Origin of the sequence: Flavobacterium anhuiense, from assembly GCF_004151235.1 — a bacterium.
GTDB lineage: Bacteria > Bacteroidota > Bacteroidia > Flavobacteriales > Flavobacteriaceae > Flavobacterium > Flavobacterium anhuiense_A.
The window spans coordinates 1-57,671 of record NZ_JUIV01000008.1 but is presented as its reverse complement, the minus strand read 5'-3'; the positions used below and the strand labels follow the sequence as shown (position 1 = coordinate 57,671).

Genomic DNA, 57,671 nt, shown 5'->3' with positions numbered 1-57,671 from the left:
TACAATTGGCATTAACTTTTATGGACAGTTGGCTAGTACAATCGGCAGAATTTGTAGCTGTTGCAATTGAAAATCCAACCTTATCGCAGGAAGAAATAGGTCAGAAACTAGGCATTAATCAAGCTGCTGTGAGCAGAAGACAAAAACGTGCTCAGTTTGATCTGGTTCAGAATTTAGACAGATATTTTAGAAAACAAATAAAACAACTTACAGCCCCATGATTTTATTTATAAAACTGCTTCTTGCTCATTTGTTAGGTGATTTTATCTGGCAGCCTAATTCTTGGGTAGCCGACAAAGAAATTAAGAAACATAAAAGCATTTACTTATACATTCATATTTTACTTCATGGAGCGCTGGCGGCAATTCTGGTTGGAGAAATCAATTTTATACCCTATGCCGTAATTATTGCCGTTACGCATGGCATTATTGATTTAATCAAACTGAATTTCCAGAAAAATAAAACAAAACGCACTTGGTTTGTAGTCGACCAAATTGCTCATATTTTAATTTTAATTGGAATTGCGCTTCTTTATGAAAATAAGCCTATTCCTAGTTTCTGGGAAGACAATCAATTCTGGATCTTGTTAACTGGATTTTTATTGCTCACCAAACCAACCTCTATTTTTATAAAAACCATTATCTCAATCTGGGCGCCAGAAAGCAAAAACAGCAATCAGGATAACTCACTAATTGCTGCTGGAAATTATATTGGTATTTTAGAACGCTTATTTGTTTTCGGTTTTATTTTAACCGGACATTTTGAAGCAATCGGATTTTTATTGGCTGCAAAATCTATTTTCAGATTCGGAGATTTAAAAGAAGCCAAAGACAGAAAATTGACCGAATATGTTTTAATCGGAACTTTAATCAGCTTTGGAATGGCAATACTTGCCGGATTATCCGTTCAAGCTTTATTTTTACAATTGCTCTAAAACTTTTTTGTTGATTGCTTTTATCAATGCTGGACCTTCATAAATAAATCCAGTGTACAATTGTACCAAACTTGCTCCTGCGTTTAATTTTTCAATTGCATCATCTGCAGAATGAATTCCTCCTACTCCAATAATTGGGAATGCTTTATTGCTTTTTTCTGAAAGAAAACGAATTACTTCTGTAGAACGTTTCGTTAATGGTTTTCCAGATAAACCTCCCATTTCTGTTTGATTCGAAGATTGCAATCCTTCTCTAGAAATAGTGGTATTTGTTGCAATTACACCTGCAATTTGAGTTGTTTTTACAATATCAATGATATCTAATAACTGCTCATCTGTTAAGTCTGGAGCAATTTTTAAAAGAATTGGTTTTACTTTTTGCGTGCTTGTTTTTTGCTTTTCGATATTTCTGTTCTGTAAAGTCTGCAATAAGGCTGTCAAAGGTTCTTTATCTTGTAAAGCTCTTAAATTTGGTGTATTTGGCGAACTTACATTCACTACAAAATAATCTACATGATTAAAAAGTGCATCAAAACAAATGATATAATCTTTTACGGCATCTTCGTTATCGGTCACTTTATTCTTTCCGATATTTCCACCAATTAAAACACCTGAGTTATTTTTAAGACGCTCTACAGCTTCCAAAACTCCACCATTATTAAACCCCATTCGGTTAATAATCGCTTGATCTTCTTTTAGACGGAACAAACGTTTTTTTGGATTTCCTTCTTGTCCAACTGGCGTTACAGTTCCGATTTCGATAAAACCAAAACCAAAATCGCCTAGTTCTTTATACAGTTTCGCATCTTTATCAAAACCTGCAGCAAGTCCAACTGGGTTTTTAAATTTAATTCCGAAAACTTCTCTTTCTAATCTAGTGTCTTTTACTTCATAAATCGATCTTATAATTGCCGAAACTCCAGGGATTTTTGAAATGAATTTTACAAATGAGAAAGTAAAGTAATGCACTTTTTCTGGATCAAAACAAAAAAGTATCGGACGAATTATCAATTTATACATAAGAGTTGTGTTGTTGTTATTTTGGCTGCAAATTTAAATATTATAGTTTAAAAAGGTGCTTTTTTACAAAAAACAAATAATTTCATTTTTGTTTAATTATTTCATCTATAAATAAAACAATTTTAAAAAATTAGAATGCAATAGCCCAAAAACGTGTTTTTTTTATGTTGCAAGTTATAAAATGAAACAAGTTTGGCTCTTCTAAAATCCTCTCTGAGGTTAATAATCTTTACTTTTGAGATATTCATCTCATATATACCATCAAAATAGATTGATTTATAAAAGAATAGAAATTCTATTCTTTTTAGATTGTTTTTATATCCAGATTCAAAAGAGTACCCTTAAAAAGATTAATTAATTAATAACTTTAATCATGAAAGTCAGTAAACAATTCATCCTGAAAAGTATTTTCACCCTGCTATTTTGCCTTTCATTTGGCTTAACTTCAAAAATATCTGCTCAGGCAGATCCGCAGAAAGTAACAAAAGAGAATTTCCATGGTGTCATCGAACTTGACATTAGAAATTCAAAACCAGACTGGAAACCCTACACCAAAAAATCAGCTCCAGAAGGTGCGCCAAACGTATTGTTTATCTTATACGACGACACAGGACAGGCTGCCTGGTCTCCTTATGGAGGAGCCATCAACATGCCAACACTACAAAAATTAGCAGACAATGGTATTACCTATACCCAATGGCATACTACAGCATTATGTTCGCCAACTCGTTCTACTTTATTAACGGGTCGCAACCACCACTTAAATGGTATGGCATCCATCACCGAAACGACAGATGGTTATCCTGGAGCAAACGGACAAATCCCAGCTCAGTGTGCTACTATTGGTCAAGTATTACAACAAGCAGGATGGAGTACTTTCTGGATTGGAAAAAACCACAACGTACCTGAACAAGACGTTTCTTCTGGAGGTTCCAAAGCACAATGGCCAACCCAAATGGGCTTTGACCGCTATTATGGATTCATAGGAGGCGAAACCAACCAATGGTATCCTGATTTAATAGAAGACAACCACTTTATTGAGGCGCCTTACACTCCTGAAGAAGGGTACCACTTATCTAAAGATTTAGCCGATAAAGCCATTGAATATATCAAAGACCAAAAAGCCACCAACCCTTCTAAACCATGGTATATGTGGTATTGTCCTGGAGCGAACCATGCACCACACCATGCACCAGAAGAGTACATTGCTAAATACAAAGGAAAATTTGATGCTGGTTACGATGCCTATCGCGAATGGGTATTACCTCGCATGATTGCTAAAGGAATTGTGCCTAAAGGAACTAAAAACACCGATTTCAATTTCTTACCTCCTAATATTGCTAATCCTGGTGATTATGTAAAACCTTGGAATAAACTAAGTGCTGATGAGAAAAAATTATTCTCAAAACTAGCTGAAGTGTATGCAGGTTTCTCCGAATACACTGATGCTCAAGTAGGACGTGTTATTGAGTATTTAGAAAAAACAGGTCAGTTAGAAAACACTGTAGTTCTTTACGCAGCCGATAATGGTGCTTCTGGCGAAGGTTCTCCTTCTGGATCTGTAAACGAAAACAAATTCTTTAATGGTTATCCTGATGAATTATCTGAAAATTTAAAATATTTGGATAAACTAGGAGGCCCAGATACTTACGAGCATTATCCTACTGGATGGGCTGCGGCTTTCTCTGCTCCTTACAAAATGTTTAAACGTTACAGTAATTATGCAGGAGGAACTTGTGATGCATTAGTAATTTCATGGCCAAAAGGAATTAAAGCCAGAGGTGAAATCCGTAATCAATACCACCATTCTACTGACATTGTACCTACAATTTTAGACATCTGTGGTTTAGAAATGCCTACTAAATATAATGGCGTAGATCAATATCCATTATCTGGAGTTTCAATGAAATACTCGTTTGATGCTAAACCAGATGCTCCTACTCAAAAACACATTCAGTATTACACTATGTTAGGTACTAGAGCCATTTGGAAAGACGGTTGGAAAGCAGTTGCTGTACACGTACCACTTACGGGTAAAAGCAACTTTGACAAAGACGAGTGGGAATTGTACAATGTAGATGTGGACAGAGCTGAGTCAAACAATTTGGCTAAAAAGAACCCTGACAAATTAAAAGAACTTAAAGATGCTTGGTTTGAAGAAGCGAATAAAAATTTAGTTTTACCTCTAGACGACCGTTCTCCTATGGAATTATTAAGCACAGAACGTCCTTCTCAAGAAAAACCAAAAACTCGTTACATTTACTATCCTGGAACTGCTGCCGTACCAGAAGGTGTAGCAGTAAACGTACGTGGTCGTTCATACAAAATTGTAGGCGATGTAGATATTAAATCGGGAGCTTCAGGAGTAGTTTTTGCTCACGGATCTCGCTTTGGAGGACACTCTTTATTCATCAAAGACAATAAGTTATACTATGTTTATAATTTCTTAGGAATTCAGCCAGAACAAACTTTTGTTTCATCGGCTACCTTAACTCCTGGTAAACATGCCTTAGGTTTTGAGTTTGTAAGAGAAAGTACCGGTAAAAACGGAGAACAAATTGGTACAGGTCATTTATACATTGACGGAAAAGAAGTAGCCAAAGGCCCTATGAAAACACAACCTGGCAAATTCACACTTTCTGGTGATGGTCTTTGTGTAGGATTTGATAGTGGCGACGCTGTAAGTCATCAATATAAATCACCAGGCACTTTTAAAGGTGGAGAAATCTTAGGTGTTGGTGTCGATATTAGCGAACAAAGCTATGAAGACCTTAACAAAGAAGCTTTAAGAATTATGAAAAGCGAATAGTCTATAAAAAAACAAAATTAAAGAGGTATTTATATGCTACAAAAAAGTAAATAAAATACCTCTTTTTAATTAAAGATTAAAAACTAAATCACAATGACTAGTACAAGCCATCTTAAAAAAACACTTTTTCTAACAGCTCTTTTGTACTTAATCATTCAAAACAAAATCTCAGCTCAGGAAAACGAAGAAAAAGCTTTTAGTCGACACCATCAAATTGGCATTTCTATCAATCATGTTCATGTTTTCGAAGGCCGTGATGACGAAGGAAATCGAGAAACTTTAACGCTTCCTGCTTGGGGAATTGATTATACGTTTCAGTTTCATGAAAAATGGGCTATTGGTCTTCATACCGATTTTATTGTAGAAAAATTTAAAGTAGAAAAGGTTTACGCAAGCGGAGACGGGAAAGAAACTGTTGAAAGAAGTTATCCTATTGCCCCTGCTCTTATGGGAATTTATAAACCAAACGAACATTGGAGTTTTCTTTTGGGTTTTGGTGGCGAATTTGCGAAAGAAGAAGATTTTTTCTTAACCCGTGCTGGTGTAGAATATGGTTATGAACTTCCTAAAGGATGGGAAATTTTTGGAACTGCGAGTTACGACTTTAAATGGAATGCATACGACAGCTGGGGAATTGGTTTAGGAATTGCAAAAAACTTTGGAGGAAAATAATTTATACAAACCTATTGATCTTATGTGCTGCTCAAATAAATCAAATCGTATTTCTAGAAACCTACTCTTCATTTTCCTTTTATTAATTGGTTTTAAAGGATTTTCGCAACAAGAAAAAGACACTACAAAATTAATGAATGTTCGTTATGGCAGTAAAGGAATTGAATTGGAAACCCGAGACAAAAAATTTCTGTTTCAATTGGCAAGCCGTCTGCAGTTTCGCTTTTCAACGCCAAATGATACAGATCCATTAACTTACGATGATTATAGCCAAGATGCTAAAACCACTTTCAAAATAAACCGTGCCAGATTAAAAGTCGGCGGTCATGCTTTTGAACCTTGGCTTAAATATTATTGGGAATATGAATTGAGTCAGTCCAATTTATTGGATTTCAGAATAATGATTGAAAAATGGGATTTTCTGAGTTTTAAAGTTGGACAATGGAAAACTGAATTTACTCGTGAAAGATTCATCAGCAGCGGAGAACAACAAATGGTTGATCGATCCTTAATTAATCGTCCTTTTACAGTTGATAGGCAATTGGGAGTTGAAGTTTACGGTCATTTGAAAGGAGCTGGAATTGCCGATTTCAATTATTGGGCCGCGGCTCTGACAGGAACTGGACGAGGAAGCACTTCTAATGACGATAATCATTTAATGTATTTTGGAAGAGCGCAATGGAATTTTTTAGGAAGATTTCTTGATTTTGAAGGCTGTGACTTAGAATTTCACGAAAAACCAACTCCAATTATCGCTTTCTCAGCCATCACCAACCGAAGCCCATACACTAGATTCTCGCAAGCTGGAGGAGGATCTTTAGATGGTTTTGAAAATGGTTTGCCAGGACAGTATAGAGTCAACCAATGGAATTTGGAAACTGCTTTTATGTACCGTGGTTTTTCTTGGCAAAGCGAATGGCACAATAAAGAAATCATTGATAAAATAAATAATGATGACACCACCATAATGAAAGGGTATTACGTTCAGGCAGGATATTTTTTTCATAATGTTTTTGAATGGTGGCCAAAACACTTAGAGATGGCTGGCCGACACGCTGCATACAGACCTGATAATTCGATAAGAGAAAATAGACAGGATGAATCTACACTGGCTTTTAATTGGTTTTTTAAAGGGCATAAAAACAAATTGACTTCAGAGGTAAGTTATTTTAGTTTTCAAGACAAAACACTTCCATTACAACAAGGATGGAGATTTAGAATACAATGGGATATCTCATTGTGATTTAAACTTTTAGCCCATTAACATAAATCGAACATTTTTTTTCATAACTTTAAATCACCATAAATTACTGAATATGAAAAACATATCCAAAACAGTAAAAAAACTGGCACTTTTAATGTGCTTAACTGCAAGCCTTTTCTTTATTTCAATTGATGGCTTAGCGCAACGTCACCGTGGAGGCGCAGGCGGTGGAGGATTCAATAGATCTGGCGGAGGTGCAACGCATACCAGACAAGCAAGACCTGCTACTCAATCTAGACCCAATGTATCAAGACCCGCAGCAACGACGAGGCCTGCAACAACCAGACCTGGTGCTAATAATTCTGGGACTCAAATTACAAGACCATCCAACAATTCCAACAGGAATAACGCTGTAAATAGAAACAATACTGTCAACCGCAACAATGTAGGCAACAGAAATACTAATATAAGCGGCAATACGGTTAACAGAAACAGAAATAACGTTAATATTAATGTTAACAATAGCGTTCATGTTCGCAATAACCGAAATACTGTAGTTCGTCCAGGATATAGACCATATACACGCCCACCTTATGTGTATGGCGGTTACAGATATAATTGTTACCATCCATATTATCCTCGTCCTTATGTGCCTTTTTATTGGGGTCCGGTTTGGCATCCTTGGGGATTTTTTGTAGCGACATTGGCAACTACAGCAATTATTGTAAGTGTACAAAACGAGAAGTATCACTACGACCAAGGAGTTTGGTATACCTCTACTAATGGTGGCTATACGGCAGTTCCTGCACCAGTTGGAGGTACCGTAAACAATATCCCTAGCGGAGCAGAAACAGTAAATACGGGAACGGTAAATAATTATTATTACGGAGGAACATATTATGAAAAAGATGGCGGGAAATATACTGTAGTTGCTCCTACAGCGGGAACTATTGTGGAGAAATTGCCTGAAGGCGGAGAAGAAGTTACAATAGGCGATGCTAAATATGTAAAATTTGGCGAAACGTATTACCAGCCTGTGCAAATTGACGGAAAAGATAAGTATGAGGTAGTGTCAGTTGAGAAAGATAATTAATTTTATTAATTCTATAAAATTACTATAAGTTTAAAGTTATTTGTCTAATTTTATACCCGCTATTGACAACCATTATAAGCTCAAAAATAATAAACCATGAAAAACAAAACCTTTTGGATTTTTGCGTTACTCACATTATCCATTATTTCAATTGCTTACAGTTATACTAGATTTACAGATAAACCAGAAAAAACAGCTGTAGAATGTCATGAAACACCTAGTACAGTAGAATCTGAATTTAAGCCCACTATAGAAAACAAATTTAAACCTACTGAAAAAGCACCAAAAGGCATGGTTTGGATTCCTGGTGGCGAATTCTCAATGGGCACAAATGTTGAAGACGAAAGTTTATGCAGCATAAAAGGCGTTACCAAAGATGCTGCTCCAATTCACAGAGTTTATGTCGATGGTTATTATATGGATGAAACTGAAGTAACAAACGAAGAATTTGAAAAATTTGTAAAAGCCACTGGTTATGTAACTGTTGCGGAACAAAAACCAACAAAAGAAGAATTTCCAACGGCAAACGAAGAAGATTTAATTACAGGTTCTGTTGTCTTCACTCCTACGCCTTCTGCAGTTAATTTGAATAATTTCTTGCAATGGTGGCGTTATGAGCCAGGAGCTGATTGGAGACATCCAGAAGGCCCGCAAAGCACCATTAAAGGAAAAGAAAAATACCCTGTTGTGCATGTTGTCTATGAAGATGCTGCTGCTTACGCAAAATGGGCAGGAAAAAGACTTCCGACAGAAGCAGAATGGGAATTTGCAGCACGCGGGGGGAAAACTGGAAATTTATACGCTTGGGGGAATGACTTAAAACCTAAAGGTAAATTTCAAGCTAATATTTACCAAGGACATTTTCCAATAAAAGATGGCGATACTGGAGAAGACGGATTTAAAGGAATTGCTCCAACAAGACAATACGCTCCAAATGGATATGGCTTGTATGATATGGCTGGGAATGTTTGGGAATGGGTAAACGATTGGTACAGCGTAGATTATTACAAATCATTAGCGGAAAGCGGTAAAGTAACAAAAAATCCGCAAGGACCAAGCGCTTATTACGATCCTAATGATCCTTCTGAAGTAAAACGCGTTCACCGTGGCGGTTCATTTTTATGCACTGACCAATATTGCACTCGATACATGGTGGGAACAAGAGGAAAAGGCGAAATCAGATCTGCCGCCAATCACGTTGGTTTTAGATGCGTAAAAAGCAAATAACAAACTTAAAATACCAGAAAGGGATTCAATTTAGAATCCCTTTTTTTATTAATTCAGATATTAGGAAGCTAAATTTTACAGCAGAAAAATTTTTCTATATTTGCTAAAAATTCAAAAAAATGCAACATATCATAGATCGCTTTATCAGTTATGTAACAATTGACACTGAATCGGATCCAAATTCACAAACAACTCCAAGCACACAAAAACAATGGAATCTAGCCAATAAATTAGTTGACGAACTAAAAGCAATTGGTCTTGAAGACGTAACGATTGACGACAAAGCCTACATCATGGCAACGCTTCCAAGCAACGTTGATCATGAAGTGCCAACAATAGGTTTTGTTTCTCATTTTGATACTTCTCCTGACTTTAGTGGAGCAAATGTAAAACCACAAATCGTTGAAAACTACGACGGAAAAGATATCGTTTTGAATGCTGAGAAAAACATTGTTTTATCTCCAGATTACTTCAAAGATTTATTATTATATAAAGGTCAAACCATCATTACAACTGACGGAACAACTTTGTTAGGTGCTGACGACAAAGCTGGAATTACTGAAATTGTTTCGGCAATGGAATATCTTATTCAGCATCCAGAAATTAAACACGGAAAAATCAGAATTGGTTTTACTCCAGACGAAGAAATTGGTCGTGGAGCGCATCATTTTGATGTAGAAAAATTTGGAGCGCAATGGGCTTACACTATGGATGGAAGCCAAATTGGGGAATTGGAATATGAAAATTTCAATGCAGCTGGCGCTAAAATCACTTTCAGAGGAAAAAGCGTTCACCCGGGTTACGCAAAAGGAAAAATGATTAATTCTATGCTTTTGGCAAATGATTTTATCAACGAACTTCCGAAAGGCGAAACTCCACAAGAAACTAGAGGCTACGAAGGTTTCTTTCATGTGCATCACATTAAAGGGAATATTGAAGAAACCGTTTTAGAATTAATTATTCGTGATCATAACAGAAAGAAATTCGAAAAACGAAAAGAATTGATTCACAAATTAGCGAAACAATTCAACAAAAAATTCGCAAAGAAATTTGGAGAAGATATTGTAACTGCAGAAGTTAAAGACCAATATTACAATATGAAGGAAAAAGTTCTTCCAGTAAAATATATTGTAGATATTGCTGAAAAAGCGATGAGAGAATTAAACATTAAACCGATCATTAAACCAATTCGCGGCGGTACAGACGGTTCTCAATTATCATTTATGGGATTGCCTTGTCCGAACATTTTTGCGGGCGGACATAATTTCCATGGAAAATACGAATATGTTCCTGCAGAAAGCATTCAAAAAGCAACTGATGTTATTGTAAAAATTGCTGAACTGACAGCTATTCCAGGAATCTTTGACGCGCCAGAAAAATCTAAGAAAAGAAAATAATGGAATCAAAATCCGAAAATAAAGGCATGTGGAAATATGGCGCACAATGGGAAGAAGAATTAATTCTTCTTAAAGCCATTATTGACAAAACAGAATTGACTGAAACCACAAAATGGGGAGGTCCAGTTTTTGTTTATGAAAAGAAAAATGTTCTTGGAATTGGAGGATTTAAAGATTATTTTGCTTTGTGGTTTTTTAATGGAGTTTTCTTAAAAGATGAAAAAAAGAAACTTATAAATGCACAGGAAGAAGTAACCAAATCTTTGCGTCAATGGCGATTTTCTTCAAAAGAAGAAATAAACGAAACGGTTATTTTGGAATACATAAAAGAAGCGATTGAAAACGAAAAACAGGGAAAAGTCATTAAACCGGCAAAAAAAGAAGCAATAGTTTCGGAACTTCTAAATGCAGAAATGGCTAAAAACTCAGATTTGAAATCTGCTTTTGAAAAGTTTTCTCCTTATAAACAATATGAGTTTTTAGAATACATTGAAACTGCAAAACAGGAAAAAACTAAGATATCAAGGATCGAAAAAGTGGTTCCGATGATTTTAGCAAATGTGGGATTGAATGATAAATACAGGTAATTTAATTTTGAATATTTAAATTCCAAATTCCAATCTATACGAGACCTTTGTCAAAGTTTTAAAACTTTGACAAAGGTTTTGTCTTTTTTTGTCATCCTGACGAAGGAAGGATCACACTAGAAACTCCGCAAAGTATGGCGGAAAATCTTTGCCGATTTCCGCGTGTGATCCTTCCTTCGTCAGGATGACATAACTCCTTCACACGGTTTGTCATTTCGAGGAACGAGAAATCTCCGCAAGAGACTCTACAAAGATTGGCGATATACTTTGAGGAGTAACTTGCGAGGATTTCTCTCTTCGTTCGAAATGACAAAACAAGACAAAAAAAAATCCCAAACTCCTATTTAGAATTTGGGATTTAAATATTGTAATTTAAAATTTATGCTTTCTTATTCAAAGCAGCGCTCAATTCTAAAGAAATAGCAGAACGCTCTAATTTTAATTTTCCAGACATAGTTTCGATTACAACAGTAGTTTCTGCTAATTCAGCAATTTTACCGTGGAAACCACTTTTTGTAACTATTTTATCACCTACTTTAAGGTTGCTTTCAAATTCTTTTTCGTTTTTAGCTCTTTTTTGCTGTGGTCTAATCATGAAGAAATAGATTACCACGAACATTAAAAGGAATGGCGCAAATTGAGATAATTGTCCCATAATTTAAATTTATTTTTGATTTATATTTAATATTTTCTTTTAACTCTTCGACTCCGCTCAGAGAGAAAAAGCAGTTGGAATCTGTCATTTAAAATTGGTTTTTCCCAACTTTTACATTAACCCTCTTCCCGTTTTTAGCATCTTCTTATTAGCCGTAAGCTCTTTAACAAGATTATCCAAAATTCCGTTGATAAAAATACTACTTTTTGGTGTAGAATACTCTTTTGCAATTTCTAAATATTCGTTAAGAGTTACTTTTACTGGAATTGAAGGAAATTTAACAAACTCGCAAATTGCCATTTTCAAGATAATGGTATCAATTTCAGCAATACGGTCACTGTCCCAGTTTGGCGTTTTATCTTCGTACTCTTTTGCAAAAGCGCTTTCATTTAAAACTGTTCTTCTAAACAGATCTTTTGCAAAATCTTTATCTTCAACATCTTTATACAATTTTGGCACTCTGAAATCGTCTGGATCTTCAGTTTTAATGGCTTTCAATTGTTTAATGATGTGCGTGTTTACAACTGGAATATCATCAACCCAAGTTAATTTATCGTCCTCTAAATACTCATACAATTTTTCATTCGGAACAATAACATTTTCAAACAAATCAATGATGAATTGTCTGTCTTCTTCAAATGTATTTACATTATTCGACATGTATTTTTTGTAGATATCGCTTGCTTTAACATCATTTAAAAGCAAAATAATATAATCGTCGTTTAAAGACCAGTTATTAATTTTACGATTTTCTAAAGCAATGCTAAGAGAATTACTTTCTGCTAAAAGCTGGAAGATTTTGTTTTTGATGAACTTTTCGTTCGGATTACGTTCTGCTGGAGTAGCAAGGTGTTTTTTACTTGATAGATGCAAATAGACAGCTTCTTTTTTGCAAATTTCTATCAATGAAGAAAGCATTATAAGATATAAGTCCTGAATATTATCTATGCTATAAAAAAGGAATTTCTCTTCTTTTTCCATATTATCAGAACCGCTTTGGTGCATTGCATAAATGGATTGCATTACTTTAACGCGTATGTGTCTTCTATTTACCACCGTGTAAGAACATTTAAAAATTAGTCTGCAAAAGTATAACTTTTGATGCGTATTTTAAAATTAATTCGTAAAAAAGTAGCTGTTTTAGTGATCAGTTTTCAGAATTTAGTGGTCACTCACAGTATGCAGTGGTCAGAATCTAAGTATTCACTCTTAGTATACAGATAAAAAAAAATCTCAGTTTACAGATAAAACTGCAAACTGAGACTTTAAGACTGAACACTAAAAAAAGTGAACACTGAACACTTAATTACTTAGCCGCATTCTCGATTCTTCTTTGATCGATACGATTTTGAGCAATTGTAAGTGCCGCTTTATGAGTTGTGATATTATTTTTAGCAGCAAAATCTATAATTTCTAAAGTTGTATTATAGATATTTTCTGTTTTGCTCATGATTTCAGCTTTACCGTAGTTTGCCAATTCAGCATAAACATTGATAATTCCACCAGCATTGATTAAGAAATCTGGAGCGTATAAAATTCCTCTTTCCTGTAATCTTGCTCCGTGAACATTTTCGTCAGCTAATTGGTTGTTTGCTGCACCAGCAATAACTTTAGCTTTAATTTTATCTACTGTACTATCATTGATTGTTGCTCCCATTGCACATGGCGCGTAGATATCAACATCTGCAGTATATAAATCTTCGCCAGTATAAATTGTTGCATTGTATTTTGAAGCAACTTGGTATAATTTTTCTTCGTTGATATCAGAAATAGTTACCTGCGCTCCTTCTTTAGTTAAATAATCAACCAAAGTTTCACCCACGTGTCCAATTCCTTGTACCAAAACTTTTTTACCGTCTAAAACATCAGTTCCAAACTGACTTTTAGCTGCAGCTTTCATACCTAAATAAACACCGTAAGCAGTTACAGGAGAAGGGTTTCCAGAACCACCTCTTTCTTCAGAAATCCCAGTAACATAAGGCGTTACATCTCTTACAGTATCCATGTCTTTAGTTTCCATTCCGACATCTTCTGCAGTAATATATCTTCCGCTAAGTGAGTGAACGAATTCACCAAACTTACGCATTAATTCAGGTGTTTTTTGAGTTTTAGCATCACCGATAATAACGGCTTTACCTCCACCAATATTAAGTCCAGTAATGGCAGATTTAAACGTCATACCTCTAGATAGACGTAAAACATCGTTTAAAGCTTCCCATTCTGTGTTATAATTCCACATTCTGGTTCCTCCCAAAGCTGGCCCCATAACCGAATTATGAATACCAATAATTGCTTTTAAACCTGTATCTTTGTCATTGCAAAATACAATTTGTTCGTGATCGTCAAAAGATAATTGACCAAAAACAGGATCCATTTTTTGAAGTTCCTTTCCAGTTGCGAAAGTTGCATCCATAGCGCTAGTATTAATTAGGTTAAAATTATGAATTCGTCAAAAAGACTTCTCAAACATAATTAAAAAATACACATGCGCTAATTTTTTGTCTTTAAAATAACAATTTTACAATATTATTGTCTTGATTAAATCGCAAATTATTATAATTTTATTTAATAATAATTCTTAAATCTAAATCAATTCAATATCATATTTCTTAAAAAAATGAAAGAATTAAGCTATTTAAACAAATATTTCATCAAATATAAATACAGTTTTTCGCTTGGAATTTTAATCACCATAATCGCACAAATATTTTCTCTATTTACTCCAAAGCTCATTAGCAAGTCTTTAAACGCTATTGAGAATTTTGACAAACTCTCTGCTGCAGATCAAAAATCAGAAATTGTAATCGCTACTTTTCGTCAGGATCTCATTCATAATGTGCTACTTATCATAGGAACTACGATTGTTGCTGGATTTTTAACCTTTTTAATGCGCCAGACTTTAATTGTAATGTCGCGCCATATTGAGTTTGACTTAAAAAATGAAGTTTTTAGACAATACGAAAATCTTTCACAAAATTTCTACAAACAAAATAGAACTGGAGACTTAATGAACCGTATCAGCGAAGACGTTTCAAAAGTTCGTATGTATGTTGGGCCAGCCGTAATGTATACTATAAATACAGCTATCCGTTTTGCCATCGTTATATTATATATGTATAATGTATCGCCGCTGCTTACCTTATATACTATATTGCCGTTACCAATTCTTTCTTATTGTATTTTCAAGTTAAGCTCAGAAATCAATAAACGTAGCACTACATTCCAACAATATCTTTCTAAAGTTTCTAGTTTTACACAGGAAATATTTTCAGGCATTCGAGTTATAAAAGCGTATTCTTTAGAAAATCAGCATCAAAATAATATGGTTGATCTTGCCGAAGAAAGCAAACGCAAAAGCTTAAGTTTAGCAAGAGTTCAATCATTATTCGGCCCTTTAATGATTGCACTTATTGGAATCAGTAATTTGGTTGTAATTTATTTTGGAGGTGTCATGTACATCAACGGAAGTATTCCAAATATCGGAACAATCGCAGAGTTCATATTATATGTAAACATGCTGACTTGGCCCGTTGCTTCTTTAGGATGGGTTTCTTCTATGGTTCAAGAAGCGGAGGCTTCTCAGAAACGTCTAAATGAATTTTTGAAAATTGAACCAGAAATCAAAAACAACAATGAAAACACTTCAGAAATCCAAGGAAATATCTCTTTTGAAAATGTTTCTTTCACCTATCAGGATACTAATATTGAAGCTTTGAAAAATGTTTCTTTTACAGTAAAAAAAGGAGAAACATTGGCAATCTTAGGAAAAACAGGTTCTGGAAAATCGACTATTCTTTCTTTGATTTCAAGATTGTATGATGTAACCGAAGGAGAAGTGAAAATTGACGAAAACGAAATCAGCACTTTAAACTTAAATGATCTTCGCAATAATATCGGAATCGTGCCCCAAGACGCTTTCTTATTTTCTGATACGATTAAAAACAATATCAAATTCGGAAATCAAAACGCAACTGATGAAGAAGTAATCAAAGCGGCTAAAAATGCAGTTGTTCACGACAATATTATTGCATTTAATAAACAGTACGACACCGTTTTAGGAGAAAGAGGAATTACACTTTCTGGTGGACAAAAACAACGTGTTTCTATTGCAAGAGCCATTATTAAAAACCCTGCAATTTTACTTTTTGACGATTGTTTGTCTGCTGTGGATACCGAAACCGAAGAAATGATTTTGAATAATTTATTCGAAATTTCTAAAGACAAAACAACTATAATTGTGAGCCATCGAGTATCATCTGCCAAGAATGCAGACAAAATTATTATTCTCGAAGATGGTAAGATAATTCAACAAGGTTCTCATAATCAATTAATAAATCAAGAAGGATATTACGCATCGTTATATTTAAAACAACTTTCGGAAAAAGAATTACTTTAATTGTTGCGTAATAGATAATTTTTTATGATTTTTGAGTACTATTAATTCCAAAAATGATAGAACGTATTATGAGAGAAAATGACATGTTAGAAAAAGAAGAGATTTTTTCTAAAGTATTACGCGCAGGAAGAAGAACTTATTTCTTTGATGTGAGAGCTACCAAAGCCGATGATTATTATATCACGATTACAGAAAGCAAAAAATTTACTGAAGAAGATGGTTCTTTTCACTTCAAAAAACACAAAATCTATTTATACAAAGAAGATTTTAGTGCTTTCTCCGAAATATTAGAAGAAATGACTTCTTATGTTTTAAACCACAAAGGCGAAGAAGTAATTTCTGAAAGACACCAAAAAGATTTTAAAAAAGAATACAGCTCTGAAAAGACTGAAAGCCAAAGATCTAGTTTTACAGATATTGATTTTGACGATATTTAATCCAAAATCATCTACATAAGTAGGAGTCCAATTTGTTCTGCATTTTGGACTTTTTTTATATATTTATGTTTTAAGATGTGAATTGTAAAATGTGAGACGTACGATTCATGCAGCTTTTACTTCTAACAATTTTACAAATTACACTTTACTTCTAATGAAAAAATTAATTATTCTCCTAAGCTTCTTCCTTTACGGAATTTCGTTATCTGCCCAGAATATAGAATATGAAACGAAAAATAATATCCAATATTATAGTGCAGCTGTAAATAAGTCTGATAAATATATCAACGAAAGATGTGTGTTGGATATTTATTACCCTAAAAACAAAACTGGATTTGCCACAATCGTATGGTTTCACGGCGGCGGATTGACTGGCGGAAACAAAGAAATCCCAGAAGCTTTAAAAAACAAAGGCTTTGCAATTATTGGGGTAAATTATAGATTGTCTCCAAAAGCAAAAGCCGAAAAAGCGATTGAAGATGCTGCTGCAGCTGTTGCTTGGGCTTTTAATACTATTTCGAATTATGGTGGCGATAAATCTCAGATTTTTGTTTCTGGACATTCTGCAGGAGGATATTTGGCAATGATGATTGGCTTAGATAAAAAATATCTTCAAAAAGAAAACATTGACGCCAACCAAATTGCAGGACTTATTCCGTTTAGCGGGCAATGCATTACACATTTCGAAATTAGAAGAGAAAACGGAATACCTGAAAAACAACCAACAATTGACCAATTTGCTCCTTTATATCATGTTCGTGCCGACGCTCCGCCAATGCTATTAATTACTGGAGATCGCGAACTAGAAATGCTTGGGCGTTATGAAGAAAACGCATACATGGCCAGAATGATGAAACTAGTTGGGCATACGCAAACTAAATTATACGAATTGGACGGTTACGGCCACGGAATGACAGAACCTGGTTTTCCGCTTTTGGTTAATGAAGTAAACCGAATTTTAAAAGAACGTAAAAAATAATCACTAAATAAAAATTCCACGGCAATGGAGACACAACTATTAATTATACCAGGACTTGGAGATTCTGGAGAAAAACACTGGCAAACCTTTTGGCATAAAAAATTCGAAAACTCAATTCGTGTTGTACAAGATAATTGGGATGAACCAATTCGCGAAGAATGGCTTGAAAGATTAAACGAAAATATTTCTAAACTTAAAAAACCCACTATTTTAGTAGCACACAGTCTAGCTGTTTCGTTGGTTTTGCATTGGGCAGAAAAATATAATAATCCAAATATTATTGGCGCTTTTTTAGTCGCTCCCGCTGATGTTGATTCACCTCAGCACACACCAAAATCTATAAGAAATTTTTCGCCGATTCCGCTGTATAAATTGCCTTTTCCGTCTGTAGTCGTTGCGAGCGAAAATGATCCTTATGCTTCTTTTGAAAGAAAAAAACTCTTCGCCGAAAAATGGGGAAGTGATTTTGTAAATATCGGTCAGAAAGGTCACATCAACTCCGATTCTGATTTAAAGTATTGGGAAGAAGGACAATTGATTCTTAAACAGTTTATTGAAAAAATTGGTTAAGTGTTCAGTCGCAGTCTCAGTAAACAGTCCAAAACTGAGCACTGCGACTGCGACTGAAAACTAAAAAAACTATCCAATTCTTAATCCATTTGGTATTCTAAAATCTGGAGCTAATAAAATCACATCTCCTTCCTCGCCTACCGCTCCTAAAACAAGACATTCACTCATAAATTTCCCAATTTGTTTCTTTGGGAAATTCACAACTGCAACAATCTGACGATTTACCAAATCTTCTTTCTGATATCGTTTCGTGATTTGTGCCGATGATTTTCTAATTCCGATTTCTGAACCAAAATCAATTGTCAGCTGAAAGGCAGGCTTTCTAGCTTCAGGAAAATCGTTTACTTCTATAATAGTCCCTACGCGCATATCGGTGCGCTCAAATTCATTCCAGGTTAAATCCATTTTTAAATTGTATTATTTACAAACCTATAAATTTTGTAATTAATGCACCTAATTCTATAACCTGTTTCTTTTCCTTAAATCTAACTTTACGTGAAGAAAAACGAAAATACTCACGTAAAAAGATATAACATGGAACATACTGAACCAAATGCATGCATGTCAATTAAAGATTTTGAATCTAATCTAAAACAGGTTCACACCGATAAATATATAGAAACCGCTCAAAACGTAAGGCTTTATGTGAAAGATTATGGTCAAGGGAAACCTGTAATCCTAATTCATGGCTGGCCTCTTTCTAACGAAATGTGGGAATATCAGATTGATCATTTGGTCCAAAACAATTATCGCGTAATTGCCTATGACCGACGCGGATTTGGAAAATCTTCTCAACCGTGGGACGGTTACGATTATGATACTTTGGCAGATGATCTTAAAGAAATTATCGAACAATTGGAATTAGAAAATGTAACTCTTGTAGGCTTTTCTATGGGCGGTGGCGAAGTAGTTCGTTATTTTAGCCGTCACGGCGGAAAAGGCGTTACCAAAGCAGCTTTGATTTCGTCCATCATTCCATTTCTTTTAAAAACTCACGATAATCCAGATGGGCATCCAAAAGAGAAAAGTGAAAATACAGTAGCAGCAATAAAAGAAGATAGAATTGGTTTTGTAGATAATTTCGGGAAAACATTTTTTGGAGTTAATATTATAAACAAACCACTCAGCACTCCATTATTAGAATACTATAGAAACTTATGTTCTGTGGCTTCTCCAAGAGCTACTTTAAAATGTGCCGAATCATTTTCGTATACTGATTTTAGAGACGAGTTGGATTTTATAAAAGTTCCAACTCTAATTATTCACGGTGACGATGATAAAATTGTACCTATTGATCTCACTTCTAGAAAAGCCGCAAAATCTATAGCAAACAACACTTATATTGAATATGAAGGAGCTCCTCATGGTCTTTTTTATACTAATAGAGAAAAACTAAACGAAGATTTACTGGAATTCTTGAATTCATAAAAACCCCAAAAAGTATCCAAAGAAGCAAGCCGAACAAGCTAACTGCTTTCTTTGGGTATTTTTTATTCTTGTGCTCTTTTATTTACAGATTTTTAAAACTATTTTTGAGAATCAAATTTCGAATAAAATGGCACGTACCGAATCAACAATGCTTCCATTAGGAACGATTGCTCCTGATTTTTATTTAAAGGATACCAACTCGAACAATACTTTTTCTTTTGAAGATTTAAAGGGCTCTAAAGGTACTTTGGTTATGTTTATCTGCAACCATTGTCCTTTTGTACATCATGTTATAAGCGAAATTGTAATGATTGCAAATGATTATCGTGTTCAGGGATTAGGGATAATTGCTATTTCTAGTAATGATGTTGTAAAATATCCACAGGATTCTCCAGAATTAATGAGCGAATTTGCACTGGAAAACAAAATTGATTTTCCATATCTGTATGATGAAAGTCAGGAAACCGCTAAAGCTTATCAAGCAGCTTGCACGCCAGACTTCTATTTGTTTGATAATCAAGACAGATTATTTTATCGTGGACAACTAGACGATTCAAGACCAGGCAACGGAATTCCTCTTAGCGGAAGCGATTTGAGAGGCGCAATCGATGCCTTAATTTACAACCGAAGTTTAAAAGAACCGCAGAAACCAAGTTTGGGTTGTGGCATTAAATGGAAGTAAAACCTCACTAAATTCAAAAAGATTACGTATCTTTGCGGTTCAATTTAACAAATCCTTGTGGGAAATATAATATCATATACAGCCTCTACGAAAGCGTTTTGCATAGCAAAACCGATTCCTGCTGTAATTATTTCGCATAATAAGGCCTTTATTAATTAGGCCTCCGTCTACTTCACTTTTTTCTTCTTTTGACGGAGGATTTACATCAGCTTAAACATTTCCTTATTTGACAAAATCATTTTTGATCAGATATTTTTTTGTTTTTCCAGATTAAGCATTTTTGATTCGTTGCCATTTTTAGGACCAAGAAATCTTGTGTTTGTAAATATTCGAAAGAAGAATAAACCATTTAAATTTTATAACAATAAATTCAATATAGATATGAAACCAACACCCACATTCTGTAAATCAGATTATCAATTTTTAAGAGAATTGATTTTAAAAAGTAAAAACTCAACAAATACTAAAGAAGCCAATCAGCTTTCGCAAGAATTAGATCGCGCTGTAATTAGTAAAGAAAGCGAACTAGACTCAGTTATAAGAATTAATTCTATTGTAACAATTGAAGATGTAAAAGCCAAAAAACAAATGAAAATTCAAATCGTTTTACCTTCTGCAGCAGACGTAAAACAATCTAAAATATCAATTCTAGCACCTTTAAGCGTTGCTATAATTGGTTTTAAAGAAAATGATGAAGTAGATTGGGAATTGCCTGCCGGAATCAAAACTTTAAAGGTAATTGCTGTAGATAATTCGGCGGTACATCATTCTTAAGCTTCAAAACACCTCATTCTGTGACGGTGTTTTTTTATATCTATTTGAAAATAAAAAAACTGTTCGATTGAACAGTTTTTTTATGCTTGTTTCTCAGATTCAGATTACAATTGCGAATCAATATAATTTGTAATTGAAGCCATTTGAGTTTCGTCTAATTTTGCTTTTTTACCCATTCTTACCAAAATCGGCGTCCATTCTTCTTTTGTGAATTTTTTAGGTTCGTATAATTTGTGGCATTTTGCGCAATTATTATCATACAAATTTTTGCCTGCTTCTAATTCAGGTGTTAAAGCAACCGTTTTTGGAGCTTCAGCAGGAGTTGCTGCAACTGCAGTTGTTTTTTGAGTTCCGCAAGAAACTACAAATAACGCAAGTCCTGCTAGGATTAAAAAATTTTTCATTGTCTTAGTTTTTATAGTAAAAATAAAAAAATCCCATATGCTACAACATATGGGATTATAATTTAAAACAATACTAAATTGCTTGCAAACTCTTATTTTACGTCCATTAATTCAACGTCGAAAATTAAAACAGCGTTTGGCGGGATAACTCCTCCAGCACCAGAAGGACCGTAAGCTAAATCAGATGGAATTACAAAACGAGCTTTGTCACCCACTTGCAATAAAGCAATACCTTCGTCCCATCCTTCAATAACTTGTCCAATTCCTAATTTGAATTCGATTGGTTTTTTACGTGGGTAAGAAGAATCAAACACTTTTCCGTTATCTAAAGATCCTTCGTAGTGAACAGAAACTGTTTTTCCAGCTTCAGCTTTTTTACCGTCTCCTTTTTGAATCATCTTATAACGTAAACCGCTTTCTGTTTTATCAAAACCAGCAGCCAATTGTTCCATTTTTGCTTCAGATTCTGCTTTCAAAGCTGCTTCACGTTTCATACGAGCACCTTTTAAACCAATGAAAGCTTCAATTGCATTCCATTTTTGAGCTTCTTCACCTACTCTAATAATTTCAACAGACTCCAAATTGTCACCTTGAGCAACAGCATCAACAACATCTTGTCCTTCAACAACGTGTCCAAAAACACTGTGTTTATTGTCTAACCATGGAGTTGGAACGTGAGTAATAAAGAACTGAGAACCATTACTTCCTGGACCAGAATTTGCCATAGACAAAACTCCTGGACGATCGTGTTTTAAACTTGGGTGAAATTCATCATCAAATTTGTAACCTGGATCTCCAGTTCCAGTTCCTTTTGGACAACCTCCCTGAATCATGAAATCTGCAATTACCCTGTGGAAAGTTAATCCGTCATAGAATTTTTGTCCTTGAGGCTTTACTTTATTTTCCATATTTCCTTCTGCAAGAGCAACAAAGTTACCTACAGTTCCTGGTGTCAAATCGTGTGTCAATTTTACTAAAATTGAACCTTTGCTAGTATTGAATTTAGCGTATATTCCGTTTTCCATGTTGTTATTTTTAATTTGAACGCAAATTTACAAATTAATTTCTTAATCAATTTGCGCTTTCGCTTTTTTAGATTTTGATTTATAAGTAAGTCCGTAAATCGTCAATGATAATAAAGATAGGACCATACAGCCAATGGTTACAGCTGGCCATCCGCCAAATTTCCATAATAATAATCCGTAAGCAGATCCTGCCGCTGTTCCTAAAAATGTCAGCGACATAAATACGGTATTTAATCTATTTCTTGCTTCGGGCAATAACGAATAAACTCTTGTCTGATTTGAAATATGAACACCCTGAATTCCAATATCGATAAACACAATTCCAATTGCAATTCCGATTACGCTTTCTATAGCAAAATAGAACGTTATGAAACTGATTAAAACCAATAAACAGCCATAACCCACTGCAATTCTTGAATTTCCTTTATCTCCCAGTCTTCCAACTAAAGGTGCAGCTAAAGCTCCAGAAGCTCCAACAATTCCGAACAATCCAATTGTGGCGCTATTAAAATGGAATGGTTCTCCAGAAAGCAATAAAACCATTGTGGTCCAGAACGCTCCAAATTGAGCAAAACTGAAAACATTGATTGCAGTTGCTTCACGCAAAACAGGTTGTGTTTTTATAAGCGTGAATAAAGATTTAATTAACTGACCATAAGTTCCTTGAAATTGCGGTTTGTTCTGCGGAAACTTGCTTTGAATGACAAAAAAGATCAGAAGACAAATTCCGGCTGCGATATAAAACATAGATCTCCAACCCAAAACTTGACCAATGAATCCGCTTAATGTTCGCGAAAGCAAAATTCCGACCAAAAGTCCGCTCATGATAGTTCCGACAACTTTCCCTCTTTGCTCAGGCGCGCTCAACGAAGCGGCCAATGGCAAAATAAGCTGTGGTACAATCGAAGTGATTCCGATTAACAGGGAAGCAATTTGTAAAACAAGAAAACTTTTGGCAGTTGCTGCAATCAACAAAGCAATTACAGTTGCAAAAGTAGTCATCAAAATTTGCCTTTTTCTTTCTATTTTATCGCCAAGAGGCACCATAAAAAATAACCCGATAGCATAACCCGCCTGAGTTAAGTAAGTTATAGTTCCGGCGCTGGCTTCAGGAATTTTAAATTCGTTAGCAATTAAAACAATCAAAGGCTGGCAGTAATAAAGATTTGCAACTATAAGACCTGTGCAAACTGCCATAAACAGTACATTAGTTTTAGATAAATTCATGCTGCAAAAATACCACTCTAATCTTTAGGAAAACTTTAAAAAAAGTATAAATTTTAAGTTTTTTTTTAAACCATATAAGTGATATAAGTTCATTTAAACTAAGATCCTTAATAAGTTTATTTCTCCAGTAAACATATTAATAGTTTAAAAAGTCTTCTCTTGCAGGGCTAAAAACATCTGTAAGCATACCTGTTTCTAAACAAACAACACCGTGTTTAGCATGTGGTGGAATATAAAAACTATCGCCTTCTTTTAATGTCTGTGTTACACCGCTGATTGTTACATCAAATTTTCCGCTTGCGATGTAAGTAACTTGAGAATGATAATGGTCGTGCAAAGTACCGATTCCACCTTTCTCAAAATGTACGTTTACCAACATTACTCTTTCGTCAAAAGCCAAAATCTTGCGTTTGATTCCTTCACCGACTACTTCCCACTCTATTTCGTCGCCTTTTATAAATTCTTTGCTAGTACTCATTTCTATTTATTTTTAATTTTTTCAAAGTCTTTTTTCATCAATGCCAATCCTTCATCTAGATTATTCTTTTGAAAGAACGCTTCAAGCTCTTTTAATCTCTTTAAATTATCATAATTAAATCCCGAATTTAATTTTCTTTGACAAAGAGAACACAATCTAATAGAATGCGAATCTGTTTCTATCATACTATTGGTTCCATTCATAACGCACCTGGCTTCAATACAATGATGCAGACCAAACATATGCCCTATTTCGTGAGAACAAATTTTCAGCAATCGTTCTAACCCTAAATTAAAATCGGCTTCTTTTTGCATTCTGTAAATAGAACTTACTGCGATTTTATCTCTATAAGAAGCCAATCCAAAAACATAATTCCATTCGGGTTTTGGATACAAATCTTTTTCAGTTATTGCCATCAAAGCAATTCTTTTATTCGGATTTTCTTCTTTTAAAACATCGGTTAAAATATATCCCGCTAAAAACTGTTCTTGCCCAACATCTCCAATTCGTCTAGCACGATTCGGAATAATATCATTTGAAACATTTTCTAAAACCTTAGTTTCCAATTGAAAAAATATTTGCAAATATTGACGAACTAATTCAATTTGTTTTATCTGCATTGAATTGAACTTTCCTATAGGCTGCAGATAAATAATATTTTCTTCTTTGGTTGGAACAACGTGTTTAGTTCTCACAAATTGCTCGAAACTTTGTCCGTTTTCTTTATGAGAAAACAACCAATCTCCATATGCCGGTTTCCCAAGTTTAACATCATTTGCTTTAATATTTACAAAATAAGGCGCGGGTGGTAAAATTTTCTGCGGAATCGATTGCATCTTTAAATTTGTCTTTTCTTTTTTATCGGATTGACATGAACAAAGAATTACAAATACCAGCAAAAGAAGCTTCTTCATAAAGACGAATTAGATTAAATTCTTCGAAATAAAATCACAGCTCGATTTGATAGATTCAAAAGAATTTGATGCAAAATTATTTTCCTGTTCTACAAAAAAATGAACCATTTCTGATTGTTTTGCTGCTGCGAAGAAAGGTTTAAAATCAATTGTTCCAGAACCAACTTCAGTATTCAAATCGTTATTATTTTTATCCTTATCTTTCACATGCCACATTTTGAAACGGCTTGGATTTTCTTTAAATAGTTTCAAAGGATCATTTCCTGAATGCACTACCCAGTATAAATCTAGCTCGAAATACACCAAATCTTTATCAGTTTCCTTTAATAGAATTTCGTAACCTGTAACGCCATCATATTTCTTAAACTCAAAATCATGATTGTGATAAGCCAGTTTCAAGCCTGATTTTTTGCACATTTTTGCGGCTTCATTTACTCGAGAAGCAATCTTTTTATAATCTTCAATATTTCTCCTAAAAGGCTCATCAATCCATGGAACAGTCAGAAATTCATTTTTAAGAACTTTTGCAGCCTCAATTGCAGCAATTAATTCTTCAGTATTTCCGTCATATAAAAAGCTTCCCAGATTATAATGTCCGCTAACGGCTTTAAGTCCATTATCATCTAAAATCTTTTTTAATTCTTGAGGACTTAATCCCCAAAACTGATCTTTGATTGAAAAACCGTATGTCTCAACAGTTGTATAACCTGCCTTAGCCACTTTTTCTAAAGTTCCTTTTACATCTTTAGGAAGTTCATCACGAAGTGTATACAGCTGTAAACCTATTTCTTTTTTATTCATAGTAAGTGCAAATGATGGTGAAGCCAAAACTGCAGTTGCGGCAAGACCTGTGGTTACGATAAAGTTTCTTCTACTAATCATTTTAATGATTTAAATTTCAGAAAGTAAATATATTATAAAAATTGATTCGCAAAGTTTTTCGCAAAGTTTTGAAGTGCATTTGCTGTTTCTTCTGAAACGATTTCTCCCTCAGCATTCACTTTTGCGCGTACGCCTTGAATTAAAAGCTGTGCTGTTTCATCAAATTTAGCTTCGAGTGTTTTCATTAATAACATTAGCTGTTCATGCCCCATTTCACCTGAAGCCGAAGCTGTGATAAGACCTGTTTTTTTGTTTGAAAAAATGGTTGTCGAAACACACCATTCCAAAGCATTTTTCAAACTTCCAGGAAGACTGAACACATATTCGGGAGTGCAAATGATAACTCCATCGGCACTTATAATTTTATTTCTAAATGAAATGATTTCTTGTGGAGGATTATCTGTATCTAAATCTGGATTAAAATGAGGAAGGCGTTCTAAATCTTCAAAAATTTCCACCTCAAATTCAGGTTTTAAGTAATTTGAAATGTATTTCAGAATTTTGAAGCTGCTAGAATTATTTCTGGTACTGCCCGATATGGCAAGGATTTTTATTTTTGATAGAGTCATTAAATTAGGATAAATAGTACTTTTAAATGGACACTTAAAAATACTATTTATTTAGAGATATAAATCTCCCCTAAAAAAATAAAGTGAATTTATTTTGCCTTCTGAATATTCAAACCTATAACTTTTTCTGAATCAACTTCTTGAGGTGGAAACTTTTGTTTTTCATTGTGCCACGAAAAAACTTTTCCTTCCTTATTTACATATATATAATTGTATTTCCAATAATAGGGACCTGCAATACCAGAGCCATCGTTATCAGTAAAAACCTGATCTGCATAAAGAAACACCTCATTACCTTGATCATCTGTAAATATTCTAACAGGAGATCCCCAGTTTTTTATAAGTTTCTGCTTGGATTCACCTATCCATTTATCATGGACTTTATTTGCATTAGAACAGGAACTCATCAATGTAAAAAATGCCATTAAAAACAAAGTTTTTTTCATAAGTTGGTACTTTACTTTTTTGATTTAAGTTGTAGCAAACTTAACTGAATTCCAACAAAATAACCCTTCAAAAATCATAACATTACATTAATTTTCATCAAATCATTATATTTAATTAGGATAAATCTTATATATTGAAATAATTAACAGACGAATCTTTAGAAATTGACAAATATTAACTTTGTATCTTTGCTGACAAGAAAATTATTCAACAGAAAATGCGAATTGATATTATTACTCTTTTACCTGAATTATTAAGAAGTCCGTTTGAGGCATCAATTATGAAACGCGCCATTGATAAAGGTTTGGTCGAAGTGCATTTTCACAACCTTCGTGATTACAGCACAAACAGACAGAAAAGTGTAGATGATTATCCTTTTGGCGGAGGCGCCGGAATGGTAATGACAATTCAGCCTATTGATGATTGCATTACACATTTGAAAAGCCAACGCGAATATGATGAAGTAATTTATATGTCTCCTGACGGTGAAACTTTAAATCAAAAAATGGCCAATAAAATGTCAATGTACGAAAACATTATCATTTTATGCGGACATTATAAAGGTGTAGACCAAAGAGTTAGAGATCATTTTATCACAAAAGAAATTTCTATTGGAGATTACGTTTTATCAGGCGGAGAATTAGGTGCTTTAGTTTTATCTGATGCTTTAATTCGATTAATACCTGGCGTTTTAAGTGACGAAACCTCAGCTTTAACAGACAGTTTTCAAGACAACTTATTATCAGGTCCAATCTATACAAGACCCGCAGATTATAAAGGATGGAAAGTTCCTGAAGTTCTAACAAGCGGTCATGCTGCTAAAATTGACAAATGGCGAGAAGATGCTGCTTATGAGCATACCAAAAACAGAAGACCTGACCTACTAGAAGAATAATTTTTGTAAGATTTGACTTTTTTTCATATTTTTAAACAACTGAAAAACAATTAATTAAAAAAATAATTAATTTAAAAGTAAAACTATGAAAGAAATTATCTTAAAACTGACTTTATGCCTTGCGTTTTTAATTTCATCTGCAAGTTACGGACAAGCTTTTAGCAAAAAAACACTAACTGCTGCTTTAAATCAAACATCGGGAGTTACATTAGATACCAAACAAAAGAGCGCATATAATCAAGCCAACTCTGATCTTGTTTCAGGAATAGCGAATTTAGATAAAAAAAAATTGTCAAAAACAGAGCGAGACAGTCAAATTGACCAATTATTTGATAAAAGAGACAAAACCTTATCGTCTTCTTTAGGGATTGAAAAGTATACCGATGTAAAGAAAAAAACAGATAAAAACATTAAGTCTGTAAAGCGAAAAATTAAATTAGCCAAACTCATTATGTAGCTAACTACTAGCTTCTTAGGATTAAATTAAGTTTTAAAAAATAATTTACAATTTATAATTCATAATTTATAATTATTTTTTACATTTGCACCCGAATTTGACCAACCTCTGGCGAAATCCGTGAATGTTGCTCTAATATAAAAACCATAATTTAAATTATCATGGCAGATTTATTAAAATTCGTTCAAGACGAATTCGTTGCTAAAAAAGATTTCCCAGATTTCGGAGCTGGAGACACAATCACTGTTTTCTACGAAATTAAAGAGGGTGAAAAAACAAGAACTCAGTTTTTTAAAGGAGTTGTTATTCAAAGAAGAGGTTCTGGTGTTACAGAAACTTTTACTATCCGTAAAATGTCTGGATCTGTTGGTGTAGAGCGTATCTTCCCAGTAAACTTACCAGCTTTACAAAAAATCGAAGTTAACAAGAAAGGTGCTGTACGTAGAGCTAGAATTTTCTACTTCAGACAACTTACTGGTAAAAAAGCTAAGATTAAAGATAAAAGAAGATAATCATTTATCAAAATGTTATAAAAAACTCGTTTCATACTCTTTGAAACGAGTTTTTTTTATGTTCTATTTTCAACACTAACAAAACCGTAATTTTTTAATACCAAAATCATCGATTTAGCAATTTAACGAGCTCGAAATAACAATCTGTTAATTTCATCTTTTCTCTTCAAAACTCAACCGTTTTCGTTGTGATTTTATTATATTTGCTCCGCTCATTTTGAGCCGAATATATCTTTTACATCGTTAACTCCTGACGATACGATTATAAAAAAAAAAGAAAATGACAAAATCAAAAATTTTTTACACCTTAACTGATGAGGCGCCTTTATTGGCAACTTACTCTCTTTTACCAATTGTTCAAGCTTTTACAGCAACAGCTGGAATTGAAATCGAAACCAGAGATATTTCGCTGGCAGGAAGAATTTTATCAAACTTCCCAGATTCTTTGACAGATGCTCAAAAAACTGGAGATGCATTGGCAGAACTTGGCCAATTAGCAACTCAGCCAGAAGCTAACATTATTAAATTACCAAATATCTCAGCATCTGTACCGCAATTAAAAGCGGCAATTGCTGAATTACAATCACACGGATACAACGTACCAAATTTCCCAGAAGATCCGCAAAACGATGCTGAAAAGGAAATTAAAGCAAAATATGCAAAAGTATTAGGCTCTGCTGTAAACCCAGTTTTACGTGAAGGAAACTCTGACCGTAGAGCTCCAAGAGCCGTTAAAAACTTTGCAAAAGCAAATCCACACTCAATGGGTGCTTGGTCTGCTGACTCAAAAACTAAGGTAGCTTCTATGTCAGGCGGTGATTTCTACGGAAGTGAAAAATCATTGACTGTAAACGAAGCTAATGATGTAAAAATCGAATTTGTTGCTAAAGACGGAACCACAACTGTTCTTAAAGCAAGTACTCCATTAAAAGCTGGAGAAATCATTGACAGCTCTGTTTTAAGTGTAAACAAATTAAAAGCTTTTGCTGCTGACGTAATTGCTGAAGCTAAAGCTGCAGGAGTATTACTTTCTGTACACTTAAAAGCTACTATGATGAAAGTTTCTGATCCAATTATCTTTGGCGCTATCGTTGAAGTATATTTTGCAGATGTTTTCAAAAAATACGCTTCTTTATTCGCTGAATTAAACGTTGATACAAGAAACGGTTTAGGTGATATCTACGCTAAAATAGCTGGAAGACCTGAGCAAGCAGAAGTTGAAGCGGCTATCGATCAAGCAATCGCAAACGGGCCAGCTTTAGCAATGGTAAATTCTGATAAAGGAATTACAAACTTACACGTTCCTTCAGACGTAATTGTTGATGCTTCTATGCCAGCAATGATCCGTACTTCTGGACAAATGTGGAACAAAGAAGGAAAACAGCAAGATACATTCGCAGTTATTCCAGACCGTTCTTATGCTGGTGTTTATACTGCAACGATCGATTTCTGTAAAAAACATGGTGCTTTTGATCCAAAAACAATGGGAAGTGTTCCTAACGTTGGATTAATGGCTCAAAAAGCTGAAGAATACGGATCTCACGACAAAACTTTCCAAATTAAAGGCGATGGTGTTGTTCGTGTGGTTGATACAAACGGAACTGTTTTAATGGAGCAAAACGTTGAAGCTAATGACATTTTCAGAATGTGTCAAGCAAAAGATGCTCCGATTCAAGACTGGGTTAAATTGGCCGTAAATAGAGCTCGTTTATCTAGTACTCCTGCTGTTTTCTGGTTAGACGAAAACAGAGCGCACGATAGAGAATTGATCGTAAAAGTTCAAAAATACCTTAAAGACTACGATACTACAAACTTAGATATCCGTATTTTAAACCCAGTTGCTGCTACTGAATTTACTTTAGACAGAATCATCAAAGGTTTAGATACTATTTCTGTAACTGGAAACGTATTACGTGATTACTTAACAGATTTATTCCCAATCTTAGAACTGGGAACCTCTGCAAAAATGCTTTCTATCGTTCCTTTAATGAACGGTGGAGGATTGTTCGAAACTGGTGCTGGAGGTTCTGCTCCTAAACACGTTGAGCAATTTACAGAAGAAGGATACCTACGTTGGGATTCTCTAGGAGAGTTTTTAGCTCTTGGTGCTTCTTTAGAGCATTTAGGACAAACTTTAGACAATTCTAAAGCAATTGTTTTATCTGAGACTTTAGATCAAGCAAACGATAAATTCTTAGCAAACGATAAATCTCCAGCTCGTAAAGTGGGTCAGATTGACAATAGAGGCTCTCACTTCTATTTAGCATTCTACTGGGCTCAGGCTTTGGCTGCTCAAACTAAAGATGCTGAATTGAAAGCCATCTTTACTCCAATTGCTGCTGAATTTGAAGCTAACGAAGCTAAAATCGATGCAGAATTAATTGGTGCTCAAGGTAAACCTCAAAACATTGGAGGTTACTACCAGCCAACTCCAGAATTGGTAAGCAAAGCAATGCGTCCAAGCGAAACTTTCAACGCTATTGTTGCTAAAATCAAATAATTCAGAATACATTTTGTATTTCTAAATAAGTAAAAGGACAACTCGCAAGGTTGTCCTTTTTTTATCTTAACTTATGTTTAACAAAAGTTCCGCAAGAATATTTAGTAAGAATTGTTAACTATGTAAATCAAAATCAATATAATGATTACAAAAAATACCTGCACATTTTTTCTTTTTATTTTAACGATTTTCACCTCATTTGCGCAGGAAAAATTCACTCTAAGCGGAACCATCAGCGATAGCAAAAACAATGAAACTTTAATTGGAGTAAACATTTTTATTCCATCTTTAAAAATAGGAACTACAACAAATGAATACGGTTTTTATTCGCTTTCAGCTCCAAAAGGAGAATACGAAATCGAAATCAGTTATGTTGGCTATCAGACTATTCAAAAGCACATTTCTTTAAATCAAAATACAAAAACCAATTTTTCTATCAGCGAGGGAAATGGCGAAGAACTTCAAGAAGTTATCATTACAGAAAACAAAGGCAAAATAAACGTCAAGTCGCCAGAAATGAGTGTGAATAAACTCTCCATTTCTACCATAAAAAAAATGCCGGTAGTTTTAGGCGAAGTTGATGTTTTAAAATCTATTTTATTACTTCCAGGCGTAACCAATGCCGGTGAAGGCGCTTCTGGATTTAATGTTCGCGGAGGCGGTGCAGACCAAAACCTAATTCTTTTGGACGAGGCAACTATTTTTAATTCTTCTCACGTTTTCGGATTCTTTTCCGTTTTTAATCCCGATGCCATTAAAGATCTAAAATTGTATAAAGGTGGAATTCCGGCGCGTTATGGCGGCAGAGCGTCTTCGGTTTTAGAAATCTATCAAAAAGACGGAAGCAGTAAAGATTTCCATATGAATGGCGGAATTGGCTTAATTTCAAGCCGTTTATTGGCTGAAGGACCGATTGTGAAAGATAAAGGTTCTTTTCTTATTGGCGGACGAGCTTCTTATGCGCACCTCTTTCTCAAATTTTCTGAAGATGACAAAGATAATGCGGCCTACTTTTATGATTTAAACACCAAATTGAGCTATAAACTTAACGATAATAACAGCTTATATTTGTCAGGATATTTTGGAAGAGACGTTTTCAGGCTGAATAAAAGTTTTACCAATACTTACGGAAATTCAACTTTAAACCTGAGATGGAATCATCTGTATTCAAATAAATTATTCTCGAATCTCTCTTTAATTTACAGTGATTATTATTACGGATTAGATCTTGGTTTTGTGGGATTCAAATGGGATTCTGGAATCAAAAACTACAACATTAAATACGATTTCAAACATTATCTTTCAGATAAACTAAAACTGAATTATGGCGTAAACGGAATTTATTACGATTTTAATCCCGGAACCATAAAACCAACTGGCGAAGATTCAGGAATTAATCCAGATCAATTAGACAAAAAATACGCTTTTGAACCTTCTGTTTATCTGGATGCCGAAAGTCAGCTTTCTAAAAAAATCACCGTTGCTTACGGATTGCGCTACAGCTTATTTTACAGATTAGGCTCTTCAACTATTAATTATTACGACAACAATCAGCCAGTAGTTTTTAATAGCGATATGCAGATTTACGAAAAAGGCACGCCAACTTCAACTCAATATTTTGGCAAAAACAAAGTCATTCAGAGCTATAATAATCTTGAGCCTCGTTTTTCTCTTTCTTATCAATTAAATGAAGATCAATCTATAAAAGTGAGCTATAACCGAATGGCGCAATATCTCCAATTGATTTCCAACACCTCTTCTCCTACTCCGCTTGATGTTTGGATGCCAAGTGATAATTACATTAAACCTCAGCTTGCAGATCAAGTAGCTCTGGGTTATTTTAGAAATATCTATAATGATGCCTATTCTTTGGAAGTAGAAACCTATTACAAGAAAATACGAAATAGATTAGACTATATAGACGGAGCCGATTTAATAGCCAACAACGCTATTGAGCAAGTCATATTAAACGGCCATATGCGTTCATACGGTTTAGAATTGATGGCAAAGAAAAACAAAGGCCGATTTAATGGCTGGATTTCATACACCATTTCAAGATCTGAACAACAAACACCAGGAAGAACACCAGAAGAAACAGGCATAAATAATGGTCAATGGTATGCTTCTGCTTATGATAAAACACATAATCTTGCCATTACATCAGCTTACAACTTAAACGAAAAATGGTCTTTTGGCGCTAACTTTGCTTTGCAGTCAGGACAGCCAGTTACGTATCCGACTGGCCAGTATGAATATTTAGGAATTACGGTGCCAAGCTACGGTTTGCGAAATGAAAATAGACTTCCTGCTTATCATCATTTGGATATTTCTGCAACACTAACACCAAGAAAAAACAAAGATAGAAACTGGAAAAGCGAATGGGTTTTTAGCATCTATAATCTTTACAATCGTATGAATGCCGCTTCAATTAATTTTCGCCAAAATACAGATACAGGTATGAATGAAGCAATTAAAACTTCTATTTTCGGGATTGTCCCTGCGGTGAGTTATAATTTCAAATTCTAAAAAAAAATCAGTTTAAAAACTAAAAAATATATCTATGAAAAAATTAGTTTTTGTAATCATGTTTTTAACATCTCTAATCTTTGCAAGTTGCGAAGAGGTCGTTGATGTTGATTTGGATACAGCGCCTCCAAAATTGGTGATTGAAGCTGCTATTACCTGGGAGAAAGGAACAACAGGAAATGATCAAACTATAAAACTGACCACAACAACCGGTTATTTTGAAAATAAAATTCCAACTGTTTCTGGCGCGATCATCTACATAGAAAATAGCTATAAAGAAAGATTTAATTTTATCGAAATTAAAAAGACCGGCCAATATGTATGCACTAATTTTAAGCCTGTTATTGACGAACAATATACGTTAACCGTAATTAGTAGAGGAAATAGGTATATTGGAACAGAAACTCTAAAATCTGTAGCTCCCATTACACGGGTAGAACAAAATAATCAAGGTGGTTTTACTGGCCAAGACATTGAGATAAAAGCATTTTATAATGATCCTGCCGATGCCGATAATTTTTATTTATACAAATATGTATATTCCAATAAAATCAAATCAACATTTTATGTAGATGAGGATAAATTTTTTAATGGTAATGAGTTTTTTAGTCTTTCAGACGATGAAGATTTGCAAACTGGAAATGAAATTGAAATAACACACTATGGAATTTCAAAACAATATTATAATTATATGAATATTTTGGTTAGCATTGCGGGAAGCAGCGTTGGAGGACCTTTTCAGTCCCCGCCAGCAACTGTAAAAGGAAATATGATCAATGTAACTAATAAAGATAATTATCCGCTGGGTTACTTTTCACTAAGTGAAACCAGTACAAAAAAACGCAAAATCGAGTAAGTATGCAACCTATAATCAAAAACTTAACCGAGAAAAAACTCGTAGGACATTTTATAGAAATGTCATTTATTGAAAACAAAACTTTTCAATTATGGAACGGTTTTATGCCAAATCGAAAAGAAATTAGAAATACAATTAGTTCCAATCTGTATTCTTTGGAAGTTTATGCAAAAAATCATTTTGATAATTTTGATCCTAATGACAGTTTCAGAAAATGGGCTGCCGTAGAAGTCGCAGATTATTCAAATATTCCAGAAGGAATGGAAACTCTAATCGTTCCTGACGGCCTTTACGCTGTTTTTCTTCATATAGGTCCAGCTTCAGAAGGACATAAAACGTATCATTATATTTTTACAGAATGGCTCCCAAATTCTGAATACACGGTAGACGACAGACCGCATTTTGCCGTAATGAATGAAAAATATAAAAAGGACGATCCAGCTTCTGAAGAAGAAATCTGGATTCCGATAAAAAACAGAAATTAAGTATGATACTAGAAACGCTAAAAACTCTTTTCAATCGAGATTTAAACAAACTAAAAAGTGAAATTGAATCTTATCAAAATGAAAGTTCAATTTGGACAATTGATAAAAACATCTCCAATTCTGCTGGAAATCTCTGCCTTCATTTAATTGGGAATATAAATGCCTTTATTGGCGCTGAAATTGGCAAAACAGGTTACGTACGAAATCGTCCTTTGGAGTTTTCTTTAAAAGATATTCCAAAAGCAGAATTAATTCAGAAAATTGAAGATACGATTTCAGTTGTAAACAACGCTCTCGACAATTTAACAGAAGCTGATTTAGAAGCGATTTATCCCCAGATTGTTTTCGAAAAAGAAATGACAACCGGATTTTTCTTAATTCATCTTTCTACTCATCTTGCCTACCATTTAGGACAGATTAACTATCACAGAAGATTACTTGATTTTTAGTTTTTTTCTGCCACAGATTAAAGGATTTAAAATGATTAATCCCATTAATCCGTGAAATCTGTGGCAAAAAAATAGAAATCTAAAATTGTAGCTGTAACTTAGCGCCACATTAAAAAAACTCTCATGTCATCACATCATATCGTTCGCGACGATCAAGAACCAGCTTTAATCATTGCCAATGGCGCAGCCTGCGATCCTGAATTGCTAGGACAATTGCTAGAGTGGTCGCCATTAGTTATTGTTTTAGATTCGGCTATCGAAAGAGTGATTGAATTAGGCATAAAAGTCGATGTTCTTTTGGGCGATTTTGATCGCGGATTTGATCCAGAAATTTACAAATCACAATTCCCAATCGAAATCGTTTATACGCCAGATCAGGATAAAACCGATTTAGAGAAAGCTTTTGATTATCTTATAGAAAGAAAAATTCCCGCCGTAAATGTCGTTTGGGCAACTGGAAGACGCGCCGATCATACCATTACAAATTTAACACAAATTGTTCGTTACCGAGATTTGCTCAAAATTGTAATTCTTGATGACCATTCTAAAATATTCCTACTGCCAACAAAATTCGAAAAATGGTATACCGCAAATACGCCTATTTCGTTAATTCCTATTGGCATTGTAAACGGAATTTCTTCAGCCAATTTAAAGTACGAATTAAACAACGATACACTTACAATGGGTTACAGAACCGGAAGCAGTAATTCTGTCGAAAAAGATGGTATTGTAACCATAACGCATCGTGAAGGCGATTTGCTTTTAATGGAATGTTTTGATTAGGAGCTGTTTCCTGCTGTCCGCTATATCTTTTCCTGGCTAAAGAAGCCAGAAAAAGGATGCCGCTCCCATCAGGGCTAGGGCACTCATTTTCAAAACAAGCCCTTCTTCAAAAAAGGAATACCTATCTTTGCAATCGAAATCAATGAAAATGAAAGCAGAAAACAATTCACAAAAAGGCAATTTACATCCAAGAAATCTTCATAGAAACCGATATGATTTCGAAAAACTGATTTCAAATTGTCCAGAATTAAAAGCTTCTATTTCCATCAATAAACACGGAATTGAAACCATTGATTTTAGTAATCCGCTCGCGGTAAAAACTTTAAACAAGGCTTTACTCCAAACCTATTACAATATTCAAAACTGGGATATTCCTAAAAACTATCTTTGCCCGCCAATTCCAGGACGTGCCGATTATATTCATTACATAGCCGATTTATTGGCTGAAAGTAACAATAATCAAATTCCAGAAACCAGTACCGTTTTAGGATTAGATATCGGAACAGGTTCAAATTTAATCTATCCGATATTAGGGAATTCAATATACAATTGGAGTTTCGTAGGAACAGATATTGACAAAAAATCAATTGAAAATTGTACCAAAATTATTGAAGCCAATCCAGAATTAATCGATTCTATCAGCTTGCAGCAACAAACCGAACCTCGATTTATTTTTAAAAACATTATCACGCCAGAAGATCGTTTTACATTCACGATGTGTAATCCGCCTTTTCATGCATCTGTAGAAGAAGCAAATAAAAGCACTTCTAGAAAAGTTTCTAATCTTAATCCGAAAGAAAAAAGAAATGCAAACCCTATCTTAAACTTTGGAGGACAAAATGCCGAATTATGGTGCAACGGCGGCGAAATCGGATTCATCACACAAATGATTTACGAAAGTGCCAAATACCCTTCTCAGGTTTTATGGTTTACCACTTTAGTTTCTAAAAAAGAAAATCTTACTTCGATTTATAAAATCCTGAAAAAAGTAAATGCTGTTTCTGTAAAAACAATCGAAATGTCGCAAGGGCAAAAAACAAGTCGTATTGTGGCTTGGAGTTTTTTTGAAAACCCAAACTCGCAGAAACATTTCTTTTAACACATTCATTTCCAATACCAAAATCTTGATTTTATAATTTACTTTAAGTACATTTATTGTAAACTATTTAAAATTAAGATCATGGCAGAATATATTGGTTATCTCGCATCCGTATTTATTGTTGGCGGTTTCTTGCTTAAAAATCTTCGAACAATACGATTCATTAATATGTTTGGCTGTATCTGCTTCGTCATTTACGGCATCTTTTTAAACGATTACAGAGATTTCAACCAATGGCTTTGGCCTGTAATTATTCCGAATGCCATTTTAGCGTTTGTACAGATTTATTATCTGGCTTCCAAAAATGATAAATCTTAAAATTATGATAGTTTAAACTAAAATTCTGATACACTTTTCGCCTACTCTACTCGTAACTTTAAGCTGAAAATTGAATTTTATTGCCATGTTAAAACTATATTCCCGATTAGCCATTGTACTTTTTTTAGTGACAAGCTGTGCTTCAAAAAAGCCAAAATTTGAAGACTACGTTTTTAAAACCAAAAGTGAAGAAGTAAGTTATCAAACCGCTTATGATAAAGCTTTAAAACTTTGGAACATTCCGTACACCGAAGAAGATGTAAAAACAAGTTTTGGAACAGCGCACGTTGTAATGGCCGGACCAAAAAACGGAAAAGATATGGTTCTACTTCACGGAATGGATGCCAGTTCTACCATGTGGTATCCAAACATTAAAGTTTTAGCCAAAAATCATCGTATTTACGCGATCGATTTTATCATGGAACCTAACAAATCCAATTTAACTGCAAAACCGCTTTCATTAGACGATATTGTTGTTTTTTATAATGAAGTTTTCAATCATTATAAATTAAAGAATTTTGATATTATTGGCGCTTCAAGAGGTGGCTGGATTGCAACCTTATTAGCCGTTCAAAAACCAAATTCAATTGATAAAATTGTTTTATTAAGTCCTGCACAAACTTTCAAATTTCTTGATAAACCTAGAAAAACGACTTCAGCTTTAATGCTAAAACTTTTTCCAAGCGAAAAGAAATTCAGCAAAACCTTAAACACTTTTTCAACTCATCCTGAAAACATAAGTCGCATTTACAAAAGGCAATTTTATTTGGCCAATAAATATGCAAAATCCAATTCTAGCATGCTTAAAATGATGCCTTTTTCAGATAAAGAATTAGAATCAATCAATAATCCTATTTTGGTTTTAATTGGAGATAAGGATGTCATTAATTCAGAAGAAAGTTTAGAAAGAGCTAACAAATATCTTAGCAATTGCAAAACAAAAACGGTAAAAGATGCAGGGCATTTTTTGACCATCGATCAGCCAAAAATTGTGAACGATGCTGTTATTAATTTTTTAGAATAAAAGTTTTCTTGCCACGAATTGCTCGAATTTACACAAATTTACTTTTGTATTTTTTTTTCAGAAAATATAAAATTCGTGGGAATTCGTGAAATTCGTGTCAAACATTTTAAGCCCTTTACTTAAAAGCAAACTTCGTATCTTTACAAAACCAAATTTTCAGTGTACGCAAATGAAATTTCAAGTTTCCTCAGAATATAGTCCAAAAGGAGATCAGCCACAAGCCATACAAAAATTGGCACAGGGCGTGGTTGACGGAGAAAAATATCAAACTTTATTGGGAGTTACAGGCTCGGGAAAAACTTTTACCGTTGCCAATGTAATACAGGAAGTGCAAAGACCAACTTTGGTTTTGGCACACAATAAAACTTTGGCAGCGCAATTGTATTCAGAATTCAAACAGTTTTTTCCAAATAATGCTGTTGAATATTTCGTTTCGTACTACGACTATTATCAGCCAGAAGCTTTTATGCCCGTGACTGGAGTTTTCATTGAAAAAGATTTATCTATCAATGAAGAACTGGAGAAAATGCGTTTAAGCACTACTTCTTCTCTGCTTTCTGGTCGTCGCGATGTTTTGGTCGTGGCTTCAGTTTCATGTTTATATGGTATTGGAAACCCTGTTGAATTTCAAAAAAATGTTATTGAAATCACTAGAGATCAGGTTATTTCGAGAACTAAATTATTGCATAGTTTAGTTCAGAGTTTATATGCTAGAACAGAAGCCGATTTTAATCCAGGAACTTTTAGAATTAAAGGAGATACGGTTGAAGTTTATCCAAGTTATGCTGACGATGCGTATCGAATTCATTTTTTTGGAGATGAAATCGAAGAAATCGAATCATTTGACGCAAAAACTTCTCATGTAATAGAGAAATTTCAAAGATTAACTATTTATCCAGCCAACATGTTTGTGACTTCTCCAGAAGTTTTACAAGGCGCTATTTGGCAGATTCAGCAGGACTTGGTCAAACAAGTTGATTATTTTAAAGAAATCGGAAAACATCTCGAAGCCAAACGTCTGGAAGAGAGAACCAATTTTGATTTAGAAATGATTCGAGAATTGGGTTATTGTTCTGGAATTGAAAATTACTCTCGTTACCTTGACGGACGTGAAGCCGGAACAAGACCTTTCTGTTTGTTAGATTATTTTCCAAGCGACTATTTGATGGTTGTAGACGAAAGTCACGTAACCGTTTCTCAAGTTCACGCCATGTACGGAGGCGATCGCAGCCGTAAAGAAAACTTGGTTGAATATGGTTTTAGATTACCTGCCGCAATGGACAACCGTCCATTAAAATTTGAAGAATTTGAAGCGTTGCAAAATCAGGTAATTTACGTTTCAGCAACTCCTGCCGATTACGAACTACAGAAATCTGACGGAATTTATGTAGAACAAATTATTCGTCCAACCGGATTATTAGATCCAGAAATCGAAGTTCGTCCAAGTTTAAATCAGATCGATGATTTAATTGAGGAAATTCAGGTTCGATGTGAATTGGATGAAAGAGTTTTAGTAACTACTTTAACCAAAAGAATGGCCGAAGAATTGGCCAAATATTTAACGAAAGTAAATATTAGATGCCGTTACATCCATTCGGAAGTTGATACTTTAGAACGTATCGAAATCATGCAAGATTTACGAAAAGGTCTTTTTGATGTTTTAATTGGAGTAAACTTGCTTCGTGAAGGTTTAGATTTACCAGAAGTTTCGCTTGTGGCTATTTTAGATGCTGATAAAGAAGGTTTCTTGAGAAATCACAGATCTTTGACGCAGACTATTGGTCGTGCGGCGAGAAACTTAAATGGTAAAGCCATTATGTATGCCGATAAAATCACAGCGAGTATGCAACGAACAATTGACGAAACCAATTACAGAAGAACCAAACAGATTAATTTCAACGTGGAAAACAATATCGTTCCGCAAGCGCTAAACAAAAAAATCGAAAGCGCGTTTACCAAAAATCCGTTGGTTGAATATGAATTAGGACATCCGATTCCTGTTGCAGCTGAACCAGAAACAGCTTATTTATCTAAAACAGAGTTGGAGAAAATGATTCGCGAAAAGCGTAAAACGATGGAAAAAGCAGCTAAAGAATTAGACTTCTTGCAAGCTGCCAAACTTCGTGACGAAATTAAAAAACTACAGGAACAGCTGGCTTAGTTATGCTGTTCCTTAAAAATTTCCAGCAAAACTATTGGATTAATTACGGTATTTGGAGATTTTTTCATCATTTCTAAAACACGTTTTACAGCAGAAAGATTCAATCCCATTTGTAAAGCAATCTGCTGAATGGCTTGAAATTCTCTTTCGTGCAAAACACCATCGCAATGCATTAACAAAGCTAGTCTGTAAAACTGATTGATACGCTGCATTTCAGAAGGAATAGGAAGCGCTTTTGTTTCCTGATGAAATAAATCCTGAAATTCTTCTTCGCTAATATTCAATTCCAAAGCTACAAGTCTTAAAAATTCAAGCTCACGTTTATGCAAATGTCCGTCTACAGTGGCGAGGGTAATCATTTCTAAAAGTAAACTTCTTTTTTCTGCTTCTGTATTCATCAATTTATTATTTTTAGCTAAAATATTGCTTTTAAATAAAAATACAAAACACGGATAATGAAGAGGATTTTCTTGGCAATTTTACTTCTGTTTACTCTTATCGCAAAAGCACAAAGCACCGCTTCAAAAAACGTATCGACTTTTACGATTGAGGCGCCTCAGCTGAATACTTCAAAAAAAATATGGATTTATCTTCCAGAAAATTACTCCAAAAACATTCAGAAAAAATACAGCGTTATTTACATGCACGATGCTCAAAATCTGTTTGATGCTAAAACTTCTTATTCTGGCGAATGGAATGTCGATGAAAAATTAGACAGTTTAAAAGCTCAAGTAATTGTCGTAGGAATCGAACACGGAAATGAAAAGCGCATTGATGAACTGACTCCGTTTAAAAATGAAAAATACGGTGGAGGAAATGCCGATAATTATCTCGAATTTATTGTAAAAACATTAAAACCGTATATTGATAAAAATTACAGAACCAAAACAAAAGCCAAAAACACCATTCTTTTTGGAAGCTCTCTCGGCGGATTGGTTTCGTATTACGGAGCTTTAAAATATCCCGAAGTTTTTGGTAAAGCAGGAGTTTTTTCGCCTTCATTTTGGTTTTCTCCAGACATTTGTACTTTCACCGAAAAACAATCCAAAATCAAAACTAAAATCTATTTTTTGTGTGGTGATAAAGAAAGTGACGATATGGTAAACGATTTAACTAAAATGAAACGTTTACTAGATACAAAACGCTGTTATTGCCTTCATCTTGACAAAACTAAAATTGTAAAAGGCGGAGAACACAATGAAAAACTTTGGCGGGATCATTTCGCAGAAGCAATACTTTGGCTGGGCTATTAATTGAAAAAAAACAAAAACATCGCATAACAATGAAACTAATTTTAAGAGAATACAATCTCAAGCTAAAACACACTTTTACCATTTCGAGAGAGTCTATTGATTTTCAGCCTTCGTTAATTGTCGAATTGCAAAGCGATGGTTTTTCGGGTTTTGGAGAAGCCACTTCAAACCCGTATTACAATATCACGGTTCCAATGATGATGCAGGATTTGGAAAAAATCAGATCTATTATTGAAAATACTGAGAATGAAACTCCAGAAGTATTTTGGGCAAAAATCCATCCGCATTTAAAAGAGGATATGTTTGCCTTGTGCGCGTTGGATTTGGCTTATAATGACTTGTATGCTCGCAAAAAAGGTAAAAAACTTTACGAATTGTGGAATTACACCACCGAAAGAAACCCAATGACGGATTATACAATCGGAATTGCTTCTATCGATAAAATGGTTTCTAAAATGCAGGAACTTCCTTGGCCGATTTATAAAATTAAATTAGGAACCAAAGAAGATATCGAAATTGTAAAAGCACTGCGTAAACACACCAATGCTGTTTTCAGAATTGATGCCAACTGCGGATGGACAGTTGAAGAAACCATCAACAACGCTGTTGAATTGAAAAAACTGGGCGTAGAATTCTTAGAACAGCCAATGAAAGCGGATAATTGGGAAGGACATAAAGAAGTTTTTAAACATTCTGTTCTTCCTGTAATTGCTGATGAAAGCTGTATTATCGAAGAAGATGTAGCAAAATGCCACAATCATTTTCATGGCGTGAATGTAAAACTGGTAAAATGTGGTGGTCTAACTCCTGGAAAACGCATGATCGAAGAAGCTAAGAAATTAGGCTTAAGAACCATGGTAGGATGCATGACGGAATCTACTGTCGGAATTTCTGCAATTGCGCATTTGCTTCCGCAATTGGATTATGTAGATATGGACGGCGCACTTCTTTTAGCAGAAGATATTGCGACGGGAGTAACCATAAAAGATGGCGTTGTAAGTTATTCAAATTTAAACGGAACGGGAGTTACACTTTTATAAAATGATAGTCGATAAATTTCCAGATCGAATTATTGAAATTGACCAAAAGCAGTATTTGTATTTTGGCGGAACTGCGTATTTGGGACTTCCGACTAATGCAAAATTCCAGGAATTAGTAGTTCAGAATATCTTGAATTGGGGAACTACATACGGAAGCTCTAGAACGGCAAATATTCAGTTATCAGCTTATGACGCAGGCGAAACATTTTTGGCTTCTCATATTGGCTCAGAAAAGGCTGTCACTGTTTCTTCGGGAATGCTGGCTGGAAAACTGGTTATTGATTTAATGAAAAAGAAGACCGATTGCTTTTTTCATTTGAATGATACGCATAATGCTATCCAAACTGAAAATAGCCTTCCAATATTCTTAGACGGAAACTTAAATGACCGTTCATTAAATTCAAAACCTGAGAAAATAACGATTCTAACTGATGGCGTTCCGTCTTTTGAAACAAAACCTGCCGATTTATCGTTTTTAGAAAAAATTTCAAAAAGCAAAGCAATTACTTTAGTAGTTGACGAATCGCATTCGCTAGGAATTACAGGCAAAAATGGCAGTGGAATTTATTCTTCAATTGAATTTCCCGTTAAAAGAAAAATCATGGTTTCTTCATTAGGAAAAGCTTTTGGGTTAACTGGCGGCGTAATTGCTTCAGATTCTGAATTTATCAATCAAATCAAAGAATTGGAAACTTTTACAAGCGCAGCAGGAATGAATCCCGCTTTTGTGCAGACACTTTCTGATGCCAAAGAAATTTATAAAATACAGCATCAAAAACTGAAAGACAATTTACGCTATATTGATTCGATTTTAATCAAAAACAACAATATCTTATTTGATAAAAACTATCCTTTAATTTATCTTTTATCGAATGAATTAGTTGAAAAATTAAAACAAGAAAAAATTGTCATTGCCAGTTTCAGATACACCAAAGAAGCAGAACCTTTAAACCGAATTGTAATTACAGCAAATCATCTTAAAGAAGATTTAGACAAACTTGTAAACGTTTTAAATGATTTTAATTCTCGTTTTTAATCATTTTAAAAAACTACCTTTGCAAAAAGTAAATAATGAGTTTTAGGATCAAGTAAAGATTTGAAAAACTTGAAACTTTAAACATGAAACAATAATTATGACAAATAACGATATACTTAAAAAACTTCGCGTGGCTTTGATGCTCCGTGATGACCAAATAGTTGAAATTTTAGAATTAGTAGATTTTAGAATTTCGAAATCAGAATTAGGCGCTTTTTTCAGAGCAGAAGATCATCCGAATTATATGGAATGCGGCGATCAGGTTTTACGCAATTTCTTAAACGGATTGGTGATTCATTTAAGAGGAACGAAAGAAAATCCTAAAAATCCAAACGAGGTTTTAGCAAAGCATAAAGCTGAAATTCCGAAAAGAGAAACTTCTAAAGAAAGACCAGAATTTAAAGCTGCACCAAAAGATTCTGAAAAATATAGAGGCGATAAAAGTCCATCAAAATCAAGTTCAGCTGCTGGAAAGCCTAAAAAGAAATCATTCCCAAAAGGAAATGGAAAACCGGTTGTCGTAGAAAAAGTAGTTTTTAAAAACGGGAAGAATAAGAAATAATTTAACATTAAAGTTTTTATAGCCACGAATTCACGAATTTTTGATAATCTTTGAAAATAAAAATTCGTGAATTCGTGGCTATCTTTTTTTAAATTTTATTCTCCTCTATTTTATCAAAAAAGGCATCTTTAAAAGTCGCTCCAATTGGCAGTTCTCTTCCATTAATAAAAACAGAAAAATTATCTGTTGATTCTATATGTTTTAGAGAAACAACATACGATTTATGGATCTGAATAAACTCATTTTCTGGAAGAGATTCAATTACATTTTTCAAGGACGAATGCGTTATAATTTGCTGTTTTGAAGTATGAATGCAAACATAATTCTGAAGACTTTCTACATATAAAATATCCGTCAAAAATACTTTCTGAAATTTATTCTTTCCATCTGTTTTAACGAAAAGAAAATCTGGCAGATTGCTCTGATTTGAATTTTCTACTTTAGGCTCTGAATTCAGCTTTGAAACCGCTTGATAGAAACGTTCAAACGAAATCGGCTTCAATAAATAATCAACTGCATTCAACTCAAAACCTTCTAAAGCAAAATCAGGATAAGCGGTTGTAAAAATGATCTTTATATTTTTCGAAATAATTCTAGAAAGCTGCAATCCTGTCAATTGAGGCATTTGAATATCCAAGAAAATCACGTCAACAGATTGTGTGTTTAAAAATTCTAATGCTTTTAATGAATCATTAAAAACTCCAGCCTTTTCAAGAAAATTTACTTTTCCTATATAGTTTTCCAATATTCTGGTTGCAGGCGGTTCGTCATCTACAATAATACATTTAAAAGCCATAAATTATTTCTTTAGCGGTATTTTTAAGTAAGTTTTAAAGGTATCATTTTCTTCTGTTTTTTCAAGAATAAATTGATTTTTGTACATATAATCAAGTCTTTTAGTAAGGTTTTCAAAACCAATTCCAGTAGAGGAATAATTTTCTCCGCTTGCATTATAATTGAAAGTTGAAATCTCTAAAAAACCGTTTGATATTTTGATAGAAATAAGAGCTTTTTCCTTTTCATCATTCAGTTTCCCATGTTTAAAAACATTCTCCACAAAATGTACCAAAGCCGAAGAAATGAGTTTTTCGTTTGAATAATTCCCTTCAATTGTAAAATCTAAAAACAGCTGATCTTCAAAGCGTTTTTTCTGCAAATGAATATAATTTTGAATAAATTGAATTTCTTTTGAAAGTATGGCTTCATCTTTATCTGTTTCGGTAATAACGTATCGAAGCAAATCAGAAAGCACCAAAATATCATCAGCCATTTCATCTTCTTTCAAAACCAACTTACTATAAAAAGAATTCAGCGTATTAAACAAAAAATGTGGGCTAACCTGCGCTTTCAGCATTTGAAACTCAGCTTTTTTATTCTCCAAAAGCAATTCCTGGTTTTGATGTTGTGCGGTTTGAAACTGCCAAAACAAAAAAGTCAATGCGCTTAAAATTACAGCTGGCAATCCGAAGAAAAAATTGTCTTTTATGTAATAGGTAATTTCCCTTGCTTCTTCATAATAGTTGTGCATTCCTGTGATACTATACAAAACAACTTCGTCCAAAAAATAACGAACAGCAGAAAAAAGCAATAACGAAACTGGAATTGTGAGAATATAAAAGAGTAACTTTTTTTTGTTTAAAAACCAATTACAAAAAAGATAAAAATTAAGAATGTAGATAATAAATACACTCAATAAATAAGCTGGAGTAATTCCTAAGTAAATAGATTGCAATACGAATTTTACTTCTCTATTATTTAGTCCAATATCCCAGAAAATATAGGTTAGAAGTAACAAAAAGAAGAGAACAATATGATAGTAAAAAGGAATTTTTGATTTCATAGTTTTTGATAATTAACTCAAAAATACGATTATGACTTTAAAAGAAAATGGTATTTATATGAAACCTTATTTTTTGATGACAAACAGCTAAAAACTTTACACGAACATTTTGAAAGTGAAATCTGGATAGTTGGTCAAATGGAATCTGCGTTTCATCAAAAATGAAAACAAAGCTCTAAATCTGCTGATACATTTGCCATGAATTTAAAAACAAACGTCATGCAAAAAATCATTTTATTACTCGCTATTATCACATTAAATTTAACTTCTGCTCAAACTAAGAAAAAGCAGATTCTATTGGTTGGAACATTTCATTACGCTAATCCCGGTCTTGATGTTGCTAAACTAAACAGTTTTGATATCTTATCTGATAAAAGCCAAAAGGAACTCGAAATAATGAGTGACAAAATCAAAAAATTTGGCCCAGATAAAATATTTGTAGAATGGGAGTTTAGCAAACAAGCAGAATTAGACAAGCTTTATAATAAAAACACGGATAGCCTTATCAAAAACAATAAAAACGAAATAACACAACTGGCAATTCGCACGGCTAAAAAACTGAATCATAAAAAATTATACGGAATGAATCTTTATACTCCTTTTCGATATGATAGCTTAATGATAGCCATGGAAAAAGCAAATCAAAAAGACTTAATGGAGAAAAATAAAGTGACAACAGGAAATTTCGAAAAAAATCATAATGAAAAAATAGCAAAAAGCTCATTACAAGAAATGATGTTGTATTACAATACAAAACAAACCGAAAATGAAAATCTTCAATGGTATTTGGAAATAGCAAATAGAGCTGGAAATCCAGATGATTTTTCAGGACCTTCTTTGGTTGCAAATTGGTACAAAAGAAACTTGTACATGTATTCTTTAATCCAGAAACTAACTGAAAGCACAGATAACAAAATAATGGTCTTAGTTGGTGCAGGTCATGCTGCAATTATTAGAGGCTTTATAGAACATGATCCTACATTCGAAATTGTGGACTTATCAACTGTTTTGAAATAATATTTTTTAACCGCAAAGAGCGCAAGGATTTAACCAAGTAATATGTATACAAACGCAAAGTTCGTAAAGCTATATGGATAAAGCTTTGCGAACTTTGCGTTTATGTAGATTCTTATATGTAAAAAATCCTTGCGTCCTTTGCGGTTAAAACAAAAAAATCCACTCCTTTCGGAATGGATTTTCTATATAAATTGATTTCTTATTTTAATTAAGAAAGAGCAGCTTTAACTTGGTCAGCAGCTTCTTGGAATTGAACTGCAGATAAGATTGGCATACCAGAGTTGTCAATTAATTCTTTTGCAATTTCAGCATTTGTTCCTTGCAAACGAACGATAATTGGCACTTTAATAGCATCACCCATGTTTTTGTAAGCATCAACAACACCTTGAGCAACACGGTCACAACGAACGATTCCTCCGAAGATGTTAATTAAAATAGCTTTTACGTTTGGATCTTTCAAGATAATTCTGAAAGCTGTTTCAACACGCTTAGCATCAGCAGTTCCTCCTACGTCAAGGAAGTTAGCAGGCTCAAAACCAGCATATTTAATTAAATCCATAGTTGCCATTGCAAGACCAGCTCCGTTTACCATACATCCTACAGTACCGTCAAGGTCAACATAGTTAAGACCAACTTCTTTAGCTTCAACTTCGATTGGATTCTCCTCACGGATATCTCTCATTTCAGCATATTTAGGTTGTCTGTATAAAGCGTTATCGTCGATGTTAACTTTAGCGTCAACAGCTAAGATTTTGTTGTCAGAAGTTTTAAGAACTGGGTTGATTTCAAACATAGAAGCATCAGAACCAATGTAAGCATTGTAAAGTGCATCGATGAATTTCACCATTTCTTTGAAAGCATTTCCAGAAAGACCTAAATTGAAAGCAATTCTTCTAGCTTGGAAACCTTGCAATCCTACAGAAGGATCAATTTCTTCAGTAAAGATTAAGTGTGGAGTGTGCTCAGCAACTTCTTCGATATCCATTCCACCTTCAGTAGAATACATGATCATGTTGCGTCCTGTACCTCTATTCAATAAAACAGAAACATAAAATTCAGAAGTTTCGCTTTCACCAGGATAGTAAACATCTTCAGCTACTAATACTTTGTTAACTTTTTTACCTTCAGCCGGTGTCTGAGGAGTAATTAACTGCATTCCGATGATTTGTTCTGCTAACTCTTCAACTTGTTGTAAGTTTTTTGCCAGCTTAACTCCACCACCTTTTCCACGACCACCTGCGTGAATTTGTGCTTTAATTACATGCCATCCTGTTCCAGTTTCGGCAGTTAATTGTTTTGCAGCAGCCACAGCTTCAACTGCATTATTAGCCACGATTCCGCGTTGCACACGTACTCCGTAACTAGCTAAAATTTCTTTTCCTTGATATTCGTGTATGTTCATAATATAGAATTTGTCTGGTTCTGAATTTATTTCAGAATAAAAGTGCGACAAAAGTAACAAAATACAACTTAATAGTAAAATCTTTTTCAATTAAATAAATGTTATATAGTAGGTATTAAACGTTGATAATTTTTCAAAGCAAACAAATCGTTAACGGAACAATTTGTTAATGTTAACACAATTCTTAGAAAACGTTTGATATTTAACAAAAAATTCATTGGTTTTATTGGCCTCCCGACGATTTTTCCTAATATATTTTAAGAGTAATTATATTTTTAGCAATTCGGGATGCCTTCTATAATAATATTAATAATTAAGAACCCTTTTTCTAATATTACAGCAAAAATGAAAGCAAAAGCACTATTTCAATACATTATGTTTAACGAAATCTTTATTTTTGTAAAAAAAATATCAAGAATGAGAGTTAAAGAACAAGGGCTTTATCTGCCTGAATTTGAACACGACAATTGTGGTGCAGGATTTATTTGTAATTTGAATGGTATTAAGTCAAATGATATTATTCACAAAGCATTAGACATCTTAATTAAATTGGAACATCGTGGTGCCGTAAGTTCTGATGGAAGAACTGGTGACGGAGCCGGAATTTTATTCGACATTCCTCATGATTTTTTTAAGAAAGTTTGTGACTTTGAAATCCCAGAAGCGCGTGAGTATGCAGTAGGAATGGTTTTTTTACCAAAAAGCAAAAACCAGGTTTCTTTTTGTATTAATGCATTTGAGGCTACTATTAAAGATCAAAACTTAAAAGTTTTAGGTTGGAGAGATGTACCTGTTGACGTTGAAAATTTAGGTGAAATCGCCGCAGAAAAAGAACCAACAATTAAACAAGTTTTCGTTTCTAAAAACGGACAAGATTTAACTGAACAAGAATTTAATGCAAAACTTTTTGCAGCTAGAAAAATTGCTGAACATGCCGTAAGAGGATCTAAGACCTCAGAAAGCCACATGTTTTATTTTACTAGTTTATCGACAACTACTATAATATATAAAGGTCTATTGATGCCAGAAGACATCAGCCGTTATTATATAGATTTGAAAGATCCAGACTTGGTGACACGTTTAGCGCTTGTACACCAACGTTTCTCTACAAATACATTCCCATCTTGGGATCTAGCTCAACCATTTAGATACATGTGTCACAATGGTGAGATCAACACACTTCGTGGAAACGTAAGCCGTATGCGTGCTCGTGAAGAGCTTATGCAAAGTGCTGTTTTTGGCGAGGATATCAAGAAATTATTCCCAATTATCTTAGAAGGAAAATCAGATTCAGCTTCTATGGATATGGTAATTGAACTTTTATTGATGACTGGACGTTCACTTCCAGAGGCAATGATGATGGTAGTTCCTGAAGCTTGGGAAAAACACCAAACAATGTCTCCTGAGAAAAGAGCTTTCTATGAGTACAATGCTTGTATCATGGAACCTTGGGATGGTCCTGCTTCTATTCCATTTACAGATGGAAACGTAATTGGTGCTTTACTAGACAGAAACGGATTGCGTCCTTCTCGTTATACATTAACAAAAAGCGGCTTCGTAATTATGTCATCTGAAATTGGTGTATTAGACATCGATCCAGAAGATGTAATTCAGCACGGTCGTCTTGAGCCAGGAAAAATGTTCTTGGTTGATATGAATGAAGGTCGTATCATCGAAGACGAAGAAGTAAAGAAAGCGATTGTTACAAAACGTCCATACAAACAATGGGTTGAGGAAAACTTATTGCCATTGGCTAGCGTTCCTTACACAAACAACCCTACTCCTGTTGAAAAATTAGATTTCTTGACAAGACAGCGTTTGTTTGGCTATACAATTGAAGATTTAAAAACGATCATCAACCCAATGGGAAGTGACGGAGCTGAAGCCATCAGTTCTATGGGTAATGATACGCCTTTGGCAGTTCTTTCAGATCAGCCTCAGTTGTTGTACAATTACTTCAAACAATTGTTTGCTCAGGTTACTAACCCACCATTGGATGGTATTCGTGAAGAAATCATTACGGATATCAGTTTAGCGATTGGTGGAGATTTCAATATTTTCGAAATTGAATCGAAACAATGTAAAAAACTGAAAATCCAAAATCCGGTTATTTCTAACGAGGATTTGGATAAAATCAGAAATATCGATCACGCAGATTTCAAATCGGCTACTATTTCTACTTTATATAAAATAGAAAAAGGAGTTAACGGTTTAGAGCGTGCACTTGAAAAATGTGTTCAGGCAACTTTCAAAGCAGTTGAAGAAGGATGCAACATCATTATCTTATCAGATAGAGGTGTAAGCGAAGAATTAGCTCCAATCCCAATGTTATTGGCTTGTTCTTACATTCACCATTCATTAAACATTTTACAAGTTCGTTCTAAATTCGGAATCATCATCGAATCTGCAGAACCACGCGAACCTCATCATTTTGCTTTATTGTTCGGATATGGTGCGAGCGCAATCAATCCTTACATGGTAAACGAAATCATTCATGATCAGGTTGAAAAAGGTTTCATTACAAAAGTAAAAGCTGATTATGCAGTTGTTAACTATAACAAAGCGATCGCAAAAGGAATCGTGAAAATCATGAACAAAATTGGTATCTCTACTTTACATTCGTACAGAGCTGCTCAGATTTTCGAGATTTTAGGTTTAAACAAAACATTTACATCTAAATACTTCCCTTATACACCTTCAAGAATTGAAGGAATTGGTTTAATGGAAGTTGAAAAAGAGGTTAAAAAACGTTTCCAAAAAGCTTTCCCAAATTCAAAAATTGCAAACTTGCTTTCTCTTGAAATTGGAGGTATTTACAGATGGAGACGTGGTGGAGAAAAACACATGTTTAACCCAACTACGATTTCCAAATTACAACAGGCAGTTCGTTTAAACAGCCCTGAAAGCTATAAAGAATATGCAAATGCTGTAAACGAGCAAAGCTCAAACTTAATGACTATTAGAGGTTTATTTGAATTCAACAACTTGGATCCAATTTCTATTGACGAAGTAGAACCTTGGACAGAAATTGTGAAGAAATTCAAAACCGGAGCAATGTCCTATGGTTCTATCAGCCAGGAAGCGCACGAGAACTTAGCGATTGCAATGAACAGAATTGGTGGAAAAAGTAACTCTGGAGAAGGTGGAGAAGATCCAAGACGTTTCCAGAAAGAAATTAACGGAGATTCTAGAAACTCTGCAATTAAGCAAGTAGCTTCAGGGCGTTTTGGAGTTTCGATCAACTATTTGACAAACGCTAGAGAAATCCAAATCAAAATGGCTCAGGGAGCAAAACCTGGAGAAGGTGGTCAGTTACCTGGAGAAAAAGTAGTGCCTTGGATTGCTGAAACGAGAAACTCTACACCTTATGTAGGTTTGATTTCGCCTCCTCCGCACCACGATATCTACTCTATTGAGGATTTATCTCAGTTGATTTACGATTTGAAAAACGCAAACCGTGAAGCTCGTATCAACGTGAAATTGGTTTCTGAAGTTGGAGTTGGAACCATCGCTGCCGGTGTTGCTAAAGCAAAAGCTGACGTTATCTTGATTTCTGGTTACGACGGAGGAACCGGAGCTGCTCCATTAACATCTTTACAACACACAGGTATTCCATGGGAACTTGGTTTAGCTGAAGCGCAACAAACTCTGATTCTAAACGACTTAAGAAGCCGTGTAGTTTTAGAATGTGACGGACAATTGAAAACTGGTCGTGACGTAGCTATCGCCGCTTTATTAGGTGCAGAAGAATTCGGATTTGCTACGGCTCCGCTTGTAGCTTCTGGATGTATCATGATGAGAGCTTGTCACTTAAATACTTGCCCAGTTGGTATCGCAACTCAGGATCCTGAATTGAGAAAAAATTTCAAAGGAACTCCAGAGCACGTAATCAACTTCATGTATTTCATCGCTGAAGAGTTAAGAGAAATCATGGCGCAGTTAGGTTTCAGAACTTTAAAAGAAATGGTAGGTCAGTCTCAAAAATTAAACGTAGACAAAGCTATCAAACATTATAAAGCAAACGGATTAGATTTATCGACTATTCTATACAAACCGGAAAAAGCGAAAACAGTTCCAAATCACAATACAACAACTCAGGATCACGCTCTTGAAAATGTATTGGATTTTGACATCATCAAAGAAGCTATTCCGTCTATCTATAGAAAAGAGAAAACGAGAGTTACTTTCAAAATCAAAAACACAGACCGTTCTGTAGGTGCGATTTTGAGTAACGAAATCTCAAAAATTTATGGCGCACAAGGATTACCAGATGACACTATTTTAGTTGATTTTGAAGGTTCTGCCGGACAAAGTTTTGGTGCATTCGCAACAAACGGATTGTCATTTAAAATTCACGGAAACTGTAATGACTATTTAGGAAAAGGTCTTTCTGGAGGAAAACTAATTGTAAAAGTACCTCCTACTGCGACTTTCAAACCTGAAGACAACATCATTATTGGAAACGTTGCCCTTTACGGAGCTATTACCGGAGAGGCTTATATTAATGGTATCGCAGGAGAGCGTTTCTGTGTGAGAAACTCTGGAGCAACAGCAGTTGTAGAAGGAATTGGAGATCACGGATGCGAGTACATGACAGGTGGTACAGTAGTAGTTTTAGGAAAAACAGGAAGAAACTTCGCAGCTGGTATGAGCGGTGGTGTAGCTTATGTTTACGACCCAAATAAGAAATTCGATTCTACAGTTTGCAACATGGAAATGGTTGCATTCGATCCAATGGAAGAAGAAGATCTTACGAAACTAAGAAAACTGATCAAAAACCATTCGTTGTACACAAGCAGTCCATTAGCAAAAAGAATTTTAGCAGACTGGGAAAACCAACAACAGCACTTCGTAAAAGTAATGCCAACTGATTACAAAAAAGCATTAAAACGAATTGCAGAAGAAAAACAAATAGAAGAATTAATAGCGGGATAAAAATCAATTTCAAAAAATAAAATTCCAAATTTCAATGGCATTATCAATGGTAATGTCTTCCTGAGCGGAGTCGAAGGATTGGAATTTGGAACTTAAAGAAATTGGAATTTAATTTAAAAAGTCATGGGTAAAATAGGCGGATTTAAAGAATATAACAGAGCCGATGAAAGTAATTTAGCAGTAGCAGAACGTGTTTCGAACTACAACGAATTTACTATTCCGGTTCCAAAAGATAAATTAAAAGAACAAGGATCAAGATGTATGGACTGTGGAATTCCTTTTTGCCACAGTGGTTGTCCGTTAGGAAATTTAATTCCTGACTTCAACGACATGGTACATCAGGAAGAATGGCAGAGCGCATTAGAGATTTTACAATCTACTAACAACTTCCCTGAATTTACAGGACGCTTATGCCCTGCTCCATGTGAGAAATCATGTGTATTAGGAATCATCAAAGATCCGGTTTCTATCGAAAACATTGAGAAAAGCATCGTAGAAAGAGGTTTTGCTGAAGGATGGATTAAACCTCAGCCACCAAAATCAAGAACTGGAAAAACAGTTGCTGTTATTGGTTCTGGACCTGCAGGTCTTGCTGCGGCTCAACAATTAAACAGAGCGGGTCACACTGTAACTGTTTTTGAAAGAGACAATGCAATTGGAGGTTTATTACGTTACGGAATTCCAAATTTCAAATTAGAAAAAGGAATTATCGATCGTCGTGTTGCGATTCTAGAAGCAGAAGGAATCACTTTCAAAACTAACGTAAATGTTGGTGTTAATTTCAGTGTAGAAGAACTAAATGCATTTGATTCTATCGTTTTATGCGGAGGAGCAACTGAAAGAAGAAGCTTGCCAACTAAAGGAATCGAAAGCAAAGGTGTTGTTCAAGCAATGGATTTCTTAACACAGCAAACAAAAGTTTTATACGGAGAATCTATTCCAGATCAAGTTAAAGCAACTGGTAAAGATGTAATCGTTATTGGTGGTGGAGATACTGGTTCTGACTGTATTGGAACTTCAAACAGACACGGAGCTAAATCGGTAACTAACTTTGAGATTTTACCAAAACCTCCAGTTGGAAGAAGCGAGTCAACTCCTTGGCCTTTCTGGCCGTTGCAGTTAAAAACATCTTCTTCTCACGAAGAAGGCTGCGACAGAAACTGGTTGATCAACACTAAAGAATTTATTTCTAACGAAAAAGGCGAATTAACTGGATTAAAAACAGTTGAAGTGCAATGGAAAATGACTCCAGGTCAGCGTCCAGAATTAATCGAAAAAGAAGGTTCTGAGAAAATCTGGCCTTGCGATTTAGCTTTATTGGCTCTTGGATTTACAGGTCCTGAAAAAACATTAAGCGAGCAGTTAGGAATCGAAATTGATGCAAGAAGCAACTATAAAGCGCATAATTATCAAACAAATGTTCCTCACATCTTCACCGCAGGTGATATGAGAAGAGGACAATCATTAATCGTGTGGGCTATTTCAGAAGGTCGTGAAGCAGCAAGAGAAGTAGATTTATTCCTTATGGGATCTACAAACTTGCCTACTAAAGGAAAAGGAGATTTACCGAGTCTATAATTTTTTTAAAGATTCTAAGATACTGAGATGCTAAGGTTCTAAGTTTTTTCTCTTAGCATTTTATTGATCTTTATTCCGATAACAACATAACTACTAACAAACCCTTGAATTTATATTCAGGGGTTTTGTTTTTTTAGCCACTCCCGATAGTTATCGGGATAAAATGATTAGCACAGATTATTTTTTTGTCTGCCACGAATGGCACAAATTTTCACGAATTTTTATTTTCTGGTCGATTTATATTTCAAATACAACCCGTGGTTTCAACCACCCGGGACGCAATATATAATTACGTCCAATCCGTACGTTTCCCATGGTTGAAACCACGGGCTATGTTTTAGCATTTTGCGAAAAATCTAAAATTAAAAAATTTGCGAAAATTTGTGTAATTTGCGGTTAAAACATTTCAACAGCATTTATAAATTAGAGAAATTCGTGAATTCGTGGCAAAAAACTTAGCCCAGATAGCTATCGGGATAGTATCTTAACAAAGGTTATAAAATTCCAAAAACAGCAACTTTTTGTTTGAAATAAAACAATTTGTTATATTTTGTTATTTTTCTGCAAATTATTTGCTGGTAATCAAAAGTGTAATAACTTTGCCCAAAATGATTTAAAAAATGCAAGCAAAAGATTTACTGCAGTTAGCAGACCAATTTGGAAGTCCATTGTATGTTTACGATGCTGAAAAAATCCAATCTCAGTACAACAGATTAACTAAAGCTTTCTCTAAGGTGGAGAACTTAAGAGTTAATTATGCCATGAAGGCATTGTCTAACATTGCGATTCTACAGTTATTAAAGAACATGGGGTCTGGTTTAGACACTGTATCGATTCAGGAAGTTCAGTTAGGGCTTCATGCTGGCTATGAACCCGAAAGAATTTTCTTTACACCAAACGGCGTTTCTCTGGAAGAGATTGAAGAAGTTGCCGCAATGGGTGTACAAATCAATATCGACAATTTATCTATTTTAGAGCAATTCGGAACAAAACATCCACATATTCCAGTATGTATTCGTATCAATCCACACGTAATGGCAGGTGGAAATGCTAATATTTCTGTTGGACATATCGATAGTAAATTCGGTATTTCTGTTCATCAAATTCCGCATATTTTGCGAATTGTAGAGAACACAAAAATGAGCATTATTGGAATTCACATGCACACAGGATCTGATATTTTAGATATCGAAGTATTCTTGTATGCTGCCGAAATCTTGTTCGATACCGCTAAGCATTTCAAAGATTTACAATTCTTAGATTTCGGAAGCGGATTCAAAGTTCCTTACAAAAAAGACGATATTGAAACAGACATCGAAGAATTAGGTAAAAAATTATCCAAAAGATTCAACGCTTTCTGCGCAGAATACGGAAGAGATTTAACGCTGATTTTCGAACCAGGAAAATTCTTGGTGAGCGAAGCAGGTCATTTCTTAGTAAAAGTAAACGTAGTAAAACAGACAACTTCAACAGTTTTCGCAGGAATTGACAGTGGTTTCAACCACTTAATCCGTCCGATGTTTTACGGATCTTCACACCATATCGAAAACATTTCTAATCCAAAAGGAAAAGAGCGTTTTTACTCTGTTGTAGGATACATTTGCGAAACTGATACTTTCGCCAACAACCGTAGAATTGCAGAAATCACAGAAGGTGACATTTTAGAATTTAGAAATGCTGGAGCATACTGTTTCTCAATGTCATCTAACTACAATTCAAGATACAAACCAGCCGAAGTGCTTTGGATGAACGGACAAGGAATCTTGATTCGTCAAGCCGAAACATTTGAAGATTTACTTAAAAATCAAATTCCGTTGCCGCAAGAAATTGCTGCTACGGTTTAACAATAGAAAAAAAGAGAATATCACTTTAATCCCGTTTCTTAATTGAGGCGGGATTTTTTTGTTTTTTTTTTCACGCAGATTCTTAAGATTTGAGCAGATTTTTACTATTGATACTAATTGTCAGGCTGAGCGAAGTCGAAGCACGCAAAGTAACTAACCGTCCAGTTTTGTCATTTCGACGGAGGAGAAATCTTCACAAGAAACTCCGCAAAGTATTTCGCTCAAATCATACACAAAGTAGCCACTAAGTTTGTCATTTCTGTAAAAGTTACTTATTTCGGTAACGGAT

Annotated in this window: 54 protein-coding genes (1 of these 54 running past the window's edge); 37 read left to right on the top strand and 17 right to left on the bottom strand. The window is 34.4% G+C overall.

Annotated elements, in window-relative coordinates; all coding sequences use genetic code 11:
• Window positions 1-221, top strand: partial view of a SatD family protein gene (locus tag NU08_RS11715; protein ID WP_129747275.1) — the 3' end only. Its footprint begins 394 nt before the window's first position; the window shows 221 of its 615 coding nt (coding positions 395-615); its start codon lies off the left edge, out of view; the stop codon is at window positions 219-221.
• Window positions 218-934, top strand: coding sequence for a DUF3307 domain-containing protein (locus NU08_RS11710; RefSeq protein WP_129747274.1), 717 nt, complete (start codon window positions 218-220; stop codon window positions 932-934). Before NU08_RS11715 ends, NU08_RS11710 begins: the two co-directional genes overlap by 4 nt.
• Here the strand turns inward: NU08_RS11710 and NU08_RS11705 are convergent.
• Window positions 920-1,954 (bottom strand): quinone-dependent dihydroorotate dehydrogenase, encoded by a 1,035-nt coding sequence (locus tag NU08_RS11705; protein ID WP_129747273.1) that lies wholly within the window; start codon window positions 1,952-1,954, stop codon window positions 920-922. The two genes, NU08_RS11710 and NU08_RS11705, sit on opposite strands and share 15 nt — an antisense overlap.
• Window positions 1,955-2,327: 373 nt before the next feature.
• Here NU08_RS11705 and NU08_RS11700 point away from each other — a divergent pair, with 373 nt between their 5' ends.
• The 7 genes from NU08_RS11700 to NU08_RS11670 all read left to right on the top strand — a co-directional run bounded on the left by NU08_RS11700 (window position 2,328) and on the right by NU08_RS11670 (window position 10,943).
• Window positions 2,328-4,763 carry an arylsulfatase gene (locus NU08_RS11700; RefSeq protein ID WP_129747272.1) on the top strand — a complete coding sequence of 812 codons (2,436 nt, stop codon included), beginning with the start codon at window positions 2,328-2,330 and terminating at the stop codon, window positions 4,761-4,763.
• A gap of 93 nt (window positions 4,764-4,856) precedes the next feature.
• On the top strand, window positions 4,857-5,435 hold the full coding sequence (locus tag NU08_RS11695) for a hypothetical protein (protein WP_129747271.1): 579 nt from the start codon (window positions 4,857-4,859) through the stop codon (window positions 5,433-5,435).
• Between the two features lie 22 nt (window positions 5,436-5,457).
• Window positions 5,458-6,678 carry an OprO/OprP family phosphate-selective porin gene (locus NU08_RS11690; RefSeq protein WP_129747394.1) on the top strand — a complete coding sequence of 407 codons (1,221 nt, stop codon included), beginning with the start codon at window positions 5,458-5,460 and terminating at the stop codon, window positions 6,676-6,678.
• A gap of 73 nt (window positions 6,679-6,751) precedes the next feature.
• A complete protein-coding gene (locus NU08_RS11685; protein WP_129747270.1) occupies window positions 6,752-7,732 on the top strand; it encodes a DUF6515 family protein in 981 nt (326 codons plus the stop codon).
• 96 nt (window positions 7,733-7,828) lie between these two features.
• The gene (locus tag NU08_RS11680; RefSeq protein WP_129747269.1) at window positions 7,829-8,959 is read left to right on the top strand and encodes a formylglycine-generating enzyme family protein; all 1,131 of its coding nucleotides are present in this window, start codon (window positions 7,829-7,831) and stop codon (window positions 8,957-8,959) included.
• A gap of 119 nt (window positions 8,960-9,078) precedes the next feature.
• Window positions 9,079-10,356 (top strand): peptidase T, encoded by a 1,278-nt coding sequence (gene pepT, locus NU08_RS11675; protein ID WP_129747268.1) that lies wholly within the window; start codon window positions 9,079-9,081, stop codon window positions 10,354-10,356.
• A complete protein-coding gene (locus tag NU08_RS11670; RefSeq protein ID WP_129747267.1) occupies window positions 10,356-10,943 on the top strand; it encodes a YdeI/OmpD-associated family protein in 588 nt (195 codons plus the stop codon). Before pepT ends, NU08_RS11670 begins: the two co-directional genes overlap by 1 nt.
• A gap of 379 nt (window positions 10,944-11,322) precedes the next feature.
• Here the strand turns inward: NU08_RS11670 and yajC are convergent, their stop codons facing one another.
• From yajC to NU08_RS11655, 3 genes are all read right to left on the bottom strand, one after another.
• Window positions 11,323-11,598, bottom strand: coding sequence for a preprotein translocase subunit YajC (gene yajC / locus NU08_RS11665; protein WP_008462186.1), 276 nt, complete (start codon window positions 11,596-11,598; stop codon window positions 11,323-11,325).
• Between the two features lie 111 nt (window positions 11,599-11,709).
• Window positions 11,710-12,621, bottom strand: a complete 912-nt coding sequence (gene nusB, locus NU08_RS11660; protein ID WP_119793683.1) for a transcription antitermination factor NusB — start codon at window positions 12,619-12,621, stop codon at window positions 11,710-11,712.
• A gap of 283 nt (window positions 12,622-12,904) precedes the next feature.
• Window positions 12,905-14,011: a Glu/Leu/Phe/Val family dehydrogenase gene (locus NU08_RS11655; protein ID WP_129747266.1), complete on the bottom strand. Its 1,107-nt coding sequence runs from the start codon at window positions 14,009-14,011 to the stop codon at window positions 12,905-12,907.
• Between the two features lie 204 nt (window positions 14,012-14,215).
• On the opposite strand from NU08_RS11655, the gene NU08_RS11650 reads away from it, so the two are divergent.
• From NU08_RS11650 to NU08_RS11635, 4 genes are all read left to right on the top strand, one after another.
• Window positions 14,216-15,994, top strand: coding sequence for an ABC transporter ATP-binding protein (locus NU08_RS11650; protein ID WP_129747265.1), 1,779 nt, complete (start codon window positions 14,216-14,218; stop codon window positions 15,992-15,994).
• Window positions 15,995-16,062: 68 nt separating this feature from the next.
• Complete coding sequence (locus tag NU08_RS11645; protein WP_008462177.1) at window positions 16,063-16,431, top strand: PUR family DNA/RNA-binding protein; 369 nt, start codon at window positions 16,063-16,065, stop codon at window positions 16,429-16,431.
• Window positions 16,432-16,585: 154 nt separating this feature from the next.
• A complete protein-coding gene (locus tag NU08_RS11640) occupies window positions 16,586-17,410 on the top strand; it encodes an alpha/beta hydrolase (RefSeq protein WP_129747264.1) in 825 nt (274 codons plus the stop codon).
• Between the two features lie 24 nt (window positions 17,411-17,434).
• Complete coding sequence (locus NU08_RS11635; protein ID WP_129747263.1) at window positions 17,435-17,980, top strand: RBBP9/YdeN family alpha/beta hydrolase; 546 nt, start codon at window positions 17,435-17,437, stop codon at window positions 17,978-17,980.
• A 69-nt stretch (window positions 17,981-18,049) separates the two neighbouring features.
• On the opposite strand, the gene NU08_RS11630 is transcribed toward NU08_RS11635, so the two are convergent.
• Complete coding sequence (locus tag NU08_RS11630) at window positions 18,050-18,385, bottom strand: tRNA-binding protein (protein ID WP_129747262.1); 336 nt, start codon at window positions 18,383-18,385, stop codon at window positions 18,050-18,052.
• 129 nt (window positions 18,386-18,514) lie between these two features.
• Between NU08_RS11630 and NU08_RS11625 the strand changes: the two genes are divergently transcribed.
• The 3 genes from NU08_RS11625 (at window position 18,515) to NU08_RS11615 (ending at window position 20,864) form a co-directional block, all read left to right on the top strand.
• Entirely contained in the window at window positions 18,515-19,408 is an 894-nt protein-coding gene (locus NU08_RS11625) for an alpha/beta fold hydrolase (protein WP_129747392.1), read from the top strand.
• Between the two features lie 127 nt (window positions 19,409-19,535).
• Window positions 19,536-20,090 carry a thioredoxin family protein gene (locus tag NU08_RS11620; protein ID WP_129747261.1) on the top strand — a complete coding sequence of 185 codons (555 nt, stop codon included), beginning with the start codon at window positions 19,536-19,538 and terminating at the stop codon, window positions 20,088-20,090.
• Window positions 20,091-20,471: 381 nt separating this feature from the next.
• Window positions 20,472-20,864, top strand: coding sequence for a GreA/GreB family elongation factor (locus tag NU08_RS11615; protein WP_008462169.1), 393 nt, complete (start codon window positions 20,472-20,474; stop codon window positions 20,862-20,864).
• Between the two features lie 104 nt (window positions 20,865-20,968).
• On the opposite strand, the gene NU08_RS11610 is transcribed toward NU08_RS11615, so the two are convergent.
• The 8 genes from NU08_RS11610 to NU08_RS11575 form a co-directional block, all read right to left on the bottom strand.
• Window positions 20,969-21,268, bottom strand: a complete 300-nt coding sequence (locus NU08_RS11610) for a cytochrome c (RefSeq protein WP_129747260.1) — start codon at window positions 21,266-21,268, stop codon at window positions 20,969-20,971.
• Window positions 21,269-21,360: 92 nt separating this feature from the next.
• A complete protein-coding gene (locus tag NU08_RS11605; RefSeq protein WP_129747259.1) occupies window positions 21,361-22,293 on the bottom strand; it encodes a peptidylprolyl isomerase in 933 nt (310 codons plus the stop codon).
• A 42-nt stretch (window positions 22,294-22,335) separates the two neighbouring features.
• Complete coding sequence (locus NU08_RS11600; protein WP_242502539.1) at window positions 22,336-23,490, bottom strand: MFS transporter; 1,155 nt, start codon at window positions 23,488-23,490, stop codon at window positions 22,336-22,338.
• Window positions 23,491-23,656: 166 nt separating this feature from the next.
• On the bottom strand, window positions 23,657-23,998 hold the full coding sequence (locus NU08_RS11595; RefSeq protein ID WP_129747257.1) for a cupin domain-containing protein: 342 nt from the start codon (window positions 23,996-23,998) through the stop codon (window positions 23,657-23,659).
• A gap of 2 nt (window positions 23,999-24,000) precedes the next feature.
• A complete protein-coding gene (locus NU08_RS11590; protein WP_129747256.1) occupies window positions 24,001-24,912 on the bottom strand; it encodes an archaemetzincin family Zn-dependent metalloprotease in 912 nt (303 codons plus the stop codon).
• Window positions 24,913-24,921: 9 nt separating this feature from the next.
• Window positions 24,922-25,794 carry a sugar phosphate isomerase/epimerase family protein gene (locus NU08_RS11585; RefSeq protein ID WP_129747255.1) on the bottom strand — a complete coding sequence of 291 codons (873 nt, stop codon included), beginning with the start codon at window positions 25,792-25,794 and terminating at the stop codon, window positions 24,922-24,924.
• Between the two features lie 32 nt (window positions 25,795-25,826).
• Window positions 25,827-26,363: an NADPH-dependent FMN reductase gene (locus tag NU08_RS11580; RefSeq protein WP_129747254.1), complete on the bottom strand. Its 537-nt coding sequence runs from the start codon at window positions 26,361-26,363 to the stop codon at window positions 25,827-25,829.
• Window positions 26,364-26,452: 89 nt separating this feature from the next.
• Entirely contained in the window at window positions 26,453-26,809 is a 357-nt protein-coding gene (locus NU08_RS11575) for a hypothetical protein (RefSeq protein ID WP_129747253.1), read from the bottom strand.
• Between the two features lie 218 nt (window positions 26,810-27,027).
• On the opposite strand from NU08_RS11575, the gene trmD reads away from it, so the two are divergent.
• The 13 genes from trmD to uvrB all read left to right on the top strand — a co-directional run bounded on the left by trmD (window position 27,028) and on the right by uvrB (window position 40,875).
• Window positions 27,028-27,705, top strand: a complete 678-nt coding sequence (trmD, locus tag NU08_RS11570) for a tRNA (guanosine(37)-N1)-methyltransferase TrmD (protein WP_129747252.1) — start codon at window positions 27,028-27,030, stop codon at window positions 27,703-27,705.
• 85 nt (window positions 27,706-27,790) lie between these two features.
• Window positions 27,791-28,162 (top strand): hypothetical protein, encoded by a 372-nt coding sequence (locus NU08_RS11565; protein ID WP_129747251.1) that lies wholly within the window; start codon window positions 27,791-27,793, stop codon window positions 28,160-28,162.
• Between the two features lie 161 nt (window positions 28,163-28,323).
• Window positions 28,324-28,674 carry a 50S ribosomal protein L19 gene (gene rplS / locus NU08_RS11560; RefSeq protein WP_008462155.1) on the top strand — a complete coding sequence of 117 codons (351 nt, stop codon included), beginning with the start codon at window positions 28,324-28,326 and terminating at the stop codon, window positions 28,672-28,674.
• Between the two features lie 280 nt (window positions 28,675-28,954).
• Entirely contained in the window at window positions 28,955-31,174 is a 2,220-nt protein-coding gene (locus tag NU08_RS11555) for an NADP-dependent isocitrate dehydrogenase (protein ID WP_129747250.1), read from the top strand.
• Window positions 31,175-31,315: 141 nt separating this feature from the next.
• Window positions 31,316-33,700 carry a TonB-dependent receptor gene (locus NU08_RS11550; RefSeq protein WP_129747249.1) on the top strand — a complete coding sequence of 795 codons (2,385 nt, stop codon included), beginning with the start codon at window positions 31,316-31,318 and terminating at the stop codon, window positions 33,698-33,700.
• A 34-nt stretch (window positions 33,701-33,734) separates the two neighbouring features.
• Window positions 33,735-34,556, top strand: coding sequence for a DUF4249 domain-containing protein (locus NU08_RS11545; RefSeq protein ID WP_129747248.1), 822 nt, complete (start codon window positions 33,735-33,737; stop codon window positions 34,554-34,556).
• A 2-nt stretch (window positions 34,557-34,558) separates the two neighbouring features.
• Window positions 34,559-35,041, top strand: a complete 483-nt coding sequence (locus tag NU08_RS11540) for a GyrI-like domain-containing protein (RefSeq protein ID WP_129747247.1) — start codon at window positions 34,559-34,561, stop codon at window positions 35,039-35,041.
• A 2-nt stretch (window positions 35,042-35,043) separates the two neighbouring features.
• Window positions 35,044-35,490, top strand: a complete 447-nt coding sequence (locus NU08_RS11535; RefSeq protein WP_129747246.1) for a DinB family protein — start codon at window positions 35,044-35,046, stop codon at window positions 35,488-35,490.
• A gap of 123 nt (window positions 35,491-35,613) precedes the next feature.
• Window positions 35,614-36,273: a thiamine diphosphokinase gene (locus NU08_RS11530; protein WP_129747245.1), complete on the top strand. Its 660-nt coding sequence runs from the start codon at window positions 35,614-35,616 to the stop codon at window positions 36,271-36,273.
• A 148-nt stretch (window positions 36,274-36,421) separates the two neighbouring features.
• Window positions 36,422-37,372, top strand: coding sequence for a 23S rRNA (adenine(1618)-N(6))-methyltransferase RlmF (gene rlmF / locus NU08_RS11525; RefSeq protein ID WP_129747244.1), 951 nt, complete (start codon window positions 36,422-36,424; stop codon window positions 37,370-37,372).
• An 81-nt stretch (window positions 37,373-37,453) separates the two neighbouring features.
• Entirely contained in the window at window positions 37,454-37,690 is a 237-nt protein-coding gene (locus NU08_RS11520; protein ID WP_119789661.1) for a uroporphyrinogen decarboxylase, read from the top strand.
• Window positions 37,691-37,775: 85 nt separating this feature from the next.
• A complete protein-coding gene (locus NU08_RS11515; RefSeq protein ID WP_129747243.1) occupies window positions 37,776-38,714 on the top strand; it encodes an alpha/beta fold hydrolase in 939 nt (312 codons plus the stop codon).
• 169 nt (window positions 38,715-38,883) lie between these two features.
• Window positions 38,884-40,875 (top strand): excinuclease ABC subunit UvrB, encoded by a 1,992-nt coding sequence (gene uvrB, locus NU08_RS11510; protein ID WP_129747242.1) that lies wholly within the window; start codon window positions 38,884-38,886, stop codon window positions 40,873-40,875.
• Here uvrB and NU08_RS11505 read toward each other — a convergent pair.
• Entirely contained in the window at window positions 40,872-41,273 is a 402-nt protein-coding gene (locus NU08_RS11505) for a TerB family tellurite resistance protein (protein WP_129747241.1), read from the bottom strand. The genes uvrB and NU08_RS11505 overlap by 4 nt on opposite strands.
• Window positions 41,274-41,330: 57 nt before the next feature.
• Here NU08_RS11505 and NU08_RS11500 point away from each other — a divergent pair, with 57 nt between their 5' ends.
• From NU08_RS11500 to NU08_RS11485, 4 genes are all read left to right on the top strand, one after another.
• Window positions 41,331-42,128, top strand: a complete 798-nt coding sequence (locus NU08_RS11500; protein WP_129747240.1) for an alpha/beta hydrolase — start codon at window positions 41,331-41,333, stop codon at window positions 42,126-42,128.
• A gap of 29 nt (window positions 42,129-42,157) precedes the next feature.
• A complete protein-coding gene (locus NU08_RS11495) occupies window positions 42,158-43,168 on the top strand; it encodes a dipeptide epimerase (protein WP_129747239.1) in 1,011 nt (336 codons plus the stop codon).
• Between the two features lies 1 nt (window position 43,169).
• Window positions 43,170-44,204: an aminotransferase class I/II-fold pyridoxal phosphate-dependent enzyme gene (locus tag NU08_RS11490; protein ID WP_129747238.1), complete on the top strand. Its 1,035-nt coding sequence runs from the start codon at window positions 43,170-43,172 to the stop codon at window positions 44,202-44,204.
• Between the two features lie 97 nt (window positions 44,205-44,301).
• Window positions 44,302-44,766, top strand: coding sequence for a DUF1456 family protein (locus NU08_RS11485; protein WP_129747237.1), 465 nt, complete (start codon window positions 44,302-44,304; stop codon window positions 44,764-44,766).
• 88 nt (window positions 44,767-44,854) lie between these two features.
• Here NU08_RS11485 and NU08_RS11480 read toward each other — a convergent pair whose 3' ends face one another.
• Complete coding sequence (locus NU08_RS11480; protein WP_129747236.1) at window positions 44,855-45,562, bottom strand: LytR/AlgR family response regulator transcription factor; 708 nt, start codon at window positions 45,560-45,562, stop codon at window positions 44,855-44,857.
• Window positions 45,563-45,565: 3 nt separating this feature from the next.
• Window positions 45,566-46,606: a sensor histidine kinase gene (locus NU08_RS11475; protein ID WP_129747235.1), complete on the bottom strand. Its 1,041-nt coding sequence runs from the start codon at window positions 46,604-46,606 to the stop codon at window positions 45,566-45,568.
• 219 nt (window positions 46,607-46,825) lie between these two features.
• On the opposite strand from NU08_RS11475, the gene NU08_RS11470 reads away from it, so the two are divergent.
• Window positions 46,826-47,623, top strand: a complete 798-nt coding sequence (locus NU08_RS11470; protein WP_129747234.1) for a DUF5694 domain-containing protein — start codon at window positions 46,826-46,828, stop codon at window positions 47,621-47,623.
• Window positions 47,624-47,831: 208 nt separating this feature from the next.
• Here NU08_RS11470 and sucC read toward each other — a convergent pair whose 3' ends face one another.
• Window positions 47,832-49,025, bottom strand: a complete 1,194-nt coding sequence (gene sucC / locus NU08_RS11465) for an ADP-forming succinate--CoA ligase subunit beta (protein WP_073416988.1) — start codon at window positions 49,023-49,025, stop codon at window positions 47,832-47,834.
• A gap of 417 nt (window positions 49,026-49,442) precedes the next feature.
• Between sucC and gltB the strand changes: the two genes are divergently transcribed.
• From gltB to lysA, 3 genes are all read left to right on the top strand, one after another.
• On the top strand, window positions 49,443-53,960 hold the full coding sequence (gltB, locus tag NU08_RS11460) for a glutamate synthase large subunit (RefSeq protein ID WP_129747233.1): 4,518 nt from the start codon (window positions 49,443-49,445) through the stop codon (window positions 53,958-53,960).
• Window positions 53,961-54,083: 123 nt separating this feature from the next.
• Window positions 54,084-55,538: a glutamate synthase subunit beta gene (locus NU08_RS11455; RefSeq protein ID WP_129747232.1), complete on the top strand. Its 1,455-nt coding sequence runs from the start codon at window positions 54,084-54,086 to the stop codon at window positions 55,536-55,538.
• A gap of 620 nt (window positions 55,539-56,158) precedes the next feature.
• Window positions 56,159-57,382 (top strand): diaminopimelate decarboxylase, encoded by a 1,224-nt coding sequence (gene lysA / locus NU08_RS11450; RefSeq protein WP_008462116.1) that lies wholly within the window; start codon window positions 56,159-56,161, stop codon window positions 57,380-57,382.
• Window positions 57,383-57,671 lie beyond the last annotated feature (289 nt).

What these genes read in the sequence shown, in the direction of transcription:
- NU08_RS11635 (WP_129747263.1), top strand. Translation starts at nt 17,435, where the DNA reads ATGGAGACACAACTATTAATTATACCAGGACTTGGAGATTCTGGAGAA.
- yajC (WP_008462186.1), bottom strand. Translation starts at nt 11,598, where the DNA reads ATGGGACAATTATCTCAATTTGCGCCATTCCTTTTAATGTTCGTGGTA.
- NU08_RS11520 (WP_119789661.1), top strand. Translation starts at nt 37,454, where the DNA reads ATGGCAGAATATATTGGTTATCTCGCATCCGTATTTATTGTTGGCGGT.
- NU08_RS11670 (WP_129747267.1), top strand. Translation starts at nt 10,356, where the DNA reads ATGGAATCAAAATCCGAAAATAAAGGCATGTGGAAATATGGCGCACAA.
- NU08_RS11685 (WP_129747270.1), top strand. Translation starts at nt 6,752, where the DNA reads ATGAAAAACATATCCAAAACAGTAAAAAAACTGGCACTTTTAATGTGC.
- NU08_RS11505 (WP_129747241.1), bottom strand. Translation starts at nt 41,273, where the DNA reads ATGAATACAGAAGCAGAAAAAAGAAGTTTACTTTTAGAAATGATTACC.
- NU08_RS11600 (WP_242502539.1), bottom strand. Translation starts at nt 23,490, where the DNA reads ATGGCAGTTTGCACAGGTCTTATAGTTGCAAATCTTTATTACTGCCAG.
- NU08_RS11680 (WP_129747269.1), top strand. Translation starts at nt 7,829, where the DNA reads ATGAAAAACAAAACCTTTTGGATTTTTGCGTTACTCACATTATCCATT.
- NU08_RS11580 (WP_129747254.1), bottom strand. Translation starts at nt 26,363, where the DNA reads ATGACTCTATCAAAAATAAAAATCCTTGCCATATCGGGCAGTACCAGA.
- gltB (WP_129747233.1), top strand. Translation starts at nt 49,443, where the DNA reads ATGAGAGTTAAAGAACAAGGGCTTTATCTGCCTGAATTTGAACACGAC.
- NU08_RS11605 (WP_129747259.1), bottom strand. Translation starts at nt 22,293, where the DNA reads ATGGAAAACGGAATATACGCTAAATTCAATACTAGCAAAGGTTCAATT.
- pepT (WP_129747268.1), top strand. Translation starts at nt 9,079, where the DNA reads ATGCAACATATCATAGATCGCTTTATCAGTTATGTAACAATTGACACT.
- NU08_RS11690 (WP_129747394.1), top strand. Translation starts at nt 5,458, where the DNA reads ATGTGCTGCTCAAATAAATCAAATCGTATTTCTAGAAACCTACTCTTC.
- NU08_RS11540 (WP_129747247.1), top strand. Translation starts at nt 34,559, where the DNA reads ATGCAACCTATAATCAAAAACTTAACCGAGAAAAAACTCGTAGGACAT.
- NU08_RS11625 (WP_129747392.1), top strand. Translation starts at nt 18,515, where the DNA reads ATGGAACATACTGAACCAAATGCATGCATGTCAATTAAAGATTTTGAA.
- NU08_RS11640 (WP_129747264.1), top strand. Translation starts at nt 16,586, where the DNA reads ATGAAAAAATTAATTATTCTCCTAAGCTTCTTCCTTTACGGAATTTCG.
- NU08_RS11620 (WP_129747261.1), top strand. Translation starts at nt 19,536, where the DNA reads ATGGCACGTACCGAATCAACAATGCTTCCATTAGGAACGATTGCTCCT.
- NU08_RS11710 (WP_129747274.1), top strand. Translation starts at nt 218, where the DNA reads ATGATTTTATTTATAAAACTGCTTCTTGCTCATTTGTTAGGTGATTTT.
- NU08_RS11455 (WP_129747232.1), top strand. Translation starts at nt 54,084, where the DNA reads ATGGGTAAAATAGGCGGATTTAAAGAATATAACAGAGCCGATGAAAGT.
- trmD (WP_129747252.1), top strand. Translation starts at nt 27,028, where the DNA reads ATGCGAATTGATATTATTACTCTTTTACCTGAATTATTAAGAAGTCCG.
- NU08_RS11705 (WP_129747273.1), bottom strand. Translation starts at nt 1,954, where the DNA reads ATGTATAAATTGATAATTCGTCCGATACTTTTTTGTTTTGATCCAGAA.
- rlmF (WP_129747244.1), top strand. Translation starts at nt 36,422, where the DNA reads ATGAAAGCAGAAAACAATTCACAAAAAGGCAATTTACATCCAAGAAAT.
- NU08_RS11515 (WP_129747243.1), top strand. Translation starts at nt 37,776, where the DNA reads ATGTTAAAACTATATTCCCGATTAGCCATTGTACTTTTTTTAGTGACA.
- NU08_RS11555 (WP_129747250.1), top strand. Translation starts at nt 28,955, where the DNA reads ATGACAAAATCAAAAATTTTTTACACCTTAACTGATGAGGCGCCTTTA.
- NU08_RS11485 (WP_129747237.1), top strand. Translation starts at nt 44,302, where the DNA reads ATGACAAATAACGATATACTTAAAAAACTTCGCGTGGCTTTGATGCTC.
- NU08_RS11590 (WP_129747256.1), bottom strand. Translation starts at nt 24,912, where the DNA reads ATGAAGAAGCTTCTTTTGCTGGTATTTGTAATTCTTTGTTCATGTCAA.
- NU08_RS11495 (WP_129747239.1), top strand. Translation starts at nt 42,158, where the DNA reads ATGAAACTAATTTTAAGAGAATACAATCTCAAGCTAAAACACACTTTT.
- NU08_RS11695 (WP_129747271.1), top strand. Translation starts at nt 4,857, where the DNA reads ATGACTAGTACAAGCCATCTTAAAAAAACACTTTTTCTAACAGCTCTT.
- NU08_RS11545 (WP_129747248.1), top strand. Translation starts at nt 33,735, where the DNA reads ATGAAAAAATTAGTTTTTGTAATCATGTTTTTAACATCTCTAATCTTT.
- NU08_RS11610 (WP_129747260.1), bottom strand. Translation starts at nt 21,268, where the DNA reads ATGAAAAATTTTTTAATCCTAGCAGGACTTGCGTTATTTGTAGTTTCT.
- NU08_RS11585 (WP_129747255.1), bottom strand. Translation starts at nt 25,794, where the DNA reads ATGATTAGTAGAAGAAACTTTATCGTAACCACAGGTCTTGCCGCAACT.
- NU08_RS11630 (WP_129747262.1), bottom strand. Translation starts at nt 18,385, where the DNA reads ATGGATTTAACCTGGAATGAATTTGAGCGCACCGATATGCGCGTAGGG.
- NU08_RS11615 (WP_008462169.1), top strand. Translation starts at nt 20,472, where the DNA reads ATGAAACCAACACCCACATTCTGTAAATCAGATTATCAATTTTTAAGA.
- uvrB (WP_129747242.1), top strand. Translation starts at nt 38,884, where the DNA reads ATGAAATTTCAAGTTTCCTCAGAATATAGTCCAAAAGGAGATCAGCCA.
- NU08_RS11530 (WP_129747245.1), top strand. Translation starts at nt 35,614, where the DNA reads ATGTCATCACATCATATCGTTCGCGACGATCAAGAACCAGCTTTAATC.
- NU08_RS11500 (WP_129747240.1), top strand. Translation starts at nt 41,331, where the DNA reads ATGAAGAGGATTTTCTTGGCAATTTTACTTCTGTTTACTCTTATCGCA.
- NU08_RS11535 (WP_129747246.1), top strand. Translation starts at nt 35,044, where the DNA reads ATGATACTAGAAACGCTAAAAACTCTTTTCAATCGAGATTTAAACAAA.
- sucC (WP_073416988.1), bottom strand. Translation starts at nt 49,025, where the DNA reads ATGAACATACACGAATATCAAGGAAAAGAAATTTTAGCTAGTTACGGA.
- NU08_RS11595 (WP_129747257.1), bottom strand. Translation starts at nt 23,998, where the DNA reads ATGAGTACTAGCAAAGAATTTATAAAAGGCGACGAAATAGAGTGGGAA.
- NU08_RS11645 (WP_008462177.1), top strand. Translation starts at nt 16,063, where the DNA reads ATGAGAGAAAATGACATGTTAGAAAAAGAAGAGATTTTTTCTAAAGTA.
- NU08_RS11550 (WP_129747249.1), top strand. Translation starts at nt 31,316, where the DNA reads ATGATTACAAAAAATACCTGCACATTTTTTCTTTTTATTTTAACGATT.
- NU08_RS11655 (WP_129747266.1), bottom strand. Translation starts at nt 14,011, where the DNA reads ATGGATGCAACTTTCGCAACTGGAAAGGAACTTCAAAAAATGGATCCT.
- NU08_RS11480 (WP_129747236.1), bottom strand. Translation starts at nt 45,562, where the DNA reads ATGGCTTTTAAATGTATTATTGTAGATGACGAACCGCCTGCAACCAGA.
- NU08_RS11490 (WP_129747238.1), top strand. Translation starts at nt 43,170, where the DNA reads ATGATAGTCGATAAATTTCCAGATCGAATTATTGAAATTGACCAAAAG.
- NU08_RS11650 (WP_129747265.1), top strand. Translation starts at nt 14,216, where the DNA reads ATGAAAGAATTAAGCTATTTAAACAAATATTTCATCAAATATAAATAC.
- lysA (WP_008462116.1), top strand. Translation starts at nt 56,159, where the DNA reads ATGCAAGCAAAAGATTTACTGCAGTTAGCAGACCAATTTGGAAGTCCA.
- NU08_RS11565 (WP_129747251.1), top strand. Translation starts at nt 27,791, where the DNA reads ATGAAAGAAATTATCTTAAAACTGACTTTATGCCTTGCGTTTTTAATT.
- NU08_RS11700 (WP_129747272.1), top strand. Translation starts at nt 2,328, where the DNA reads ATGAAAGTCAGTAAACAATTCATCCTGAAAAGTATTTTCACCCTGCTA.
- NU08_RS11575 (WP_129747253.1), bottom strand. Translation starts at nt 26,809, where the DNA reads ATGAAAAAAACTTTGTTTTTAATGGCATTTTTTACATTGATGAGTTCC.
- rplS (WP_008462155.1), top strand. Translation starts at nt 28,324, where the DNA reads ATGGCAGATTTATTAAAATTCGTTCAAGACGAATTCGTTGCTAAAAAA.
- NU08_RS11475 (WP_129747235.1), bottom strand. Translation starts at nt 46,606, where the DNA reads ATGAAATCAAAAATTCCTTTTTACTATCATATTGTTCTCTTCTTTTTG.
- nusB (WP_119793683.1), bottom strand. Translation starts at nt 12,621, where the DNA reads ATGCAATCCATTTATGCAATGCACCAAAGCGGTTCTGATAATATGGAA.
- NU08_RS11470 (WP_129747234.1), top strand. Translation starts at nt 46,826, where the DNA reads ATGCAAAAAATCATTTTATTACTCGCTATTATCACATTAAATTTAACT.